This is a genomic window from Thiohalophilus sp., assembly GCF_034521165.1.
Taxonomy (GTDB): Bacteria; Pseudomonadota; Gammaproteobacteria; order UBA6429; family Thiohalophilaceae; genus Thiohalophilus.
The window spans coordinates 1-51,897 of sequence record NZ_JAXHMV010000006.1 but is presented as its reverse complement, the minus strand read 5'-3'; the positions used below and the strand labels follow the sequence as shown (position 1 = coordinate 51,897).

Below are 51,897 nucleotides of genomic sequence, written 5' to 3'. Positions count from 1 at the left end.
TTTCCAGGTATTCCTTCGTCAGTTCATATTCTCCTGGTTTTGCAAAAAGGCCTTGTTCACCACATGCAGATCCACGGCGCGCCATAACAGCACCAGCGTGATCGACAGTAATGCCAGCATCACTGTGATCAGGCGAAACGCCGAAGCCGGTTTGTAGACTTGCTGTTTCATGGTTTTAGAATGATGACCTGTTTATAATCCAGTGGCTTCATGTTCAGTTTCTTGCGCGCCAGTTCCTCGATACGTCCGTGAGTGGCCCAGGTACTTTGTTCCAGCTGCAACTGTCCCCACTCCACATTCAGCTCATCGCGGGTCTGCTTGAGCTCGGTCAGTTCCACGAACAACTTGCGGCTGTAATGCGTTGAATACACAACGCCGATGGCCGAAGCGAGCACGGCAAAAATCAACGGAATCAGCAGCCATTCAGCTTTCATGACAGTTTCTCCGCAACGCGCAATACAGCGCTGCGGGCACGTGGATTTTTCGCAACCTCCTCATCACCAGCCTGCTGCGCCTTGCTGATGAGCTTCATCTTCGGCTTGAGCTGACTCTGCATCACCGGCAGATCAGGCGGAAAATCATCCCCCTTGCTCTGCTTGCGCATGAACTGCTTGACCCGACGATCTTCCAGGGAGTGAAAGCTGATCACCACGAGTCGCCCCCCCGGCACGAGCAGATCGGTAACCTGCGACAGGCACTCATCCAGCTCGTCCAGTTCCTGGTTGATATAGATACGAATTGCCTGAAAAGCGCGAGTAGCCGGGTCCTTGCCCTTTTCCCAGGCCGGGTTGGCCGCGGCAACAATCGCGGACAGTTGTTTGGTGGTCGTGATCGGCTGCTCCTTACGCGCGGCGACGATGGCCCGGGCGATACGCTTGGCAAAACGCTCTTCACCATATTCCTTTAATACGCGGGCGATGTCCTTTTCACTGGCCTCGGCCAGCCATTGCGCGGCGGTCGGACCGCGCGTGGTATCCATGCGCATGTCCAGCGGCCCCTCTTTCTGGAAACTGAACCCGCGCGTGGCGTCGTCGAGTTGCGGCGAGGAAACGCCCAGATCGAGCAGGATCCCGTCGACCTGATCCCAGCCCTGTTCGGCGATGTGGGGCGCCATGTGGGCAAAGGAATCCTGGACGATATGAAAACGTGAATCGTGGGAGAATCGATCCTGCGCGATATGCAGGGCCTGCGGGTCCTTGTCAAAGGCGAGCAGACGACCGTCGTCACCCAGGCACGCGAGTATGGCCGCACTATGGCCACCGCGCCCGAAAGTGCCGTCGATATAACGACCGTCCGGTTTGATATTCATACCCCTTATCGCCTCTTCCAGCAGAACGGGCAAATGTTCCTGTTTGCCGTTCATGGTTTTATAAAGACAGTGTTTCCAGCTCAGCGGACAGTTCCGACTCCTCCTGGTTTTCCTGAGTAATCCATTGGTCGCGCTGTTCGTTCCAGGTCTGTTCGTCCCAGATTTCGAACTTGTTGCCTTGCCCGGTCAGGGCAATGCGTTTATCCAGTTTGGCGAATTCACGAAGTGGCGGCGGGATAAGGATGCGGCCGTGACTGTCCAGCTCCAGCTCGGTGGCGTGGCCGATCAGCAGGCGTTGCAGGCGGCGGGCCGTGGCGTTCAGGTTACCCAGCCGAACGAGCTTGCGCTCGATCTCTTCCCATTCGGGCAACGGATACAGCAACAGGCACGGATCACTGCGATCGACAGTAATCACCAGTTGCCCGTCGGACTGCTCGAGCACCCCATCCCGATATCGACTCGGCATGGCCATGCGGCCCTTGGTATCCAGGCTGAGTGTATTGACGCCACGAAACACGTTGGTTTCCCCAGGGATGAAATCCCATTAATTCCCACATTGATCCACTTTGATACACTATAGGTAGCAATATGCCCAAGTGTCAAGCAAACAGCGCCACAAAAGCGGGAATTCTTTCTTGTCTGACAATAACTTAGCGACGCAGCCCACGGGTGGAGGACGCGCCGAAGCCACTGCACAGGCGGGGCCTGGGCGACGTAAAAACAACAACTTACAGGATGGAGTTGATGTAGAACAAGAAGAAAGAGTCGGCCGTTAAGCCGGGTTCTGTCGTGGACAGTCATTCATCTGGGATGCGCGTCACCGCGCACCTCTAGCGACCTACCCGGGAACCGTGTGGGCCACACGTGGCCTTGCGGCCTGCTCCCCTATTTGGTCTTGCTCCGGATGGGGTTTACCCTGCCACCGGTGTTACCACCGGCGCGGTGCGCTCTTACCGCACCATTTCACCCTTACCGGCCGCTTGCGCGGCTTGGGCGGTATATTTTCTGCGGCACTTTCCGTAGGCTCGCGCCTCCCAGGCGTTACCTGGCATCCCGCCCGATGGAGCCCGGACTTTCCTCCCCGCCAGGGGCGGAGCGACTGTCAGGCCGACTCTTGCACCTATTATATAATAAGTATGTTCCTGGCGGGTGAAACCCCGGCTGATTAATTTTTCATCACCAGCGCCTGTTGATAGAGCTGGTTCTTTTTGACCCCGGTAATCCGCGCGGCCAGCGCCGCCGCCTGTTTGACGGGGAGTTCCTCCAGCAAGACTCCCAGAATCCGCTCGACTTCCGGGTTGAGGGCCGCCTCCACCGCCGGCGCGCCCGCCACCAGCAACACCATCTCCCCTTTTTGCTGATTGGCATCGCGGCTGACAAAGGCATGCAGTTCGTCCAGGCTGCCGCCCTGCACGGTTTCGAAGGTCTTGGTCAACTCCCGGGCCAGCACGGCATCCCGATCCCGGCCCAGGACCTCGCCCATGTCCGCCAGACTCTCCAGAATCCGGTGTGGCGATTCGTAAAATGCCAGCGTGCAGGGCTCGGCGACCAGAGCCGCCAGCCGTTGACGGCGCGCGGCGGATTTGGCCGGTAAAAAGCCGATAAACTTGAAACAGTCGGTGGGCAGCCCACTGACCGACAGGGCCGCGACGACCGCACTGGGGCCGGGCACCGGAATCACCCGGATCCCCTGCAGACGAGCCTGCTGGACCAGATGAAAACCGGGATCGCTGAGCAGCGGCGTGCCGGCATCGGCAATCAGGGCCACGCTTTCGCCATTGGCAAGACGTTGTAACAATCTGCTACTCTGTTCCCGCTCGTTATGTTCGTGCAGCGCCACACACGGGGTTGTCACGGCAAAATGCCGCAGCAGACGCGCGCTGTGCCGGGTATCCTCTGCCGCGATGAGCGCCACCTGTTGCAGGATTTCCACGGCACGTTGTGACATGTCGCCGAGATTTCCGATCGGGGTTGCGACAACATAGAGCGCACTGTTTTCAGAGTTCACGGTATAATTTCCGCCAGAATTGAATTCATCCGCCTTTTATACAGCAAAAACAGGAACCCGATGAAGTGAGAATGCCACGTCGACTGATATCCCTGTGGATCATGATTGTAACGCTTCTGCTGGCCGGTTGTGCCGGCGTGCCGCAAGAACCCGAAATCGTCAAGGAAACCGACCCGGTTGCCGAAGCGGAACGCCTGCTGGCCAGCGGCGCATTCGCCGAAGCGGCCGCGGCCTTCAACGATCTGGCCAAACAGGCCAGCGGCGCGCAACAGACCAATTTTCTGCTGCGCACGGCCGCCGCGCTGGCGCGCGATACCCGGATTCACAAGAGTCGACAGATTCTTGAAACCATCCAGCCTGACTCACGCAACCGCGAACAGCTGTTTTTACTGCATCTGACCGAGGCGCACATCGCGCTCAGTGAACGTCGCCCCCAGGATGTCCTGCACATTCTGGAGCAGACGCCGCCGCAACGGGTCAGACCGTTCTATCTGGCCGATTATCGCCAGTTACGCGCCGCCGCTTACACCATGCTCGGCAACCGGATCGATACCGCGCACGAACTGGTCGAGCGCGAAACGCATCTGCAAAACCCGGGGCTCATTGAGGCAAACCAGCGGGCCATCTGGGAAGCCCTCGCCATGCTCAATGAGCGCAGCCTTGCCCAGATGCGCATGGCCACCGGCAAGAATGTGCTTGGCGGCTGGATGGAACTGGTACAAATCAGCAAGGCTTACCAGTTAAAACCCGAAATCCTCAATCGCCGTGTCGAAGAATGGCGCCAGAGCTATCCCGAGCACCCGGCGCAGGAAAGTATCCTCAAGGGGCTGCTGGAACGTCGCCAGCAGGATATTCTCACACCGCATCGCATCGCCGTGCTGTTGCCGTTTGACAGCCGCTTTGGCCAGGCGGCCGAAGCCGTGCGCGACGGCATTATCGCCGCCTATTTCGCCCGTTCCCGGCAACACGAACAACGCATCCGGTTTTACGATACCGGTGCCGATCAGCAGAGCGCCCTGGCGGCCTATCGACAGGCTATTGCCGAGCAGAGCGACTTCATTATCGGCCCGCTGAATAAGGAATCTATCGAGCATGTACTCGCTGAAGAGGAACTGGCCACACCGCTGCTGGCACTGAACTATATCCACGAGCAGAACGTTCCCGAGCAACTCTTTCAGTTCGGCCTCTCTCCCGAAGAGGAGGCCCGTCAGGTTGCCGAGCGAACCTGGCTGGATGGTCATGTCAACAGTGTCGCGCTGATTCCCGGCGGCAGCTGGGGCGAACGGGTCTATACCGCGTTTCAGCAACGCTGGGAGCAACTCGGCGGCAAGGTGATCGAAACCCAGCAATACAATGCCGAGCGCCAGGATTTCTCCGGCCCGATTCAGGATCTGCTCAATATCACCGAAAGTCAGCGCCGTGCCCGGGGCATGCGACTGCTGCTGGATCGGGACATCAAATTCGAACCGCGTCGACGCAAGGATCTGGATTTTATTTTCCTGGCGGCCTATCCGCGCCAGGCACGTCAGATTCGCCCGCAGCTCAAGTTCTATCATGCGTCCGATGTGCCCGTTTATGCGACATCGCACGTGTTTACCGGCAGTCTGAATCAGGAACGGGATCGCGACATGGACGGTTTGATCTTCGGGGACATGCCCTGGGTTCTGGCTGGCAGCACCACGCATCGCGGTCTGCGCCCGCAAATCGAGCAATATATTTCCCAGGCCGGCAACAGTCTGCAGCGGTTGTATGCCCTGGGCATCGACGCCTATAGCATCATCTCCGCCCTCAACACGCTCAAGGCTTACCCTTACGAGCGTTACGACGGTGAAACCGGCAGTTTGAGCCTGGACCCCATGCAGCGCATCAAACGCCAGCTGACCTGGGTTAAATTCCGCAGCGGCCGGCCGGTAGCGCTGGACGAAGGGTTGTAATGGCATGTGGGCCCGGCCTGGAGGCGCACAACGCGGAAACCAGGCCGAACAACTGGCGCGCCGGTATCTGGAACGACAGGGGCTGCGTTTTGAGCAGGCCAACTTCCGCTGCCGGCGGGGCGAGATCGATCTGATCATGCGCGATGGTGACAGCCTGGTGTTTGTCGAAGTGCGCTATCGCCGCAACGACCGCTACGGCAGTGCCGCCGAAACGGTCGACCGCCAAAAACAGAGAAAACTGGTGACAACCGCGCTATTCTATTTACAAAACAACCCGAAACAGGCCCGACTGACCAGCCGTTTCGATGTCGTTGCCATCAGTGGCGAGGGAAACGCCCCCCGTATTGACTGGCATCCCGATGCCATCCAGATTCAGGATTGATGTATGAGTATCAGTGACAACGTCCAGCACCTGTTCGACGCCAGCGTCGAGACCAAGCTACAGGCCAAACCGGTCCTGGCCGACCCCATCGCCCGCGCTGTTGAGCTGATGGTCGCCGCCCTGCAACGCGGGAACAAGATTCTCAGCTGCGGCAACGGCGGCTCCGCAGCCGATGCCCAGCACTTTGCCGCCGAACTGGTCTGTCGCTTCGAGCGCGAACGTCCCGAGCTGGCGGCCATTGCCCTGACTACCGACACCTCGGCGTTAACCGCGATCGCCAACGATTACGATTTCAACCAGATCTTTGCCAAACAGGTTCGCGCCCTGGGCAAACCCGATGATCTGCTGCTGGCCATCTCCACCAGCGGCAACTCGCCGAATGTCATCAGTGCCATTGAAGCGGCCCACACCCGGGGTTTGCAGGTGATTGCCCTGACCGGTCGTGATGGCGGTGACATCGGCCGGTTGCTGCAGGGCAGCGATGTCGAGATCCGCGTTCCCGCCGAGATCACCGCGCGCATTCAGGAAGTCCATCTGCTGGCGATCCACTGTTTCTGTCACCAGATCGACGCGCAACTGTTCGGTTAATGGCTTTACCCCGGGCCTTTATCACCCGCCTGCAGCAGATTCTCGGTGACGAGGGACTGCTGAGCGATCCCGCCGAAACCTGGAACTATGGTTACGACAACAGCCGGCGTCACACCGCGCCGGAGCGGGTGGCCCTGCCCGCCGATCATGAACAGGTCGCGGCGGTGGTACGCTTATGCCATGAATTTTCCATCCCGCTGACTGCACGCGGACGCGGTACCGGCACCACTGGCGCCAGCGTCCCGTTGCAGGGAGGCGTCGTTCTGTCGACCGAACGGCTGAACCGGATTGTCAAAATCGATCCGGCCAACCGTTACATGGTCGTCGAACCCGGTGTCACCAATCAGCAGGTGCAGGATGCCGCCGCCGAACATGGTTTCTTCTGGCCGCCCGATCCCACCAGTGCCGCCTATTGCTCGGTCGGTGGCAACCTGGCCTACAACTCGGCCGGTCCGCGGGCCATCAAATACGGGACACCGCGCGATAACGTTTTCGGGTTGCGTGCGGTCACCGGCGAAGGCAAGAGTATCCGCACCGGTGTTTACACCACCAAGGGCGTGGTCGGTTACGACCTGACCCGTTTGCTGATCGGCTCCGAGGGCACCCTGGCCATCATTACCGAGGCCACCCTCAAACTCACGCCCCTGCCGCAAACCAAACGGACCCTGCAGATCCTTTATCGCGACATCGACAGCGCCGCGCGGGCGGTCTCCGCCATCATGGCCCAGCCAGTGGTGCCCTATGCGCTGGAATTTATGGACGGCAAGGCCATTGCGATGATTCGTGACTATTCCGATGCCAGCCTGCCCGAGCAGGCCGGCGCCATGTTGATGATCGAAGTCGACGGCTCCGAGGCCTCGATGCAACATGATCTCGATGCCGTCAGCAAAGCGGCCGACAATGACGGCCTGCTGCAACTCCATCGCGCCGAAACCGAACAGGCGATCCAGGCCCTGTGGCAAACCCGCAAGGCCCTGTCCCCGGCACTGCGCACCATTGCTCCGAAGAAGATCAACGAGGACGTGGTGGTCCCGGTCTCCAACATTCCGGCCCTGATCAACGGCCTGACCGCCCTCGCCGAACAGTACGGCATCACCATCGTCAACTTCGGCCATGCCGGCAACGGCAACATCCACGTCAACCTGCTCGCCAACCCCGACGACGAAGAGGAAATGCAGCGCGCCCATCAATGCCTGGACGACGTGTTCAGCCTGGTGCTCGAACTCGACGGCACCCTCTCCGGCGAACACGGCGTGGGCATTGAAAAACAGGAATTCGTCGGCCGCGAGATCGACCCGGTCACGCTGGAACTGATGCGACGCATCAAGCAGGACTTTGATCCAAAGGGCATTTTGAATCCGGGCAAAATGTTCCCGACTGCCTAAAGCGCATTAACGCAAAGGGCGAAAAGATATAATTTTGAATGTTAAATTTTGAATTTTGAATTTCAGGGCCGGATTCCATTCACCATTCAACACTCAAAATTCAAAATTATTTCTTTCTCTACGTCTCTGCGGTGAAAGATTTATCAGTTTATTTCACGAGTTTGAGGTTGGGCTTGCCGGATTTACCGTCATCCTCCGGACCGTCATCGTCCGGCGGTGGATTATCGGGTTCGTTGAACACCATCCCCTGTCCGTTTTCCTTGGCGTAGATCGCCAGAACCGCGGTGATCGGGAAACTCACATCCATCGGCTTGCCGGCAAAGCGGGCGCTGAAGGCCACGTAGTCGTTGCCCAGTTCCAGGCCGTTGACGGCGATCGGGCTGACGTTGAGGACGATTTTGCCGTTTTCGACATAATCGCGCGGTATGTAGGCGTAATCGTTTTCGGCGTTGACCAGAACGTACGGGGTCATCTGGTTATCGACGATCCAGTCATAAATAGCACGAAGCAGATACGGCTGGCTGGGCGTCATGGACATGGCAATACCTTTCGGGTTTATTCGTCTTTCATTTCCTTCTCACCCTCGGTGAGACTCTGTTTGAAGGACTCCCGTTCAAACATGCGCTCGGCATAATCAATCAGCGGTTTGGCCGCGGACGGCAACTCAATCCCGTAGGATGGCAGGCGCCACAACAAGGGGATCACAGTGCAGTCGATCAGGGAGAATTCTTCTCCCAGGAAAAACGGCTTTTGATCGAAAATCGGTGAAACCGACATCAGGCTGTCGCGCAGCTCCTTGCGGACCTTGTCGCTGGCCGTGCCCGGATTGCCCAGCTGATGGGCCAGGCGATACCAGTCGCGTTCGATGCGATGCAGCATCATACGGTTGCGCGCCCTCGAAACCGGGTCCACCGGCATCAGCGGCGGATGCGGGAAACGCTCGTCCAGGTACTCCATGATCACCTGGTGCTCGAACAACACCAGATCCCGATCCACCAGCGTCGGTACCTCATTGTAGGGATTCAAATCCTTGAGATCTTCCGGCGTGTCGCCAAGGTCGACGTTGTGTATGTCGTAGTTGATGCCCTTTTCCGCCAGTACGATACGGACCATGTGGCAGTAGGGGCAGGTGTTCCCCGAAAACAGGGTCATTGCCAAACGTCGATTGGCCATTTGCGCCATAACTTACTCATCCCAGTGCTGTGTTCAGAAATAAAACAGGGGGAACCGGTGGGCTCCCCCTGTTTATTATACCGAACTTGTCCCGTGGTTTGGCGCTTTAGGCGGGAAAAATCACACCTACTCGAACGCAAGTGCCTGATTCGGCGTGATCCGGACTGATCGGACCGTTCCCCTGTTGCGGGGCACGGGCCCGATCACAGTGCCATTTAGTGGATATCCCGCCAGTATTCTTTCTTCAGCGCGTAGGCAAAGAAGAACAGCACCACCAGGAACAGTATGACCCAGACACCGATTTTGTAGCGATCCAGCTTGGCCGGCTCACCCACGTAGACCAGGAAATTGACCAGGTCGCGCACGGCATTGTCATACTCGGCGGGGCTCATGGAGCCTTCCTTGACGAATTCGTAATCGACCAGTTCCTTGACCTCTTCGCCATCCGCCGTTTCATGTGTCTCGTAGACCGGCTTTTTCAGACCTTCCAGTTCCCACAGCACGTGCGGCATCCCGACCAGCGGGAAGGCCTGGTTGTTGACGCCCATCGGGCGGGAGTCATCCACGTAGAACGTCTTCAGATAGGTGTAGAGCCAGTCGGGCCCCCGGGAGCGGGCCACGACAGACAAATCCGGCACCTTGGTCCCGAACCAGCCCTCGGCCGCCTCGCCAGGCATGGCATTTTTCATCAGCGAGCCGCTTTTCGGGGTTTCCCCCTGCGGAGACTTGGAGAAATCGGCCACGGGCATCAGATTCTGCACCACCTGCTCATCGCTCAGACCGAGGTCCTTGCCCATGCGGTTGTAACGCATATAAGAGAGGGAGTGACAGCCCATGCAGTAATTGACGTACAGCTGGGCGCCCCGTTGCAGGGAGGCCTTGTTATTCAGATCAACATCGGCTTCCATCAGTTTGATGCCCCCGCCGGCGGCCATGGAGACAACCGGTGCCATCATCAACAAAAATGCAGTCAGTTTTTTCATCATTTGTCAGTCACCCTTTCCGGAACCGGTTTGGTTTTGTCAATTTTGGTGTACCAGGGCATCAGCAGGAAAAACGCAAAGTACAGCGCGGTGAATATCTGCGCCAGCAGCGTTTTGGCCGGCGTTGACGGCTGTACACCCAGATAGCCCAGAATGACAAAACTGATAACAAAGATAGCCAGGGCGATCTTGAACAGCGGACCACGATAACGGACCGATTTGACCGGGCTGCGATCCAGCCAGGGCAGGAAGAACAGCACCACGATCGCCGCCCCCATGACCACAACACCGGGGAACTGCGAAGCGAACATCGGCGGAATCGCCCGCAACATGGCGTAGAACGGCGTGAAGTACCAGACCGGGGCAATGTGTTCCGGGGTCTTGAGCGGATCGGCCGGGACAAAGTTGGCGTGCTCGATAAAGTAACCGCCCATTTCCGGGGCAAAGAAAGCCACCGCAAAGAAGAAGATCAGGAACACGACCGTACCGGCAATGTCCTTGACCGTGTAGTACGGATGGAACGGAATGCCGTCAACCGGCTTGCCGTTGGCGTCCTTGTTCTTCTTGATTTCGACCCCGTCGGGGTTATTGGAACCGACTTCGTGCAGGGCCAGGATGTGCGCCACCACCAGGGCAATCAGCACCAGCGGCAGGGCAATCACATGGAAGGCAAAAAAGCGGTTCAGGGTGGCATCGCCGATAACGTAGTCACCGCGAATCCAGACCGACAGCTCCTCACCGACGAACGGCACGGCGGAGAACAGGTTAACGATAACCTGCGCCCCCCAGTAGGACATCTGCCCCCAGGGCAGCAGATAGCCGAAGAAGGCTTCCGCCATCAGCGCCAGATAAATCAGCACCCCGAAGATCCAGATCAGCTCGCGCGGGTTCTTGTAGGAGCCGTACATCAGGCCGCGATACATATGCAGATACACCACGATAAAGAACGCGGAGGCGCCGGTGGAATGCATATAACGGATCAACCAGCCCCAGTTCACATCACGCATGATGTACTCGACCGAGGCAAAGGCCATCCCGGCATCGGGTTTGTAATGCATGGTCAGGAAAATACCGGTGACGATCTGGATAACCAGTACCAGCAAGGCGAGCGAACCGAAAAAGTACCAGAAGTTGAAGTTTTTCGGCGCGTAATATTCGGACAGATGCTCCTTCCACATCTTGCTCAGCGGGAAGCGGGCATCGATCCAGTTCATCAAGGATTGTGTTTTGGTCATTATGCTGCCCCTCCGTCTTCGCCAACCAGCACCACAGAATCGCTCAGGAATTTGAACGGCGGAATGACCAGGTTGGTGGGTGCCGGCACGCCGGCGTAGACCCGGCCGGCCAGATCAAACTTGGAACCGTGGCAGGGGCAGAAGAAGCCGCCTTTCCACTCCTTGCCGCCCATATCTTTGGCGCCCGGCTCGGGGCGGTAGGTGGGTGAGCAGCCCAGGTGAGTACAGATCCCGATCAACACGGCAATTTCGGGATGATCTTCTCGGGCACGGAATTCATTCTGCGCATAGGCCGGTTGTTGCTGAGCCTGGGACTGGGGATCCGCCAGCTTGTCGTTCAGCGTGGGCAAATCTTCCATGTTCTGCTCGGTACGACGCACCACCCAGATCGGCTTGCCGCGCCATTCCACGGTGACCCGCTCGCCCGGCGCCAGTTTGCTAACATCCACCTCCACCGGTGCGCCGGCCGCCTGGGCCCGGGCGCTGGGATTCATGGACTGGATAAACGGAATCGCAATGCCGACTACGCCTACTGCACCCACCACGCTGGTGGAGGCAAGCAGAAACCGGCGTCGGCTGGTATCAATGCCATCGGTACTCATTTGAAAACTATCTCCCCGACTCAGATATGAACGATCACGGCCGACAACCGGCTGTCATCAAAAAATGCGCTAGTGAAATCGCTGTGCCCAAAGTAAAAATTTCAGAATGCGGTAAACATCCAGGATTTCAGGCGCGCATAGTTTCGCGTATCGAGCCACCGGGGTCAAGAAAACCACGTAGTTCACCCGGTAGTTCAACAAGTTACTGTTTCCCCGGCCTCAGGCCGGATTGTCGATATCGATAAATTGCTGTTCGATACCAAAATGTTCTGCCACATGTTCGCCCAGGGCCCGTGCCCCGTAACGCTCCGTGGCGTGGTGGCCGGCGGCATAAAAATGGATGCCGTTTTCCCGCGCCAGGTGCACCGTCTGCTCGGAGACCTCGCCTGTCAGGTAGGCGTCCACTCCCAGGCGAACCGCCTCCTCGATCAGTCCCTGGGCACCGCCGGTACACCAGGCCAGTTTACTCACCGGGGCCAGGGCTTCGCCCACATGCAGCGGGGCGCGACCCAGCCGATCGGTGATCTGCGCGGCCAGCGCCTCCCCCGACAGGGGCTCTGACAGGCTGCCATACAGGCCAATGGCCGGATTCCCCGGCGGTCCGAAGCTGCCTGCCACCTTCAGACCCAGCACCTTCGCCAGCTGCACGTTATTGCCGTAAACCGGGTGCGCGTCCAGCGGCAGATGATAGGCCAGCAGGCTGATACCGTTCTCCAGCAGGCGGGCAATGCGCCGTTTTTTGATCCCGACGATCGGCGCCGCCTCGCCCTTCCAGAAATAACCGTGATGCACCAGCAGGGCATCCGCGCCGGTCTCAATGGCCGCCTCGATCAGCGCCTGGGAGGCGGTCACCCCGCACACCAGCCGGTTGATCGTCGCGCCACCTTCTACCTGCAAGCCATTGGGGCAGTAATCGGTGAAGCGCTCCACTTCCAGCAAATCATCCAGATACCGCACCAAATCACTCAACTGCACCATGCGAAAACCGTCTCCATCAGTTATTATCCGGTGAACTCACACAGTGTAACCAATTCCGGATCATCATGCGCCTGACCCGTACGCTTAAATTCATTGTTCAGTTTGCCATTCTCGGCCTGGCGGTCGCCTTTGTCGTCCTGTATTTACTCTCTGACCGCCCTCTGCCCTTCGACGACAAACCGGTGGTCGAGCTGCGCGAAGCCCCGCCACGTGAATCGCTGCCTCGCGGCGAAGGCCCGGTCTCCTATGCCGACGCGGTGGAAGCCGCCGCACCGGCGGTGGTCAACATCCACACTAAAAAGATTGTCACCCGCGAGGCCCATCCCTTGCTGGACGATCCTGTTTTTCGCCACTTTTTCGGCGACAACTTCGGTGGTCCGCGCGAACGCGAAGAGACCAACCTCGGTTCCGGCGTGATCATCAGCGAACAGGGCTACATTCTCACCAATAATCATGTCATCAGTGACGCCGAAGAAATCCGCATCGCCCTGCCCGATCAACGCAGTGCCACTGCCACCGTGGTCGGCACCGACCCCGATACCGATCTGGCCGTGCTCAAGGTCGAACTCGACGCCCTGCCGGTCATCACCCTGGGCCGCTCCGACCAACTTCGGGTCGGTGATGTCGTACTGGCCATTGGCAATCCTTTTGGCGTCGGCCAGACCGTCACCTCCGGCATTGTCAGTGCCACCGGCCGCAATATGCTCGGTATCAGCACCTTCGAAAATTTCATCCAGACCGATGCCGCCATCAATCCCGGCAACTCCGGCGGCGCCCTGATTACCGCCAATGGCGAGCTGATCGGTATCAATACCGCCATATTCTCACGCAGCGGCGGCTCGCAAGGCATCGGCTTTGCCATCCCCACCAGTTTGGCACGGGATGTCATGCAACAAATCATCGAACATGGCGAGGTCAAACGCGGCTGGCTTGGCGTCGCCATTCAGAACATTAATGATAATCTCGCCGAATCGCTGGACCTTGATGAAGATCAAAAAGGCGTAATCATCACCAGTATTCTCAACCAGGGGCCGGCTGACGACGCCGATCTGCAACCCGGCGATGTGATCACGCAGATCGACGACAGGGCGGTGACCGATGTCGCCAGTGCGCTGGATATCATCAGCAGCCACCGCCCCGGCGACAGAATCACCATTAATATTATCCGGCAGGGCAAATCGATGGAAAAAGCGGCCCGGGTCACCCAGCGACCGAAACAGGAGCAATAACCCCGCCCCGTCTGCCATGACGGACCCCGGGGCGACAAGTCACACTCAGCTGGATTCCTGCAGCCCCCAGGGCTGACGCAGTGCCAGTATCACCAGCGGAATCAGCGCCAGGCTCAGCACCAGCGGGCCGTATACCAGCAGGCTGACACTGTAGTCGGGCTGTGCCATAAATCGCACGGCATCGATCATCCAGGCATGAATAATCAACACGACTATTCCGTGCAGGGTCACCAGGGCCCCGCTTTTCAGTGCCACGGCGAGGGAATAGACAAAATAAGGCAGCAGCCCGACCGCCAGAATCCCGGCGTGCAGGTAATAACCCGGTGCCGCTTGCGGCTCAAACGACGCGATAAATGCCAGTAAGACGCCAATGACGATCATGCCATAGTCAACAAATTTTAAACGGGTGTTCGCCATACAGCCCCCTTTATCATTAATAAGCTGGTCAACTTTCCTTTCCCGGCAAGTATAGTCGTTTGAGTGTGATGTAAAGGTGCCAGGCCAGCGGCATAACTTTAGTGTGGTCAAATTAACGAAAAATCATGGGGTTTTTGTTGTCGCCGTCAGGCATTCATCGCGAGAAATAAAACCTCATCACTTAAAGGGATGGTGTTTGCTGCCACGAACCAGATTACCGTCTATGCTTGAATTGGCGGTCAGTTTTACCTTATCGAGCGACCCGTTTGGAGAGATGAACAATGAGTGAGTATATCCAGGCAGGCGAATTACAGATCGACCGTCTGTTGCATACCTTTATTATAGAAGAGGCCTTGCCCGCCAGCGGCATCGAGGCCGGACAATTCTGGAACGCATTATCCGAGGCGGTCCACCGGTTTGGTCCGCGCAACCATGAGCTGCTCGAACAACGCGACCGGTTCCAGGTGCAAATCGACGAGTGGCATCGTGAACACTCCCACTTTGATGCCAAGGCCTATAAACAATTTTTGATCGATATCGGTTACCTGTTACCCGAGGGTGAAGACGTCACCATCACCACCGCCAACGTGGATGACGAGATCGCACACGTCGCCGGCCCGCAACTGGTGGTGCCCTTGACCAATGCCCGTTATGCCCTCAATGCCGCCAATGCCCGCTGGGGCAGCCTTTACGATGCCCTCTATGGCACCGATGTGATCGACGAGTCCGACGGTGCCGAACAAACGACTCAATACAATCCCAAACGCGGCGAGAAGGTTGTCGCCTGGGCCATGGCGTTGCTCGATGAAATTATCCCGCTGGAGCACGGCAGCCACGCCGAGGTGGGTCATTACCGGATCAGCAACGGAGCCCTGGCCATTGAATTAACCGGCGGCCAGATCACCACACTCAAACAACCGGCACAATTTACCGGCTTCAATGGCCATACCAACACGCCGACAACCATCCTGCTGGGCAACCACGGCCTGCATATCGAGCTGCAAATCGACCGCGAGCACCCGGTCGGCAAAACCCATCCGGCCGGCATCAAGGATATTCTGCTGGAAGCGGCACTCACCACCATCCAGGATCTGGAGGATTCGGTCGCCACGGTGGATGCCGAAGACAAGGTACTGGCCTATCGCAACTGGCTGGGACTGATGCAGGGCAATCTCGAGGATACCTTTTCCAAAGCCGGTAAAATGATGACCCGCCATCTGAACGGGGATCGGGATTATCTCTCCCCGCAGGGCCAGCCTTTCACCCTGCACGGGCGCAGTCTGTTGCTGGTGCGCAATGTCGGTCATTTCCTTCACACTGACGCGGCAACCACCCATTACGGTGCGCCGATTCCCGAAGGCATACTGGATGCGCTGGTCACCACGCTGATTGCATTACATGATATTCAGGGCAGCAGCCCGCTCGATAACTCCCGCACGGGCAGTATCTATCTGGTCAAACCCAAGATGCACGGTCCGGAGGAAGTCGCCTTTACCAACGAGCTGTTCGACTTCATTGAGGACCAGCTGCAGCTGGCTCGCAATACCCTGAAGATGGGCATCATGGACGAGGAGCGCCGCACCTCCATCAATCTCAAAGCATGTATCCGTGCCGCAAAAGATCGGGTGGTCTTTATCAATACCGGATTTCTGGATCGTACCGGCGATGAGATCCACACCAGCATGGAAGCCGGCCCGATGGTGCGCAAGGGAGCAATGAAAGAGAGTACCTGGATCCAGGCCTATGAAAAGATCAATGTCGAAACCGGTCTGGCCTGTGGCTTCAGCGGCAAGGCGCAGATCGGCAAAGGCATGTGGGCCATGCCGGATAACATGAAGGCGATGCTGGCCGCGAAGATCGACCATCCCCGGGCCGGCGCCAACACGGCCTGGGTTCCCTCCCCCACTGCCGCCGTATTGCATGCCATCCACTACCATCGGATCAATGTCATTGAACGGCAAGCGGCCATCGCCAGTGACGCCCGCACACCGGTCGATGATCTGCTGGTCATTCCACTGCTGGATAACGCGCGGCCCGACGCCGACGCTATCTTGCAGGAACTGGAAAACAACGCCCAGGGTATTCTGGGTTACGTGGTGCGCTGGATAAATCAGGGTATCGGTTGCTCCAAGGTGCCGGACATTAACAATACGGGGTTAATGGAAGATCGGGCTACCCTGCGCATTGCCAGCCAGCACATTGCCAACTGGCTGCATCATGGCCTTTGCGATGCCGAACAGCTGCTGGAGGTGATGAAACGCATGGCGGAAAAAGTCGACCAGCAAAACCGTGACGACCCGACCTATACCCCGATGGGGCCGGATTTCAACAACAGCCAGGCATTTCGGGCGGCGTTTGATCTGGTCATCAAAGGCCGCGAGCAGGCCAACGGCTATACCGAACCGTTACTCTATTCGCATCGGCGTATCGTCAAGGAAAAAACCCGCTCCTGACGCCGCACAAGTGATTTGGCCAGCCAGTTCTTTAAGATGTATTCTTTATGATATCCATAAAGCTGCTGGGATAATGAACCGCATAGCCCTGCGCGAAATGTACGCCCATATCCTGCAGTAGTTTCAGGGCACCGTCATTTTCAACAAACTCGGCAACAACCATTTTATCCATCGACTGGCCAATATCGTTGATCGCGTTGACCATCGCCCGGCCGGTCGCATCGGTAACAATATCGCGGACAAAACTGCCGTCGATCTTGATGATATCGACCGGCAATTGTCGCAGATAACCAAACGATGACAACCCCGAACCGAAGTCATCCAGCGCAAAAGTACACCCAAGATCACCGAGGCGTTCCATAAAGGCACGGGCGTCGGCGAAGTTTCTGACCGCCGCGGTCTCGGTAATTTCGAAACAGATCTTCTCTGCCGAAACGGCATGGCGTTCGAACAAACCGACCACAAAATCGAGAAAATCCCGGTGGTCGAATGACCGCCCGGAAATATTGATATGGCAGGCATCCAGTGTCGCCAGATGCTCCGGGTGACTGTCAAGTTGCACAAGCACATGTTCTATAACCCAGCGATCAATCAAATGGGCCATTTCGAAGCGCTCCGCTGCCGGTAAAAATGCGCCCGGCGGTAATACGCGGCCATCCTCATCCCGCATGCGCACCAGCACTTCATAACGACTCTGCTCCGTACCCGATAGCGAGCTAATGTACTGGGCGTCCATAAACAACCGGTCATTATCAATCGCCGTCCGGATACGACTGACCCACTCCATTTGCTCGTGCCGTTCATCCAGGGCCTGGTCATCGTCACCAACAAGATGGATGCGATTTCGCCCCTGCTCCTTGGCCAGATAGCAAGCGGCATCGGCCATGCGCAGCAAGCTGGTCGTATCCACACTGGCGGCGGTAATCGGGACGATTCCGATGCTGCAACCAATACTAAAGTTTCGGTCCTCCCAGGCAAACTGTGTTCTGGTCAGGGTTTGACGCAGTTTTTCGGTTACCTCGACCGCCTTATCGGGGTCGCAATATTCCAGTATCAGTGCGAACTCATCACCACCCAGGCGGGCCAGCACATCACCCTTACGCAAATGTTGGCTGAATATTTCCGCCACCTGCCGCAACAGATAGTCGCCGACAAAGTGGCCCGAGGTGTCATTAATAATCTTGAATTGATCCAGATCGATAAAACACAGGGCGTGCATGGAGTTCTCATCTCTGGCGCGATTTAATGCCTCGTCCAGATAATGTTCGAATGCGCGGCGGTTAATCAGCCCGGTTAACTCATCGTGACTGGCCTGATGGCTCAGCTCAGCCGACAAGCGGTGTGACTCGGATATATCCTCAAGGATGGCGAGATAAGATGCGTTTGAATCAGCCTGTTCCGCAAAGCGGGATAATGTCAGTCTGATCCAGGCTGTCTCGCCATCACCGCAAAGTGCTCGCAATTCAGTCGTGTGCGTAACAAACGGCTCGCTGATCACTTTACCAAGAATATCTTCCCTGTTTTGTTTATCTTCCGGATGAACAATCTGTGAGTAGTCCAGTTTGAGTATTTCTTCGCGCGGGTAGCGTAAGATCTCACACAGCGCCGGGTTCACCTCCAGCAAACGACCGTCTTCCGCCATCTGCGCAATACCCACCCCTGCCTGCTCGAACGTTGCACGAAACTTCCTCTCGGAACTTCGTAACGCCCGGGTCAGTCGCTGAGTCAATGTCATGGCGATAACGCCAAAGATAATAAAGAACACGATACTTGCCAGCGACAACATGGTCGGCATCAGGCGCGCAAGTCGAGTCATGGCACTGCGAAACGTCGCGGCCTGTACGCCCAGTTTGTCGCTGGCCGTAGCCAGTTGCTCCCTCAACTCACCCAGCCGCCGGGAGGAAGGTTCTTCGGACTGCCATTCGCGCGCCAAATCATCGGCAATGTCCTCCAGCTCCAGAATTTGCCGATCACTGTCCTGCCATGCCCTCACCGCGTCACGAAAATACGGGGCATCGGAAAAAAATCGAAACAAGACGATAACGCGCGGAATGTCCGAGGGATGAAACTGGCCGCGCAGAAATCCCTCACGTGCCGCCGTATAGTCGAAAGTCTCATTCTCCATCGCCCTGCGGGCCTGGAGATCGCCCAATGGAATAGCGTGCCAGCGGCGCGCACGCTTCAGCGTTTCGGCATTCCCGGTCCGCGCATACTCTTCAAGATAATAGACCGTCTTGATCTGGCCCCGGGACCAGACAGATTCTCCGGACAGATAGGCTGCGACGCCGGACTGAATCTGGACCACCGCCACAGTAAATGCCGCCGCCAGAATGGCCAGCGCAAAAAGTCCGGTTATCAATCCCAGATAACGCACCCTCTGGCGCAAACCGATGCCGAACCGCTGTCTGTCAGCCACTTCCCCAGTCCTTCTTTCAATAAAAAGCGACCCTCCCTCGGAACAACGTTCTCCCTGTTAATATTGATTCGACATCGGCCCGTGAATCTTTAATTTCCATGCAAAAATTAGGGTAAACCCTGATAAAAACCGGCTAAATTCGACTAAAAACTGGCTAAAAACCCTCTGTTATACAGGTTATAACCGTTAAATCCGCTCCGCCCCTCTTCATCGTCAAAACCTGACAGGGTGTCAGCCATATCGAACAGGCGCGATTACCCGCGGGAAACGGTTTATCCGCAACAAAACCGGCTGAGCCAGATAACTGTCGGCAAGCTCCTGCAAAGTCCGGGGTTCTGGCGATCAGGTCGAACAACCAATGCCGCTCACTGGAGTCTCATTGGCGCCGACGCTTCATCTCCCCCGACACCTCTGTACACCTTTGTTTATCGCGTTGTTTCAAATTCCATGACGGATTGAGTATGGCGGCGCAAGTTGTCAGCCCGTCGGGCAACAATCGCTTCAGCCTGTACCGGCAATACCGGTTTTATAAGTTGATCGTTGTTTGCGTGGACAGGTCAGACATAGTTCATAGGCAATCAATCCTATTTGTAATATCGATATTTCCCTATCAATGATACCGATAGACTGTGTATAGCGTGGACATTGAAGTCCGCACCGGATGGTTTGAAAACATTGCCGTTCGCAAGTCTATAAAAATAATAACCCGGGTCACAGGTCCCCTTGCCGGTAAAACCATGCCCTGTCCTGTAACAGGTGAAAGAGCAGATGGAACAGATCATCATACTGATAGCGGGTTTGCCGATCCTCTCGGCGTTACTGACGCAGCTGCTGGGCTCTCGCATGGGTCGGCGGGTCGCACGCCTGAGTGTGCTCGGTACGCTACTCACCTTTGGTCTCGCCGTTGCCGCCCTGTGGCTGGTCCTCGCCGGGCACGGCCCGGAAACTGTCAGTCTGTTCGGCTCCGGGGCGCTGCTGTTACTCGAACCATTGAGTACCCTGATGGCCGTGGTCATTGCCGGCATCAGCCTGGTCGTGCATGTCTATTCCCTGCGTTACATGGCCGAAGAGATCGGTTACAGCCGCTTCTTCGTACTGCTCGATCTGATGACCGCCACCCTGCTGGTGATGGTGTTCGCCGGCGATCTGCTCACCCTGCTCATTGCCTGGCAACTGGTCGGGGTCCTGCTCTATTTTCTGCTCGGCCAGAATACCCGCGATGTTTCGGCCTATCGCTATGCTTTCTGGACCAAGATCACCTATCGCATCGGCGATCTGCCGTTGCTGATTGCCGCGGTGTTGCTCTACCAGGCCTACGGTACCGGCTCGTTGCCAGTCATTTTCGAACAGATCAGCACCGATCCGGGCAGCGCACCAGGTACTGGGCTGGCCATTGATGGATGTGGTCGCGGGACTCATCGCCCTGGCCGCCTTCGCCCGCTCGGCCCAGTTTCTGCTGCATACCTGGCTGCCCTATTCCATGTCCGGGCCGACGCCGGTATCGGCATTGATGCACGCGGGCATCGTTAACGCCGGCGGGTTTTTGATCAATCGCTTTGCGCCGGTGTTCGTGCATAGCTCGGGAGTATTACACTGGGTGTTTATCGTCGGTCTGTTCACCGCCGTGATCGGCTCGATCCTGATGCTGACCCAGAACGACATCAAGAAGTCGCTGGGTTACTCCACCATGGGCCAGATGGGTTTTATGATCATGGAATGCGGCATCGGCGCCTTCTCCCTGGCCATTTATCATCTGATTGCCCACGGACTGTTCAAGGGCACCCTGTTTCTGGGTGCCGGTAATGTCATTCATGCCGCGCGCGGGGACGATGGCGTGCCCAAGGACGATCTGTACACCTTCGTGGTCGAACGGCGTCCGGTGCGCCAGCGCCTGCCCTGGCGGCTGATGGCCGCCATCACCCTGGCGGTGCCGATCGCGATTCTGTTGGGCGCCCACTGGCTGGTCGCGGAAGATTATTTCCAGAAACAAAGCGCCATCGTGTTGCTGTTCTTCGGCTGGATCACCGGCGCGCAGCTGATCTTCACCACTTACCGGATGCGGGCCCGCAATCTGCGCCGGTTGATTACACTGAGTATCTTTTCCTTTGCCGTGGTCGTCCTCGGCTACACGTTAATCAGTCACGCCTTCGATCTGTTTTTGTATCCCGATCCGGTATTTCGCGAACAAATCTATGCGGCGGCGGACTTTGATCTGTTCTGGTTCGATCTGCTGATGGGGGTGATAGCCCTGGTCATCATTTTTGGCTGGATCATCATCAGCTTCAGCGATCAAAACGGCAATCACAAAGGCGCGTACCGTCGCCGGCTGTGGCTGTCGTTCTATGCGCTGATCTCGCGCGAGTTTTATCTCACGGATATCTATACCCGGTTCAGCCGGACCTTGCTGAACTTCGCGGGACGACTCAACCTCTGGTTGAGGTGGATCTGAAATGCAAACCCTCCACTATCTGCTGATCGGTCTCTTCCTGCCGCTGTTTCCGCTGAGCATGGGCTTCAATTTTCTGCTCGGCCGCAGCCGCCCGGCCCTGTTGCGTATGATGCTGTTGCTGCTCTGGCCGCAGATTGGCCTGACCCTGTTGCAGACGCTGGACGCGCCCCTGCCAAACTGGGTAGTGCCTCTGGCCCTGTTTACCGCCGCGCTGTATGCCCTGCGCGCCCTGGCGCTGCGTGATGTGGGACAGTGGAGCGGCTTTCTGGCCACCTCGGCCTGGGCCTTGCTGTGGATTGCGCGCCAGGGAGATCTATCGACGTTACAGCTGCATCTTTTCGCCCTGGGCTTCAGTGCCCCGCTGGTTTTGCTGACACTGCTTGGCGCCGGAGCTGGAACGCCGCTTTGGTGCCGCTTATACCGGCCTGTACGGCGGTCTGGCCGAATCGATTCCCCGCTTCAGCAGCATACTCGTGCTGGTGGTGCTGGCGATTATCGCCACACCGCTGTTCCCGACGTTTTTCATCATGCTCGCCACCGTCATGCAGGCGGTCACGCTCATGCCGCTGGTGGCCGTTGGCATCGCTCTGGTCTGGTTACTCTGGAGCTGGGCGGGTGCACGCCTGTTGCAGGGATTGATCGTTGGCCCGGCAGGCGACGCTGAGGTAATCGATCTCAATCGCGCCACCACCGGGGCTTATGCGCTGGCATTGACCCTGCTCGTGGCGAGCGGGCTGTACGCTATCGGAGTCCTGTTATGACATTGCCACTGGGACAACAGCTGAAAATTCGCAGCATGATCTACGTGGCCGGTGAACCGATTCCGTTTTTCTGGCCCATGCGCGCGTTCATTCACCATAACCCGCTGCACGGCCTGGAACATCTGCCCTTCCCCGAGGCGGTGAAAACCGGCGCACAACTGTTTCATGGCCGGGGCTTTTTGTCCCGGCGGGAATACCAGCGTTATCTGACCCAGGGCAAGGTCGATCATGGCGCACTGGCCACCGGCGTGGACGCGTTTCTGGCACAGCAGCCGGCAATCGCCGATCTCGATCTGTCGCACTGGCTGATGACCTTGCTGACCCGGACCGAACAACCGGTCATCCGCGCCACGTCAATGGCCGATGCCAACGCGGTGCATGCCGTGATCCACCAGACGGAACAGCCCGAAGCGACGCTCGATCCCGAGTCCCTGACGGCGACGCTGCATGACACCCTGCTGGGCGCCTGTCCTTTATATGAAGCGGTGGACCGGCTCTATGGCACCGAAATCGGTGCCGAGCTGGATGAGCTGGTGATCAAAAGCTGTCTCGACTTCTTCGACGAGGGCCAGTCGGTCTGGCACATGCCCGGTCGCAAGCAGGGCCTGTTCAGTGCCTGGCGCGAGCTGGCTCTGCGCAACGCCCGGCTGTTTGTGCGCGGCCTGCATATCGAGCGCATTTTGAAAAATGAACCGCATCCCGAAGGCGTGATCGCCTCGGTGATGAGTGAGCTGGGCATTCCCGAAGATCACTGGGTCAGCTGTTTCTCCCGTGAATTATCCCGCCTGCACGGCTGGGCCGGCTTCATTCGCTGGCGGGCCAATGCCAAACAGTATTACTGGCATCAGCGCTACCCCGCCGATCTGGTCGACTTTCTGGCGATCCGCCTGACCCTGGCTCTCGCCCTGCTCGCCGAGCGCAGTCGCAAACAGCTCGCCACCGATCGAAGTGCGCTGGAGGCCCTCATTCAAACCCGGCCCCGCGAGACCTGGCTGCGTCATGAGTTACACAGCGGAGCGATCCTGCCCGCCTACGCTCAACGGGTGGAGCAAACCCTGGCCCGCGGACGGGCGAGCGCCATCGAAAAATGCTTTGATGACTATGTGCGCGCCAAACGCCGCCACGACGCCGAAGACCAGGCCGCCCGCCTGCGTCAGCTGGCCGCCAGATCAGATGCAAGCGCATCGCTCGAGGCTCTGACGCCCGGCCAACTGGCCGAACTGATGCAGGTGCTGCAACAGTTCGAAAGCGAGGAAGGCATGCTCTGGCTGCGTGCGATGGAGGCCCATGCCATGGAAGATATCTTGCGGGACGTCAACCTGACCCCGCCGGCCCCGCGCGACAAACGCCCCTTTGCCCAGGCCCTGTTTTGCATCGATACCCGCTCCGAGCGGATTCGGCGGCACCTGGAAAGCGCGGGGGATTATCAGACCTTCGGCATCGCCGGGTTCTTCGGCGTGCCCATCAGCTTCATGGAACTGGGCAAGGGCAGTGAGGCCTATTTGTGCCCGGTCCTGCTCAAACCGAAAAACCTGGTGCTGGAAATGGCGGCCACGGAACCGGACGATGTGGCCGCCACCACCGCGCTGGAAAAAGTGCTGCACGAGTTAAAAGAGTCGGTCTTCACCCCGTATGTCACGGTCGAGGCCATCGGCATGCTGTTCGGCTTCGACATGATCGGCAAAACATTCATGCCGCAAAGCTATAACCGCTGGCGCCAGCGCCTGTTTCGCGACAAACCCGCGACCCACCTGTTACTCGACAAGCTGGATCGCGAACAGGCCGACTCCATCGTTCGCGCCGTGCAGCGAGCGGTTGTGGCCAAAGCGGTCGAGCAGGAGTTCGAACTGGAACCCGAAGCGGTGACCGATGACATGGTCCGTGAGTTGCGGGAAGCCGCCCTGGGCCATGCCGCACAGGCCCCGGCACTGCGCGAAACGCTGGGCCTGACCCGCGAAGCCGAACAGACCTTTATCCAGCGCCTGCGCGCGGTCTACCGGATTGAGCCCGCCTTCGCCCGTCTGCAAATGGAACAGCTGGGGCGGATCGGCTTCAGCCTCGATGAACAGACCCACTTCGTCAGCCAGGCGTTGCACTCGATTGGCCTGAACCGGGAATTCTCCCGCTTCATCCTGCTGGTCGGCCACGGCAGCACGTCCGAGAATAATCCTTATGAATCGGCGCTCGATTGCGGGGCCTGCGGCGGCAATCACGGGCTGATCAACGCCCGCGCGCTGGCCCAGATGGCCAACAAGCCCCGGGTGCGTCAGCGGCTGCATGCCCAGGGGATCGCGATCCCCGACGATGCCTGGTTCCTGCCGGCCCTGCACGACACCACCACCGATGAGATCAAACTGTTCGATCTCGATCGGCTGCCGTCCTCGCATGTGGTCTATCTCGATCGCCTGCGCAGTGGTCTGACCGGCGCCTCGCGGCTGTGTGCCCGGGAACGGCTGCCCGAACTGCAACTGACGCCGGGGCAATGCGACCCGGCCGAGGCCAATCGCCATGCCCGACGCAATGCCATGGACTGGTCACAGGTGCGTCCGGAATGGGGCCTGTCCGGCAACGCCTATTTCATCATCGGCCGCCGCAACCTGACCCAACACCTGTCACTGGAAGGCCGTGCGTTTTTGCATTCCTATGATTACCGCGCCGATCCCAAACGGCGTCTGCTGGAGAGCATCCTCACCGGCCCGCTGGTGGTCGGCCAGTGGATCAACATGGAACACTATTTTTCCAGCGTGGATAACGAACGCTTCGGCAGCGGCAGCAAGGTCTATCACAACGTGGCCGGACGCTTCGGCGTGATGACCGGCAACTTCAGCGATCTGCGCACCGGCCTGCCGGCCCAGACCGTGCTCGATCAGGGACAGCCCTATCATCAGCCGATCCGACTGATCACCGTCATCGAAGCCCCCTACGAACACGCCTGTTCCGCCATCGAGAACGTGGTCGCGGTCAAGAACCTGGTGCGTAACGGCTGGGTGCGACTTGTGATCATCGACCCGGATACGAACACCGCCCATATCTACGACCATAACGCCTGGCAGCGCCGGTCGTTAACTGGCGACAGTCAGCAGGAACAACCTATGGAGTCCACTGCATCATGAAAAACCTGAACTTCAGTCCGTTGAAAAAACTCGAGATCATCCTTGGCGGCGAACACCAGAGCTTTGCCACCGACGTGCTGGACCGGGCCGGCGTCAAGGGGTACACCATTATCAACAACCTCTCCGGCAAAGGCAGTCATGGCTTTCATGAAGGCCATCTCATGTTCAACGAGGATGACGTGCTGATCATGATCATCGCCGCGGTGCCTGAAGAGCGGGTCAAGCCAATACTTGAGGGACTATCACCCTTTTACAACGAACATTCAGGCGTGGTGTTTATCTCCGACATTCAGGTGACCCGGCTGGTGAAATTCAGCGACGGATAACGTCCCGACCATCACAATGCCTGTCAGTCTCAAGTGTCCGGAGATGACGCTTTCATGATGGCCCGGCTCCGGACTGGATCAATGCGGATAGTGAGCCTGTTTTACAAATCACCCGGGCACACGCGTGGTTTTTAATGGCGATTTAAAAACGGATTCTGCCTGTATCGGATCAGACCAAATGAACTGGCTGATAAAAATCGAGCAATCAATTGGGCTTAACGGGTTTTCTGACGTCAACCTGATTCGACACAACTGTCCGGGTAAACAGTCAGTTCTTTCCTGTGTCGATGCGTGTCCGGATCGGGAATCGCCTCGATCCCGGCAATCGATTTGATATAGTAATCGGGCAGTCCATGTTCCCGGGCACCACGGAGCACATGTTCCCTGTACCATACATAGGGCTTTAATGTTGGTTCTATCCTGGTGGCATAAAAGGTTAGCGCACTGAGGCTGTTCCCGTCATCGATATATATCGACACGCGCTTCTCTTCATAACCCTGCCCCAGTCCCTCGTGCCGATCCAGTTCCGGTTTTTCCTCTGGCGCGATATTAAAAACAACGCCATGGACCACGTCGCTCTCATTTCCGGTCTGTTCAATATCGCACTTTGCCGAACCATCAACGCTTTTTTTGTGAAAGCGCAAGCGATGTCCAGGGAGCCGGGCAATGGTTACGGATCGGGCCGAAGGGACTCTGGCCAGGAGGCGATGCGACGACATATTGGAACCATAGGCAAAATAGAGCATTTTTTGATTCGAGAGTTACTTGCCGTTTTCAAAAACCATGGCCGGAATAAAGCGCCGGTTTGTATCACACCGGATTAAGGGAGATCATAGTCCAGGGCGGCAATAATCTGGTTCAGCCGCCCCTGTTCACCTTCGTCACCCGGTGTCGCATGGGCATTGGCGGCCGCGCGCGCCTCATCCTCAATACGGGTGATATATTGTTCATTACAGGCACTGACGGCCTGCTTGAGCGTCTCCAGCAGCGGCGGGATTTCCTCCGGCTCGCGCACCCAGGTTTCAATAAACAGGCCCCGGGACGGGTCGATTTTGATCGAATGCCCCTTTTTGGCATTGAGCCGATTGAAATCCTCACACCATGCTTTGGGCGCCTGGTGGGAGAGTTTGAAATAGAGATCGATATAGGGCTCTTTACGTATCCGCGGCGGGCGTGTCTCGTCAATACCACAGATTTTTATATCGCTGATACCTTCCATTATTACCTCTCATCATCTTCGCTTACATCGCGGGCGAATCCAGCATACGCGATAATTGCCCTCGGTACCCGACAATCCGCTCCGGCACCCTCACTGCGCCGGGGGAGCGGTGCGAAGGTCCCGACCGGGATTAATTAAACGACGCCGTTTCCATTTCCAGGTAGATGCGATAGGCATTGCCCCGGTTGCTGGCGTCGAAGGCCGGCATGTCTTCATAACCCGACCAGTCGGTATTGCGATAGGCCTCATCAAACGGCACGAAATCCCGCGCCGCCGCGCCCATTTGTTCACGCACATAGGTCAGATAGTCATGGGTAAAACGGATCGCCTCGTGCACATCGTCGGAGGCATCGCCATGGCCCGGAATAATAAAGCGCGGCGTCGGTTCCATCTGCTCCAGATAATCCAGCCCCTGCAGCCAGCGTTCGACATCCGTATCCGGGCTGTCCAGAAAGGGAATGCGACCCTTGTAGATCACATCGCCACTGAACAGTACGCCGTGTTCCCTGACCAGCATGATGCTGTCGCCCGGTGCATGCGCCGGCCCCATGTGGCGCACCTCGAAAGTCAGACCGCCCTGCTCAAAGCTATAGTTTTTTTCGAAGGTGGTATCCGGCCCCACCAGGTAGGTATTCTCGTCCACCCACGGGAACAACGCTTCACGACGCTGCTCCAGGCGTCGCTGTGCCGCCTCGCCCTGGCTGGCGCGATCGCCGCCCACATAACCCAGCGCCAGATCTTGTGCGATCACCTCGGGACTGCCGGCATGCTCGTCGAAGGCCTGCAGGCCGTAGATATGATCGGCATGGTAATGGCTGATCACCACGTGAGTGACCGGCTTGTCGGTCACCTCGCGGATCCGCTGCAGCAGCCGATAGCCCAGCGCCGGCGTGCCCAGCGCATCAAACACCACCACCCCCGTGTCGGTCACCACAAATCCGCCGTTGGAGGTATGCCCCTCGTTCACCGCATCGGGCACGCCCGACTTGCCGATAATGTAATACACTGGCGCCTCCGGCACCTTGTGCAGTTCAAACGGCAGACTGACCGCGCCGTAAGGTGTTTCGACCGGTTCGGCCAGGACCGACCAGCTCATCAGAGCCAGAACAAACACAACCAGACCACGCACGTTATTCACTCCCTTGCCCGGGGAACTTCCGGGACAACCCATTATAAAGCCAGGCGACGATCACCCCGCCAATCACCCCGTCGGCCAGTCCGTACACGGTGCCCAGCAATACCGTACCGACCCCGCCACCGGGATGAAAACCCGGGTAAATCGAGGCGACCACCTCGAGAAACGCAACGCTGTACCCCGGCCAGATCAGATTCGCCAGGCCCGTGAGCAGAATCACCCCGCCCCACAGAATTCCCAGAGTCAGACCCAGTGCCAGTACCTGCAATTTCATAAGACCTCCTTTTCCTCGCCAACGGCTGTCAGCAAAACAAACTATTTATATAGTACAGGCGTAAACAGCCCGGGACCAATACAGACAATGTGGAATGCAACGGCCGGGATAAGGTCTCACCGCACCGCGACGGGTCGACATGGTAGGCCTTATTTGAGTGCGTCATACACGGAGAAGAACTGGCTGCAACATTCCTCGTTGCCCTGATCGTAATAGAGCGCATTGAGAACAAAGTCGACCGGCGGATCGAGCAGCTGGCCCTCGAGCAGGGTGTGATAGGAGGCCCCGCCGAGCAGGCGGTGGACCTGGGTCAGATACAGCCGGTTGATCACCCCGGCCGTCACCAGCGTCTCCAGCACTCCCGTGCCGGCGATCGAATAAATACAGCAAAAGCCCTCGGCCCTCAGCGCCTCGATCAGCGCCCGGCCCTCCACCTTGCGCCCCTCCCCGGCGATCAATACCGTCGCCCCGGCAGCGCGCAACGCCCTGATCCGTTCGGGATCCGCCTGCGCCCCGGTGGCCACATACACCGGTCGATCCAGTTGCTCGCACAACACCTCCAGCGGCAGATCCAGGCTGGCACTCAAAACCACCACCGCCGGCTGCGGCGCCAGCCCCTGCGCGCGGCGCCATTGATGCAAATCCGCATAGGCCGGATCGTCACTCAGCGGCAACGCATCCTGCGCCTCCCCGGCGGCAAAATCCCGCACATAGCGCGCACTGGTCACCAGAATATCCGCCTGCGCCGCCAGCTCCTGGTACAACCGCCAGTCGCGCGGATTGGTAATCGCCGCCGGCACGCCCTTCTCCCCCGTCTCCGGGTGCGCAATCGCAATCCGCCCGTCCAGGCTTTCAATAAAGTTACTGTACACCAGCGGCGTCTCCTGCAACTGCGCCCGGTGCAGGGCGTGCTGCAGATACAGCCCCTCCAGGGCAACATCCTCCTCGCGGGAGGGGAACAGGCGGGTGAGTGAGTTACTGGTGTGCAATGTAGGGTTTCCGCGTGATATTGAAAAGGTCATTAGAATTTAATCCCTTCGCCATCTTTTTTCCAATTCATTTGATGCCGCCTGTGCTCGGCGAGGGCAAAACCCAGCAGCAGCCAGAAGCCACCAACAAGGAAGCCGGCCGCAATGTCACTCGCGTAATGCAGGCTCAGGAGTATGCGACTGAAACCAACCAGGGCAATAAGCACAGCGGTCCAGTAGATCACCTCGAATCGCTGGCGCACGCCGGAGAGATGGACAGCGAGGAGATAAGCGATAAAGCCATACACGGCCATAGCGCTTGTCGCATGGCCGCTGGGGAAAGAAGGCGTTACGGCAACAACGTCCGTGACGAATTCCGGTCGTGGCCTTGCGATCGCGTACTTGCCCGCATAAGTGGTAATCTGCGATCCGAGCAGGGTCAGCCATAGCGGGGCGATCATATAAATGTGACTATGCGCCCATAGCAGGCCTGTCGTAACGAGCGCTACCGCGACCAGGGTCGCTGATCCGCCCAGTTCGGTGATCCAGGCGAATAATGTGACAACCACATCCGTGCGAACTGTAGCCAGTTGCTGATTAAATCCCTCATCAAAGCGGACAAGTTCGTCCGCCTCGAAAAGTTCTTCTACCAATCCACCGAGCAGGGCGGCAATGTAGAGCGCCGCTATCACAACGAGCGTCAGAGGAAGACCTGTGAACCGTTCTGGTGTCAGCCTGGCTTTCAGTAACTTTGTCGTCGCAGGAAACTTTGCCTTGATCTGCGATCCCGCGGCTGAGATATCATCTTGTTCCCGGGCTTGTTTGAGAAAAATTACCGTTTTGTCGAAAAAATGCGTAAAAAACCGGAGTCCCCACCAGGCAAGTAGACGAAGTACGAGGATCATTACAAGCATCGACAGAAAAACAACCACTGTCCAGGTCATCCATATCTCCGCCGGTTAATCCGGAAACGAAAAAGGTTATCACTCTTTTCTACGGTAAATATCCATAATCCGTTTGTACATCAACCTTACCTTAACGCAGGCGTTTCTTTGCATCCAGCGCCAGGGTGCTGGCATAAATGCTTCGCACATTCCTGGCAAACTGTTCCACGGAGAAATCAGCGGCGAAACCGAGTGCCTGTTTAGCCAGCTTATCGCGAAGCTCGTCATCTTCCAGCAATTTTTTCACCTGCGCACGCCAGAGCTCCTGTTTTTCCGGCGTTTTAAAACCATTGAACCCGTCGCGAACCACGTCATCTATACCGCTGGAGCGTACAGTGACTACCGGCAGTCCGGCTGCCATAGCCTCCAGGATCACCATGCCCTGAGTTTCGGATATGGAAGCAAAGAGAAACGCATCACCAAGCCGATACCAGATTGCCATATCCTCGGGCGGAACAGGCCCCACAAGGGTGAACTGTTGTTTAAGACCAAGTTGATCTATCTTCTTCTGCAGGCGATCTTTCTGATGACCGTCTCCGATCATCAGTAACCGGAAGGGAATATCCGTCTCCCTGCGCAGGGCATCGATCGCCTCAATCATGAAATCAATATTTTTCTCGTTAGATAACCGGGAAACGCTTATAAAGACCCTCTCATTTTCAAGACCGAGATTAATACGTAATTGTTCAACGTCTTTTTGGCTGACTTCCTGAAAGCGTTCAAACTCAATACCCGTGGGCTGAACAAAGATCGGGGTCTTGACGCCAATCATCCGCAGGTATTCTTCGGTTGAATAAGTAGGCACAATCACGCCATCACATTTATTCGCAAAGCGCTTGACCAGCGCGTGGGAGATCAGGTTGCGGAACAGCATGCCAGGTAGCGGAACAAAGTGTGCGTAGTGCTCCAGGCGGGTATGGTAGGTATAGATTGCCGGTATTTTCATCCGCCGGGCGATGAACAGACCCAGCGAACCCAACCAGAACGGGTGGTGCAGATGCATAATATCCGGATGGAAAGCACGAACACGCTTGCGGATATGTCCAGAAAAGATATTGGCCAGCCTAAACTCCTGTTTCTTTCCCAAGGCCAGCAGTGATGGTATTCGCAGGACATGATTTTCCACTTCCGGTTTCCGCTCGTATTGTGGCGCGACGATCAACAATATATCCCCGAGTTCTTGCAGCCCTCGCCGCAGCCGTTCTATCGAAAGAGGGACGCCTCCGATAAACGGCAGATAATTGTTGGTAAACATGACCACTCGCAGAGGATTCTCCAGCCAGGGCGTCGGATCCAGATCGTAATCAGGATAGTAATCCTTCCCAATGAAGATAACGCTATGGAGCTTGAGCGCGATGGCACCGAACATGGCCACAATCAGCAGAAAGTTAATATAGCCGGTATAAAACAGGGAATAGATAAAGAACCAGAAACTTTCCAGCTGCTTGAAAACAGGATGCAGGCCAACGTCCAGGCGCTCCAGGCTGTGACTCACCTTGCCTTTTGGACTTACATTCACCCGGACCATATGATAGAAGCTGCTGTCATTGTTCATGACCAGCCCTCCTGCACCACCGGTAGTAATAAACCAGGTATTCCCAACGGCCTTTTCCGAGTACACGGACAGGTTGGAGGAAAAAACCCGGTCAATGTTGTGCTTATCCACGGCCCGAAGTAAGGCCTCCCGGAATTCCGGCGGGCCCAGGTAGTCCTCCGGTTGATCGAACGGGATATCATTTTCAGGCTTGAACAACGGGTGACCAATGAACAGGAACCGGGCACCGGAGGCATCCTGGTTCAACAAGTCGTTAAGCCAGCGAATCTGCCAACGCCATGGCGTTTTACCCGTGCTGTCCAGAAAAATCAGTCGGCTGTTACCAACTCTGATGCTATAAAAATGGGGCCCGAAATGGTCGTAAAAACGGTGACTTCCGAAATTCTCGTACTCATTGGCACCAAAGGTGAGAAGATAAGGGATGTTAAGGTGGCCCAGCGAGCCATGGAGTGCCTGATATTTATCTTCGCCACCACCGCTGACCGCATTCCCGGCTGAAACAAGAAAATCAATGCCAGAGGCATTCAGTTTGGGAATGATATAATCCTCAAAGACACCCACCGAATTATTGATATTACCCACCACCGCAAAGCTAAATGGCTTGTCATCCGTAATTTCACGATGAATTTTCTCAACCTGCTCTGTGTGCGCCCCCTGGAAATCTTCAACAAACAGATTCAGATAGGTTTTGTAGCCAACCAGCAAGAACACGGCCAGGAGACTGAGGTAGTACAGCCACTTGAGAGGATTTCGAAAATTCACCTGACTCTCCGGTGATTCATGACAAGCTCCTTTTGCAATACTATCAGCCCAATGATCATACCCAGATAAATGGTCAAAAATCGCCAGCTCACGATCACCAGAAGCAGGTGATTACCGGAAAGAACACTCTGGAAAAAACTGCCGAAAACCCCTTCGGAAATACCCGCAGCACCAGGCGTGGGAGAAAAATACATGATAAACGTCGTTACTACCAGAAGACCGAGCGACACCAGATAATCCACATTGTAATCAAGACTATACATCAGCAGTGCAGGGAAACTGAACAGACTGAGCAGGAAAACCGCAGTAAACAGAATCGACAAACCGATAAACAGAAGTCGACCACGAATATAGTCACTGAAACTTTGGGAGAATCGCAGCATTTCTCTGCGCGCTTTGAATTGCCAGCGGCGGTGCCGCGTCTCACTGATGATATGAACCCGGCGAGCCCCCCGCAAGAGCGCACTGAGTGGTCCGATAAGCCAGTGAGCACGTAACAGCAGAACGATGAAAAACCCCAGATAAAGGACAATAAAAAAGGCCAGTGCAGTCTCTACACCTCCCGCGATCATATTCCCTTCCAGCGGTTTGAGTGTTAGCAAAAAAAATGGGGTCAGGGAAAATATGAATAGTATGGCAAGCACGGTTCGAATGGTTGTCGCGGCAGTAGCCCTGCCAACCGGGACCCCATGATTGTGCAAATACCAGATCTGGGCAAATCCGCCGCCGGTAGCCATGGGCGTGATATTTGAAAAAAACAGGTTGATAAACACCAACCGAAATATAGCCCTGTAAGCGAGGTGATGACCCAGGGCCCTGAGAGTAAAGTGCAGCCGCAACCCGTCTGACACGAAATAAACCAGCAATAACCCAAATAGCGCAATGAGGGTCTCAGGGGCAACAAGCCGGGTATCAAAGGTCATGCTGCGCCCGGCAAACTGCTCATAAACGGCATACAAGCCGGCAGCGGTCAGTACAACAAAGAGCAGACTGAATACAATCAGCCTTTGCCGGGACGCCCGTCTCGAATATTCAATCTCGCCAGAGTCAACCATGGGCTACATATCGGTATTCGAAACGAACAGCATAGGTTTCCCTGCTTTATATATATGATAAGGGATCAGGCTAGTGCAGTAAGGGCTAAATAAAATTTACTCATACCCGATCACCTCCCTGTAGGGTGGAACAAGCGAAGCGGTTCCACCTGAACCCGGGCAAAGCCTGGATCCGTTGCGTTGCTCCTTAATCCAGGCGACTCAGTAAAATGGACTGGTATTCGGAAAGCTTATTGAGATTTCAAATATTAACGCACATAGTTCTCGTTTGTCATCGCCCCTTTCTTGCTATTTATCCTGACCCGGAATTTAGCTTATAGTTCGATTAGCCAGCAAATTTGAGAACCACATGCAAATTGGTATTTTAATTATCGGTGATGAACTGTTGTCCGGCCGGCGCCAGGACAAACATCTGGCCCACGTGATAGGCGTACTGGCACAGCGCCACCTTGACCTGTCCTGGGCCCGCTACGTGGGCGACGATGAAACCAACCTGGTTGACAGCTTCCACGATATCGCCACCCGTGGCGATTTGTGCTTCAGCTTCGGCGGCATCGGCGCCACCCCGGACGACATCACCCGCCAGTGCGTGGCCAGGGCATTGAACCTGCCCATCGTCCGCCACCCCGGCGCCGTAAAAGAAATCGAGACCCAGTTCAGCGAGCGCGCCTATCCCAACCGTATCCGGATGGCCGACCTGCCAGAGGGTGCCGGACTCATTCCCAATCCCCGCAACCGCATCCCCGGCTTTTCCGTGGGCCACATCCACTGCCTGCCCGGCTTCCCGGAACTGGCCTGGCCGATGATGGAGTGGGTGATGGAGAACCACTACCCCGATCTGCACGGCGCCGAGACGACGCAGTATGTAATGAAAATCCACGACGGCCAGGAAAGCGAGCTGATCGCACTGATGGAGCAAATCCAGCGCGACTACCCGTCGCTCAAGGTGTCCAGCCTGCCGAGATTCCTGGCGAACGGGAAAAGTGAGATCGAAATGGGGATCAAGGGTGAGAAAGCCGAGGCGCAAGCGGCTTGCGAGGCGATCAAAACTGAACTGCTGGGGCGTGATCTGGAAGTAACGATGTTGTGAATTAAAAACTGAATTGAAAGCAATGTTTCGCTGGTGACGGGTTAAGCTTCACCCCCTCTTTCACCTTTTTCTCTGTTTTACAACGGATTGTCCGACCCGAGCCAGAAACCGAGATTCTTGTCCAGGAACTCCGACCACGGCATGTAATGGGAACCGTCACAGGAGAAATTCAACCCCACCATGCCATTGAAGATGTTGAGCGAGCCCGCGCGCAGATAGATGTTTTCGTCCATGAAGCGCAGATCCCGAAACGTGCGAAACACCTCCTTCACACGCTCTGCCGGGATCACCGCCTCGTCAGAGTAGCTATGCTGCGACCAGGCCAGGCAGATCGCCGGATCGGTGAGATCCTCGATATCCAGGATACGGTAACGGAACGGGTCCTCGATCAACCACAGGGTGGCCCGGGAACTGGAGAAATGCAGCTTGGCATGGAACACTCCATGGACCTCCACCAGTTCCGTTACCAGCGGCAGGACTTCATCGATACGCCGATCCATCAGACTCTCGGAACGCTGTTGCAGAAACAGCCCGCCCCGAATCGCCGGATCGCCCTTGATCTGCATCCACTGCTCCGGCTCTTTATAGACCTGCCGCGTCAGGGGTAATTCACGCAGATCGAAATCCGCCCCCAGGTAACCCAGCAACCGGCCCTCACCGTCCAGGATACGTTGAATCGCCGTGAGCGACGGACGCCGGGCGTTGCGGCTGATATAGGCATCGGACAGCGAGAAAACCTCGCCATTGAGCGCCGCTGCCATATACGGCCGTTCGCTGCGATCCCGCCCGAAACTCTCCGGCAACAGCCCGTCGTAGCTCACATTGGACGTGATCTGGTGTGCCTTCTCATCCAGGATGTAAAGGTATTTGCAATAAGGCAACGCCTCATAGCCCCGAACGAGGCAGGCCTCCAGCTTCTCGCGATCCGGCCATACCGCCCGGCAGGCGTCCGCCAGATGATCCAGCCGCCCCGACAGACGGCTGCGCAGCAGCATACGCTGGCTGGCAACGGCAGTTTGTAATGCTTCACCCATAGCTGGACATACTAAAGATAAACCGTGCCGAAAGGCAATATTCTCTAATAGTGGAAATGGCCAATCTTTAACCCCGGGTTACCCAGGACCTAGTAACCGTACCCACCAAGGCCACCCATAAAGCCGGCAATAAGTGCAAACAATAAGGCAAGTATGATAATCGCCGGGATACGGTGTTTTTCAAGATAGTTGTCGCCTTTTTCGTTCTTAAGCCGCTTGCGGTTGCCGTTCCGGATTGAGGGCCGTTGGACCCACAGCGCACCAGTTCCGCGTCTTACCCGACCAGCGCTGCGGATTGCATGCTTTGGCTTGTTCATAAATCCGCTCGCGCTGTTTCAGTATCGGTTCGTCTTCCCCGCGATGACGCTGCGCCGGCGTTATAAACTTCAGCGCACTGTGGCAGTGCCGGTTGTTGTACCAGTCCACAAATTTCAACACCCAGGTTCGGGCTTCCTCCAGGGTGGCAAAGCCCTGCGACGGCCAGGCCGGACAATACTTCAGTGTCCGAAACAGCGACTCGGAAAACGCATTGTCGTTGCTCACCCGTGGCCGGCTGTAGGATGGCGATATACCCAGATCCGCCAGCTTGACCCGCAGTGTCTGCGATTTCATCGGACTGCCGTTGTCCGCATGCAATACCAAGGGTTGGCGAAAACACCGCTCGGCCAGCACGGCGCGCTCAACGAGGGGCGCACCGAGCTCGCCGGCCTCCCGTTCGTGGACTTCCCAGCCGACGATTTTGCGGCTGTAGATGTCGACGATGAGGTACAGGTACCAAAACAGTCCACGCACCCGGCTTGGCATCCAACTGATATCCCACGACCACACCTGGTTCGGCCCGTCGGCCACATGCGTGGTCGGCGCCTTCGTTTTCTTCGGCGCCCGGGCCCGGCCCCGGTGGTGCAGCTGGCCGGCCGTATTGAGCACACGATAGAAGCTCGACTCACAGGCGATATACTCGCCCCGATCCGCCAGCTTCGGCACGATCTGACTCGGCGGCAGCGAGGCGAACTCGGGGTCATTGCACACCGTCAAAATGCGTTCGCGCTCCTGCGCTGTCAGCTTGTTCGCCGGGTCGGGCCTGATCGCCTGCGGGCGTTGATCGGCCTTCACTTCCCCGTCTTTCGTCCACCGCTGTACCGTGCGCAAGCTCACGCCCACTTCCTGGCAGGCCCGCGCTTTGCGAGCGCCGGCGCACACTGCCTCATCGATATACCCAATCAGTTTGTGCCGCTCCGGGAGCGAGGTCAGCCTTCCTCGTCGTCCCCCCAGAGGGCGTTCAACTTTTTTCGCAGGGCCAACAAGGCGGCGGTCTCCGCCAGGGCCTTCTCCTTGCGGCGCAGTTCTTTCTCCAGGGCTTTGATACGCTGCTTGTCGCGCCGAGATTGCTCGCGCTCTTGCTGGCGCCGCTCGGCATCAGTGACGGCGCCGTTGACACACGCGGCCTTCCAGGCTTTGACTTGCTCCGGATACAGGCCTTTCTCCCGACAATACGCACTGAGCTGGGCTTCGCTCAGGCTGGCGGTTTCAACCACAACAGCGAACTTGGCCGCCGCCGACCAATCCTCACTCTGTTTACCACTTCCCGGCACAGGGGCTCCTTGTTCTTTGGCTTGTTGACGCCAATTGTACAAGGTTCCTTCACTGATGCCTTCCTCACCAGCGACCTCCGGAATGGACCGATTGTGGGGTGGCAGGAGCTTGTTCAGCACCGCCGCTTTACGTTCTTCAGAATAGCGTGGCATACATCCTCTAAACCGCCCCCTGTCTGTTAATTGACCAGTTCAGTAGAGGCGACAACTATCCTGACACAGGGGGGATAGACGCGATTGCCCATTTCACCATAAACACCACCATAGAGATGAAAGGCATCCGGATATCAGTAACAACGACGTTTTCCTTTTCCATATTTACTCCCCCCTTATTTTCGGGTTGATATGATCAGAAAAGCAGAGTCAGGTCATATCCTTTGGATTTAGATAGGCAAAAGGCAAGACCTGACCCCGAGTTTGTTAACAGGTAAAAACCGTTCGACTTTTTCGCTATATCAGCCTATTTGGACAAATCCGGACAACCAGTTATGGTCCCGTCTGCCCATCCGGTGAGCGTCGTGATCATGGTTTCAGGTGCGAAATAACCATAATAAAACTTGAGGTGTGATTTGTTAGCAGAAGTCGGTGTAACGTCCAATACCAGGGTGTACTTCCCACCTTCCGGTATTTTCGATGGCGTATAAGCACCTTCCATGTTCATCTGGACTGCAAGCTCGATTTTCTGTTGTGATATTTTCAGTGTCGGGTTGTAGTCCATCAGTGATGTATTGCAACTTTGTTGCCCGACACCAGTTTGAAAACAGGAAGTACGTTCGTAGGTAACATCGAGACACCGGGTTGTTCTTTTTTTTAAAGACTCACCTATCTGACTTAACGATCGGTTCACTTCGACTTCTTTCACATTCCCGTAGAGACTTCCGAGTGTCATCTCCCTGAACTCTTGCAAATTCATCGCCTGTTTTGTCGCACAACCAGACAAGAGACTAACAGCGACAAGTGAAATAACAAGAACAAGACCTTTCATAATCAACTCCTTTTAAATTAAACGCACGCAAACCTGAAGGTAAAAAGTGATAAAAAGGTGTCAGAGGGATTTAATTTTAACCAGCCAAAGTTATTGCTCATTTTTTAGGTGAGTAGACCGGTGGAATTTCACCGCCAGTCTCTCGCAGAACCGTACGTGATACTCTCGCATCATACGGCTCCCATTATCCGGTCGTTGTGCCCAAGTAATTGCCAATGGAAAAATAGCCGTGGCTGTCTTTTTGCCACTCGACTTAGCCACTTAAAACTCTGCCGCTTATGGCCCTTGAGTTTCTTGTACTTACGTCGAGCCCAGGTTGACAATCGTTGATCAAGGTAATCCATCAACGATCGCATCTCGGTTTTGTAAAAACAACCATAATAATTCCACCAGCCTCGTAGTATGGGGTTGTACTGTTGTGCCAGCTTCTCCAAGGTCGCAAACGTCTGTCGATGCAATCGCCACCCTTTGATGCTTTGTCGCATCCGTTTCAAGGCCTCTATACTGACCGCCGGCAAGAAGCTGGTGAACCGCTTGCCGCTGCGGCTTATCGCCACGCGCGGTTTGAAAGTAAAGCCCAAAAACGTGAATTGCACCTGTGGGTAGTCCTGCTTGCGGTTGCTGTCCTTGCAGTACACCACCTTGGATTTGTCCGGATGCATTGTCGGTAAGCAGTCTTGTAGTCGGTCACTGATTTCAACCAGTAACCGTTCCGCTTCTGCTTGATGGTGACAATGTACCACCGCGTCATCCGCGTATCTCGTAAACGGACAGCGCGGGTGCTTCCTTACCATCCATTTATCAAAGGCGTAATGCATGAACAGATTCATCAGCAAGGGGCTGATCACGCCGCCTTGAGGAGTCCCCTTATCCCGCGGGATAAGTTGACCATCCACCGTCTCAAACGGCGCGGTTAGCCAGCGCTCGATATAGAGCAACATCCACTGTTCCTTGACATGATACCTGACCGCGTTCATCAGTAACGTATGGTCAATATTGTCAAAGGCACCCTTGATGTCGAATTCCACCACCCAGTCATACTGCCAGCACCGCTGGCGAGTCACTGCCACCGCCGCCTTCGCGGACTTCCGGGGTCGGTAACCGTAGGAATCCGGGTGGAAGTGGGGCTCGATCAGGGGCTCCATCGATAACTTGACCACCATCTGGGCAATCCGATCGGAAACCGTCGGCACACCCAGACAACGTTTTCCGCCATCCTTCTTGGGGATCTCAACCTGCTTGACAGGCGGTGGGAAATAGCTGCCCGAGGACAGCCGATTCCACAGCTTGTAAAGATTCCCCTTGAGGTGCCGTTCAAACTCGGCGAGGGACTCACCGTCCACACCCGCCGCACCTCGATTGGCTTTGACGCGTTTGTAGGCCTCCCATACCACGTACTTGGATATTTCTAACGACTTTGTTGTGTTCATCGGCTCTTCCTCTTCACCGAGTTGACCGTTTTCCACAACAGGATAACGCCACCCCTTCGCTCCACAGCCATTACAGCCGCTTCAGCACTACTACGAGTGGCTCCGCCTCTGGACCTTTGCATCGGTATTCTTCCTCGCGGGGGCTGCCCGCTTGTCATTTCCCTTGGCATCAAAGACCAGGTTCCCACGTTCCGTATCGAAGCCTGCACCAGACTCATGCCGCCTTTACACCGGCTGCCGCCTGTACGGTAAGCAGGTCGCCTACAGGCTTTGTCCCGGGGAGAGGGATCGTCCCCGGTTTTGACAGCATATTTCAGGGACTGACGATGCGTCATCAGCGGTTCGTTTGCACTCATCTTTCTGGTACCCACCTGACGTCTTTAAACAACGCCTTTTCCTCGGTCGCTCACCACCACGCCTTTTGAACGCAGCAGCACCGGGCGGTTTGAAGCCGACCCCTGCAGGCAGACTCCGGGAGGCCAGACTCCCATCTTCGATACAGCTCCACAGATGTTAATCTATGTTCGTGGCACACATCCCTACGTCCCTTTTTCAATGCAAAAGGCAAGACTTGACCCCAGGAATTTTGCGCAATGTGCTAGCACGATTAGGAATTAATATTGGGAAATTCTGTAAACAAGTTTGGATTAAAACGTTACATCCCATCAGAAATACGCGCAAAAATCCGAAAGGATTCTGGGTTTGGGTGTGTAATATGCGGGTGTGTTCTAATAGATTATGAACATATTGATCCTGAATTTACTAATGCAAAGGAGCACAATCCAGACAATATGACTCTACTTTGTATCAATTGCCATGGGAGAGTATCAAGAAAAATTATATCAAAAGAGGAAGTTTGGAAGGCAAAGAAAGATCCAAAAGGTCTGCAGGATGGATTTGTTCATGATCTGCTCTTTGTGGACACTGAAGAAATGAATATAAGAATCGGAAGTTTAGAAACAAAAAATACAAATATAATATTGACGTTATATGGTAAGCCAATAATTTGGTTTGAACCTCCGTATATAGAAGGTGAGCCAAGTAAATTATGTTCAATTTTTCATAATGATACTGGTAAAGTGATATCGTATGTTAATCGAAATCAATTTATCGCATATACAGATAGCCAAGATATAAAAAGTGAGTCTACGGAGCTTGCTATAACTTCAGAAAGCATTAAATGTTTAGTGATGAATAGGGAAGGTGGAGAGATATTATATATTTCTAGAATGAATGGCAGATATTTGGATGCTGCTGTATCGATTGATAATAATGAAGCAGTCACATTGAAGATAGGTGAAAGATCTATAACCCTTTCTGACGTTGAGATGGAGGCTTGCGGATCTGCTATTTATATGGGAAATCCTCCTTCGATGGTAAAATATAAAAAGGTATTTTTAGCAGTTATGATGGCTTGTCGTAATAATACGATACATATAACAAATTTGAAAGAGAGAAAAGTAGGTGCCATATTTGGTGAGGAAATTTTTAACAATAATTATGAATTGGTTGGCTTTATCCGTGGGAGCAAGGTATTTAGCATTACAAATGAATATATTGGGAACCTTATAGATTCTAAAATTGCCTACAAAGATGATTGCTATGAAAATGGAGAACCAATTTATATATCGAGAGAAAATAGGGAATTTAAGAATAGAAATCCTCACATTGGATATGATATTAGCTTTAGACTCTTTGGTTCGCAATAAATAATCCGAATAATAGGGGACAGACTGAAAAAAGGCGAAAAAGGGGGACGGAGACTGACGGATCCCCACAAAATCAAGCATAACATTGCGCTCCAAACTGCCTGCGGAGCGCGCCTATTGCTCGCTTGAAGTCGGTCTCTCGAACGTCCAGCCCCTTTTTCTGTATCACGCGACACCCCAGGTAAAATAGTGACAAGACATTCCGTACTTTGATGGTATTAGCCTGATAGTATCGGTGCTCAAGAAAGGGGTCGCCCATAAGTCGTCGCCTGTCAAGTGGGCGAGCGAGAACGAAGTGAGCTCACCCTAAAAAAGTGGCTTCGGTTCGTCAGGCCGTGCGCCCGATTTTTGGTTGCTGTCTGCCCGTCAAAATTGACGTGCTTCAGTCACCCATCAGGATCAAGATGGTCCGCGCTGCCGGTGGCAGGTTGGCGGTCATCCCTGGCAGCGTCGCTGCCCCACAAAATAATCGGTACCCCGGTGCCGCTAGAGGGAGTCAGTGTCCGGGACTTCTCGTCAGTCGCCTTTGAGCTGACACCGCGGGCACGCCAACTAAACCGAAGAAAATGATTTCGGTGCGCGATATTCAGTGGACCGGGCTGGCTGCCATACCCCTTTCGATCTGCGCACCGAAAAACCGATTAACCAAACGCACGGTTCACCTCGAATTTTGTACCGTTCTTTAACATGTGATAACAGGCCCGACTGAGCTTGTTGGCAATCGTTTTTTTGGCCACCATCTTTGGGACCTTTTTGCACTTGCGCTGGTAGTAGTGCTTGATGGTCGGGTTCCAGATGGCGGCATAGTGAGCCGCCTCCAGGTACGCCATGGCCAGATAGCGGTTGCCGTTTTTGGTGTTGCCTTTGCCCTTGGACTTGCCGTTACTGATCTTGTCCGACGGCACACAGCGGGCATAGGAGGCATAGTGGCCGACCTGGGCAAAGCGCTCGATCGGCCCGGTCTCCAGCAGGATCGTGGGCCCCAGGATCTTGCCGATCCCGTGAATATTTGGGGTCAGAGTAAAAATAGAATCGTCTGGTTTTGAGTTTTTACTATGACCCTAAATATTCTCTGATGGGTCAGGGCACCATGCGCGCCTCCTCCGGGCTGTTCCTTCTTCCGCTGCGATGCTCGGCGGCGTCTAACGGGAATGAAGCACACTAGATGGGTTAGGGGAAACCCTGATATTCAAACAGAAATCAGGGGTGGGTGAGTCGAAATACCAGAAAATGCTTGCTAGTATTGAGGTTAATTATGAAATATCTGGACGTACGTTCGTATTTTCAGCTTTATCCGGATTTAGGCGAACGGCCGCCTAATACCGTAAATTACGAACGGCCGTCTATTTAACTGTTATGCAGGCCAATAAAAGATGATCGCACTTTTTAGAAATTTAATTATATTTTCATATGTAGTATATGCGGTGTTTTTCTTTATGCCGTATTTTGAAATGTATTTGTATGAAAAAGAAGTGTTAGATGCTCTCTCTTGGTCAGGGTATGGCGCCATTGTCTCATCAAACCAAATAGTTAGTTATATATTCTTTCTTGGGTACACGATTTCTTTACTTGGGCTGTTCTACTTTAAGTCGTGGGCGAGAACCTTATTTATTATATTAACAACGCTTTCAGTAATTTTAACTGCTCTTTCTGGGGTAAGTGTATTGCCTGGCGTCGAAGGTGCACTCTTGAATATGACTATTCTAGCTGATGGCGCAACAATCGCTATAATGTATTTTACATCAATTAGTGCAAAATTTAGTCGTTAATGCATAACAAATCGTTTAACTATGCAGGGCTTCCAGCCCTACGTAGACTCTCAAAAGGCTATCGCCTTTTGAGAGCCCGTTAACTCAGGCGTTAAGCATCATAAACCAAATTGAGGTGACTCATGGGAAATAGTACTAAGGAATTAGAGGCTGGAGCCTACGTCAAATCAATGTACCTACTTGGTCTTGCGATAATAATTTTGTCGTTTCTAGGAAAAGTACCCTACGCACTAAAGCTATTATCCCAGATGGGGGGAAACCCAAATATTATTAACCCTGTGTTGGCAATTGTCTTGATTGCTGTTGCATTGATAGTTTTGATATTTCTTGGGGGTAGGTTTCTTAATATTGCACGAGGAAAAATTAAACTGGACGCTTTTATTTATGGCAAAAGCACTGTGTATTTAAGAGTATTTGGTATGGTTTTATTAAGCTTAGGTGTTGTGGTCACAGTACTTGTTTTCGGTAGCATGTTTATAGTTCGCGGCGGTGGGCAGATGCTTATAGCAAGGTCATTTTCTTTTGCCATTCCCCTGGGGCTTGTTCTGTTTGAGCTGTCGAGGTTAAGTGGTTTTGAAAACAAATATATAAATAATGATGCTTAACAAGACGCTCGTGTGAGACGCTTCGCCGCGATGCGGCTCGCGCCCCACAGCTTGGCGTTATATGGCAATAGGGGATAGGAAGTGACATACACATGCGCATCCTGCGGCGAAGTGCACGATGACTTGCCTGATCTGTCTTTTGATCGGCCGAGTTACGCGGCAGCTGTGCCTGAAAAAAAGGGACGGAGGGATGTGTGCCACGAACATAGATTAACATCTGTGGAGCTGTATCGAAGATGGGAGTCTGGCCTCCCGGAGTCTGCCTGCAGGGGTCGGCTTCAAACCGCCCGGTGCTGCTGCGTTCAAAAGGCGTGGTGGTGAGCGACCGAGGAAAAGGCGTTGTTTAAAGACGTCAGGTGGGTACCAGAAAGATGAGTGCAAACGAACCGCTGATGACGCATCGTCAGTCCCTGAAATATGCTGTCAAAACCGGGGACGATCCCTCTCCCCGGACAAAGCCTGTAGGCGACCTGCTTACCGTACAGGCGGCAGCCGGTGTAAAGGCGGCATGAGTCTGGTGCAGGCTTCGATACGGAACGTGGGAACCTGGTCTTTGATGCCAAGGGAAATGACAAGCGGGCAGCCCCCGCGAGGAAGAATACCGATGCAAAGGTCCAGAGGCGGAGCCACTCGTAGTAGTGCTGAAGCGGCTGTAATGGCTGTGGAGCGAAGGGGTGGCGTTATCCTGTTGTGGAAAACGGTCAACTCGGTGAAGAGGAAGAGCCGATGAACACAACAAAGTCGTTAGAAATATCCAAGTACGTGGTATGGGAGGCCTACAAACGCGTCAAAGCCAATCGAGGTGCGGCGGGTGTGGACGGTGAGTCCCTCGCCGAGTTTGAACGGCACCTCAAGGGGAATCTTTACAAGCTGTGGAATCGGCTGTCCTCGGGCAGCTATTTCCCACCGCCTGTCAAGCAGGTTGAGATCCCCAAGAAGGATGGCGGAAAACGTTGTCTGGGTGTGCCGACGGTTTCCGATCGGATTGCCCAGATGGTGGTCAAGTTATCGATGGAGCCCCTGATCGAGCCCCACTTCCACCCGGATTCCTACGGTTACCGACCCCGGAAGTCCGCGAAGGCGGCGGTGGCAGTGACTCGCCAGCGGTGCTGGCAGTATGACTGGGTGGTGGAATTCGACATCAAGGGTGCCTTTGACAATATTGACCATACGTTACTGATGAACGCGGTCAGGTATCATGTCAAGGAACAGTGGATGTTGCTCTATATCGAGCGCTGGCTAACCGCGCCGTTTGAGACGGTGGATGGTCAACTTATCCCGCGGGATAAGGGGACTCCTCAAGGCGGCGTGATCAGCCCCTTGCTGATGAATCTGTTCATGCATTACGCCTTTGATAAATGGATGGTAAGGAAGCACCCGCGCTGTCCGTTTACGAGATACGCGGATGACGCGGTGGTACATTGTCACCATCAAGCAGAAGCGGAACGGTTACTGGTTGAAATCAGTGACCGACTACAAGACTGCTTACTGACAATGCATCCGGACAAATCCAAGGTGGTGTACTGCAAGGACAGCAACCGCAAGCAGGACTACCCACAGGTGCAATTCACGTTTTTGGGCTTTACTTTCAAACCGCGCGTGGCGATAAGCCGCAGCGGCAAGCGGTTCACCAGCTTCTTGCCGGCGGTCAGTATAGAGGCCTTGAAACGGATGCGACAAAGCATCAAAGGGTGGCGATTGCATCGACAGACGTTTGCGACCTTGGAGAAGCTGGCACAACAGTACAACCCCATACTACGAGGCTGGTGGAATTATTATGGTTGTTTTTACAAAACCGAGATGCGATCGTTGATGGATTACCTTGATCAACGATTGTCAACCTGGGCTCGACGTAAGTACAAGAAACTCAAGGGCCATAAGCGGCAGAGTTTTAAGTGGCTAAGTCGAGTGGCAAAAAGACAGCCACGGCTATTTTTCCATTGGCAATTACTTGGGCACAACGACCGGATAATGGGAGCCGTATGATGCGAGAGTATCACGTACGGTTCTGCGAGAGACTGGCGGTGAAATTCCACCGGTCTACTCACCTATTTATTAACCAGCTTTCTTGATTTTACTGTATCGGTCAAAATTTAATCTCTATGAGGTTCCCCCAATAAAACGGACAGTTTAATTAAGAGGCGAACCTCGCCTCATAGTCTACCGGACTGACGTAACCCAGGTAAGAGTGACGCCGCCGTTTGTTATAGAAGATTTCCATGTACTCGAACAAGCTGCGTTTGGCCTCGTCTTTGGTTCGGTAGTCTTCATGGTCAACCAGTTCCGTTTTCAAGGTTCCGAAGAAGCTCTCAGCCACGGCATTGTCCAGGCACTCGCCTTTTCGACTCATGCTGCACAGCAGGTTATTGTCCTTCAGCATCTTCTGGTAATCGCCCGAGGCATAAGTGCTGCCCTGATCGGAGTGAACGATGACAGAGTCGACTTTACCTCGACGCCACACGGCCATGGTCAGCGCATCCTGCACCAGTTTCGCGTTGTTCTTGTTACCCATGGCCCAGCCCAGTATCTGGCGGGAATAGAGTTCAAGGACAACCGCCAAGTACAACCAGCCCTGACGGGTCGGGATGAACGTGGTATCCGAGACCCAGGCTTTGTCAGGCTCGACCACGTTAAACTGGCGTTGCAGCCGATCCGGGGCAGGCTTCAGGGTGTTTTTTGAATCGGTGGTGATCACAAATTTTCTCGCCATCCGGGACTGAATGTCATTATCACGCATCAGGCGGGCCACGCGGTTCTCACCGACTTGCTCGCCCGATTCGAGCAGGTCGCGATGAATACGGGGTGAACCGTAGATGCCGCGACTGGCCCGGTGAAACACCGTGATCTTACTCAGCAGTGCCCGATTCTGTTTGGCCCGGGTACTCTCCGGACGATCCCGCCAGTCGTAGTAACCGCTGGCAGAGACGTCCAATATCTGGCACAGCCGGCTCACCGTATAACGAGCCGCTTGCTCTCGTATGAACGCGTACTTCACGAATGGTCCTTCGCAAAGTACGCCGTGGCCTTTTTTAAAATCTCGACCTCCTCCTTCAGACGCTCGTTCTCCTGGCGCAAGGTGGTCACCTCGGACTGGTTCTCTTTCTTTGGCCGACCCCGTTGGCCGGAAAAGGCCTGCTCACCTTTGGCCTGCAGCTGTTCTTTCCATTTGTAGAGCTGATTTCGGCGGACTCCCAGTTCCAGGGCAATCTCAGCAGCGGAACGATCGGACTCTTCCATTAGCTTCACCGCTTCGGCCTTAAATTCCTTGGTGTATGTCTTGTAGGGCTTGCGTTTTCTTGTCATCTTTTGGACACTCCTTAATCAGTATTGTCTCTGATTTAATGTGTCCGTGAAACCGGGGGAGGTTCACTACGTCCCCTTTACCCCAAATATCTTTAAGTATTTATCAGTGAGCTTTAACTACCACGATACCCATATGGGTATTTTAGAGCAACCTTCCTACTCTCAACCTTCCTTTCTTCTCTAGTTGGATCATGGAAATACCAAATATTAAATTTCCTTTCGCTAGGCAAAGTATCGTATTCCAAGGAATCCCAGCCCAAATGATGCGCAATACAGTCTCTAATAAATTTTTTAGTTATATTTTTGCTGTTCCTATGCCAGGTTTCCATCACAGCTCCGAGCATCAAATCGCACAACTGTATCGCAGGCGTATCCTTTGAGTCACGAGTAACAACTGCTTTAACTGGTGAGCGTGCACGGAACCTATTGTTAAGGACATTATTAGATATTACTTCGACCGCCTCATCGGCTTTATCATATCGAGAAGCAATAGGGTCAACGTAAACTCTAAATTCGTGTATCCGATCAGGAAACCTTTGTAGCGCCTTGCGTATTTTAGTTGTCAAAAGCATAGTAAAATGCTTTCGTCGAGCAAGATCCCAATCACCCTTATGGAACTCATCTTTCCGTACTATTTCTTTTCTAATGACTAGGCAATGGAATGCTAGCCATTGTCGTTGAAAGAAATAAGAGATAAGTTCCTCATAAAACGGACGATATCCTGCCCTGGTTGCACGCGACCACTTACATTCTTCTTCAAAACCGTGGTTAGCTAAGATTGCCCTAAAATCTGCTATAAAGTCACCACGTCGCTGCCATTTTAGCCAAAGGCTCCCGAACCCATAATGAGGAGCACCATGGGTACCTGATTCATCACAGGCAATTAACCAACTTCTTGTTCCGATCTTCTCCGTATTGCCCCCTTATGAATCCCAAAAGCTATTCAGACTGATTCAGCAACTTCCCTCACCTAGACAGACTCTACCTACCACGGTAAAAAGTCAGAAATTACCCCTAATCCTAGCAGGGGAGAAGAGCTTTTTCGAGGTTGGCAGGGCATCGTTTATTTCGAAGCATCAGGGTTTTCCCTACGCCATCTAGTCTGTTTTTGATCCCGTCAGACGCCGCCGAGCATCGCAGCGCAAGGAGGAACAGCCCGAAGGGTGCGCGCATGGACGCGCGCACTCGCCAGTCGGCACAGGGACGTGCCGTCTGGCGAGCCCGACTGGAGCGAGAAGCGCAGGGAATCGGTTTAGCCATTGGAAATGGCTGAACCGGCGGTGTCTTTCGGGCGCGTTTTCTTTGGTTCGTTTCGTTGTCGCGTTACAACGAAATGAACCCGAGGCGCGCTGGCGGGTCAGCGCTTTCAAGATCAAGGCCGCCCGGAGGGCGGTCATTTAGGAAGTAGATTTTGATCACCCCTCCCTAACCCTCCCCTTGAAGGGGAGGGAATAAAGCCAGAACCGCGAGAGCTTGCTTTCAAAATTCAGCTCGCCCGGAGGACGAACATTCAGATAGAAGCTGGATACCTGATCACCCCACCCTAACCGTTATTCCGGGCATCCTGCCCTCCACCCTTCGGGCCAGCCTTGGCTGTTCAAATCTGTTCCCGACAGATTTGTCCCTTGAAGGGGAGGGAATAAAATCTGAGTCGCGAGAGCTCGCTTTCAAGATACAGCTCGCCCGCAGGGCGCTCCTTCTATATCCCCAACCACCCCTCAAACGCCTCCCTGAACATCGGCCGCCCGATATAAAACCCCTGCCCGATGGTCACACCAAGCTCCCGACACTGATTGAGCTGATATTCATCCTCGATCCCCTCGGCCACCGAGACCAGCCCGAGCTGGTCCGCCAGGGTCGCCGCGGCACTGACGATCGCCCGGCCCCAGGGCTTCTCCAGATTCTGTACGAAATACATATCGATCTTGATAATGTCGATTGGCAGATCCGCCAGATAGGCCAGTGAGGAATGGCCGGTGCCGAAGTCATCGACGGCGATCTGGCTGCCGCGCTCCCGAATCTCGGAAAGCGTATTTACCGCCCGCTTGGGCTGATCCATGATGCCGGTTTCGGTCACCTCGAAATGAATCTGTTCCATCGGCATATTGGCGTAGCGAAACTGGTCCAGTAACCGTTCCAGCATGTCCGATCGGCGGAACAACGCGGAACTCAGGTTGATGGCCATACTGCCCTCAAAGCCCTGTTTCTGCCATCGATTCAGATCCCTTAATCCGATCCCCAGGATGTCCTCGGTCAGCGGCATCATTAACGGCGACTGTTCCACAAAGGGAAGAAACTGGCCGGGCGGAATGGCGCCCTTTGAAGGATGTTCCCAGCGGCACAGCGCCTCGACGCCGACACAGGCGCCGGTTTGCAGGCTAACCTGTGGCTGATAGGCAAGCCGGATACCGCTCTCATCTTCCAGTGCCTGCTCGAGATCCAGCATCAGCCGAAAGCGATAGCGCTCCTCCTCGTCTATCGCCCGGTCGTAGGTAGCATAGCGACTTTCCAGAGTAGTCGCCTGGTGACAGGCAAACACCCCCGTGCGCACCAGCTCAGCCAGCGAATCGGCGTGGTTGGGATAGTGACTGATGCCGACAAAAGCATCCAGATGGTAAGAAATGCCCGCGACATTAAAGGGCTCGCGCAGGATGTCAGCCAGCGCCTCGGCCTGATGCGTGGCATGCATGAAGCTGCCGTTTTGCAAAAGCACGGCAAACCGTCCCTGATTGATGTGATACGGTGTCGTTTCCTCCTCGGCGGCGTCCTGAATACGCCGTCCGACCTCCCGGATCGCCATGTCGCGTTCCACCGGTCCGAAGGTCCGCAGAATAAAATCCACGCCCTCGATATCGATCACCAGCAGCACCAGGGATAGCTCGCCGGCATCCGCTTTCTCCAGGAGCGGTTTCACGTCATAGTAGAAACTGTCCCGGTTCGGCAGCAGCGTCCGGGAATCCTTGACGCCGGCGTTCAGGCCAAGTTCACTGTCGGTCGGTCTGTTTGGCATAGTTCACACTCCATGTAAGCCTTGTTGCCGTTGATATTTTATTATTCGGCAAACGCCATCATTCCTTTAACAGGACCAGTGAAGACACAGGGATGGCCCGTCGCTCCCTCCCCAGAATATTAGCAATATGGGTGGTTGTTTTCGATGCAATCCGGGGTTGGATTCCGGGTCGCGCCTCCAGCTTGCCCGGAATGACGGGAGTGCCGAAGAGCAATCCTTTATTAAAGACTGGATTATCTCGCCACACTCCCATGGCTCGCCCTGCGGGCGCATTAAAGTGCGACCAAATTTGTTCCCGACAAATTTGTCCGACTCAAGACCGGCATAACGGAAATGCCGCAGAATGGACACCCAAACAGGACTTCTTACTATCTAAAACATAAACGTCAGACTGGCGCTGATCGCTTCCTCATCAACAAATCGTCCCTGAACATCAATCGCCAGGCGATCCGACGGCAACATGGTGATACCCGCAAAACCACCCATAATCTTATCCGATTCGGTTGAACCGAAATCATAGGTGCTTCCCCCGGCTGTGGCAGTAGCAGAATAATCGTTTCCCACAAACTTTACGCCGGCGTAGGGGGTCATAAAACCCAGGTTGTAACTCATTCCCAGTGCGGCGTGCCATTCCTCATATTGCGCCTCAGCGTCAACATCGACCTGATCATGTGTATAGGCCGTACCGTTCACCGTTACACTGTCATACCCCATTTCCTGAATGGTCCGATAGCGAAGATCGGCGTTAATTGCCAGTCCGCCTTTATCTTGATACACCACAAAAGCGAGACCCGCACCCCAGACAATTTCATCCTCAAGCTCAAACGTCACATCACCGTTCGACAAACTCGCACGATACTCCATATCCTGTGCGGCACCGAAATCAAGATACAAATCCACCCGATCGGCGACAGAATAGATCAGGCGAAACGTGTTGATATTGCCTTCTACTTCACCCTCATAGTCTTTCAACTCAATCTCGTCAATAAAATCACGGGTAAACCCGAGACCAACCTGGGCCTTGAACCGACCATCCTTGCCTTCATGCAGGGTACCTTGTATCCCTGTAGCGCCGGACGGCAAGGTTACCGGTGCCGCATGAACAACCGTTATGGAGACTGCAAGCAATGAAACAGCAGAGATTGAAGTGAAAAGTTTTTGCATGACTGATGACTTTTATTATTTATTTCTACCAAGAATAAAGATCCTTCCGACCGGGGTCAACGTAGCCTTTCATGTCGGGGTTTTCCCTGATGTCTTCCAGTCGGTTTTAATCCCGTCAGACGCCGCCGAGCATCGCAGCGGAAGGAGGAACAGCCCGAAGGGTGCGCGCATGGACGCGCGCACTCGCCAGTCGGAACAGGGATGACGTCCAGGGAAGGACTAATACCCAAAACACTCGCTTTGCTCATGGGGCAGGCTCTGTCGCGGGAGGCAGGATGCCGGGAGCGACTCGAATTTGGACAGCCGGAGGCTGCACGAAGTGCGAAGGCCATGGACGGCCTTCGTCAGATGAACCCGAGGCGCGCTGGCGGGTCAGCGCTTTCAAGATCAAGGGCGCCCGGAGGGCGATCATTTTGAAGAGAAGTGGGTTTGGATCACCCCTCCCTAACCGTTATTCCGGGCATCCTGCCCTCCACCCTTCGGGCCAGCCTTGGCTGTTCAAATCTGTTCCCGACAGATTTGTCCCTTGAAGGGGAGGGAATAAAACCTGAGT

The 51,897-nt window shown here is 55.1% G+C and carries 46 protein-coding genes, 1 other RNA gene and 1 pseudogene; 16 read left to right on the top strand and 32 right to left on the bottom strand.

Annotated features, from left to right (window positions below; translation table 11 throughout):
• Positions 1-18: 18 nt before the first annotated feature.
• From U5K34_RS04380 to rsmI, 6 genes are all read right to left on the bottom strand, one after another.
• Positions 19-171 carry a hypothetical protein gene (locus U5K34_RS04380; RefSeq protein ID WP_322567272.1) on the bottom strand — a complete coding sequence of 51 codons (153 nt, stop codon included), beginning with the start codon at positions 169-171 and terminating at the stop codon, positions 19-21.
• On the bottom strand, positions 168-434 hold the full coding sequence (gene ftsL / locus U5K34_RS04375) for a cell division protein FtsL (RefSeq protein ID WP_322567271.1): 267 nt from the start codon (positions 432-434) through the stop codon (positions 168-170). Before ftsL ends, U5K34_RS04380 begins: the two co-directional genes overlap by 4 nt.
• Positions 431-1,363, bottom strand: coding sequence for a 16S rRNA (cytosine(1402)-N(4))-methyltransferase RsmH (gene rsmH, locus U5K34_RS04370; protein WP_322567270.1), 933 nt, complete (start codon positions 1,361-1,363; stop codon positions 431-433). Before rsmH ends, ftsL begins: the two co-directional genes overlap by 4 nt.
• A 4-nt stretch (positions 1,364-1,367) precedes the next feature.
• Positions 1,368-1,826, bottom strand: coding sequence for a division/cell wall cluster transcriptional repressor MraZ (gene mraZ / locus U5K34_RS04365; protein ID WP_322567269.1), 459 nt, complete (start codon positions 1,824-1,826; stop codon positions 1,368-1,370).
• A 240-nt stretch (positions 1,827-2,066) separates the two neighbouring features.
• Positions 2,067-2,424, bottom strand: an RNA gene (gene rnpB / locus U5K34_RS04360) — RNase P RNA component class A.
• Positions 2,425-2,474: 50 nt separating this feature from the next.
• Positions 2,475-3,317 (bottom strand): 16S rRNA (cytidine(1402)-2'-O)-methyltransferase, encoded by an 843-nt coding sequence (gene rsmI / locus U5K34_RS04355; protein WP_322567268.1) that lies wholly within the window; start codon positions 3,315-3,317, stop codon positions 2,475-2,477.
• A 71-nt stretch (positions 3,318-3,388) separates the two neighbouring features.
• Here rsmI and U5K34_RS04350 point away from each other — a divergent pair, with 71 nt between their 5' ends.
• The 4 genes from U5K34_RS04350 to U5K34_RS04335 are packed head-to-tail and all read left to right on the top strand — an operon-like array spanning position 3,389 to position 7,606.
• The gene (locus tag U5K34_RS04350) at positions 3,389-5,251 is read left to right on the top strand and encodes a penicillin-binding protein activator (RefSeq protein ID WP_322567267.1); all 1,863 of its coding nucleotides are present in this window, start codon (positions 3,389-3,391) and stop codon (positions 5,249-5,251) included.
• A gap of 4 nt (positions 5,252-5,255) precedes the next feature.
• The gene (locus U5K34_RS04345) at positions 5,256-5,633 is read left to right on the top strand and encodes a YraN family protein (protein WP_322567266.1); all 378 of its coding nucleotides are present in this window, start codon (positions 5,256-5,258) and stop codon (positions 5,631-5,633) included.
• A 3-nt stretch (positions 5,634-5,636) separates the two neighbouring features.
• Positions 5,637-6,221 (top strand): phosphoheptose isomerase, encoded by a 585-nt coding sequence (locus U5K34_RS04340; protein ID WP_322567265.1) that lies wholly within the window; start codon positions 5,637-5,639, stop codon positions 6,219-6,221.
• Positions 6,221-7,606: an FAD-binding oxidoreductase gene (locus U5K34_RS04335; protein ID WP_322567264.1), complete on the top strand. Its 1,386-nt coding sequence runs from the start codon at positions 6,221-6,223 to the stop codon at positions 7,604-7,606. The genes U5K34_RS04340 and U5K34_RS04335 overlap by 1 nt, the downstream gene beginning before the upstream one ends.
• A 148-nt stretch (positions 7,607-7,754) precedes the next feature.
• Here U5K34_RS04335 and U5K34_RS04330 read toward each other — a convergent pair whose 3' ends face one another.
• The 6 genes from U5K34_RS04330 to U5K34_RS04305 form a co-directional block, all read right to left on the bottom strand.
• Complete coding sequence (locus U5K34_RS04330) at positions 7,755-8,138, bottom strand: ClpXP protease specificity-enhancing factor (RefSeq protein ID WP_416224029.1); 384 nt, start codon at positions 8,136-8,138, stop codon at positions 7,755-7,757.
• A 23-nt stretch (positions 8,139-8,161) separates the two neighbouring features.
• Positions 8,162-8,788, bottom strand: a complete 627-nt coding sequence (locus U5K34_RS04325; RefSeq protein ID WP_416224024.1) for a glutathione S-transferase N-terminal domain-containing protein — start codon at positions 8,786-8,788, stop codon at positions 8,162-8,164.
• Between the two features lie 206 nt (positions 8,789-8,994).
• Positions 8,995-9,762: a cytochrome c1 gene (locus tag U5K34_RS04320; RefSeq protein ID WP_416224028.1), complete on the bottom strand. Its 768-nt coding sequence runs from the start codon at positions 9,760-9,762 to the stop codon at positions 8,995-8,997.
• The gene (locus tag U5K34_RS04315) at positions 9,762-10,997 is read right to left on the bottom strand and encodes a cytochrome b (RefSeq protein ID WP_416224023.1); all 1,236 of its coding nucleotides are present in this window, start codon (positions 10,995-10,997) and stop codon (positions 9,762-9,764) included. Before U5K34_RS04315 ends, U5K34_RS04320 begins: the two co-directional genes overlap by 1 nt.
• A complete protein-coding gene (gene petA, locus U5K34_RS04310; RefSeq protein ID WP_322567261.1) occupies positions 10,997-11,599 on the bottom strand; it encodes a ubiquinol-cytochrome c reductase iron-sulfur subunit in 603 nt (200 codons plus the stop codon). The genes U5K34_RS04315 and petA overlap by 1 nt, the downstream gene beginning before the upstream one ends.
• 219 nt (positions 11,600-11,818) lie before the next feature.
• Positions 11,819-12,577, bottom strand: coding sequence for a Nif3-like dinuclear metal center hexameric protein (locus tag U5K34_RS04305; RefSeq protein ID WP_416224022.1), 759 nt, complete (start codon positions 12,575-12,577; stop codon positions 11,819-11,821).
• 65 nt (positions 12,578-12,642) lie between these two features.
• On the opposite strand from U5K34_RS04305, the gene U5K34_RS04300 reads away from it, so the two are divergent.
• The gene (locus U5K34_RS04300) at positions 12,643-13,806 is read left to right on the top strand and encodes a S1C family serine protease (RefSeq protein ID WP_322567260.1); all 1,164 of its coding nucleotides are present in this window, start codon (positions 12,643-12,645) and stop codon (positions 13,804-13,806) included.
• 45 nt (positions 13,807-13,851) lie between these two features.
• Here the strand turns inward: U5K34_RS04300 and U5K34_RS04295 are convergent, their stop codons facing one another.
• A complete protein-coding gene (locus U5K34_RS04295; protein WP_322567259.1) occupies positions 13,852-14,223 on the bottom strand; it encodes a hypothetical protein in 372 nt (123 codons plus the stop codon).
• Between the two features lie 281 nt (positions 14,224-14,504).
• Between U5K34_RS04295 and U5K34_RS04290 the strand changes: the two genes are divergently transcribed.
• Entirely contained in the window at positions 14,505-16,676 is a 2,172-nt protein-coding gene (locus U5K34_RS04290; protein ID WP_322567258.1) for a malate synthase G, read from the top strand.
• A gap of 31 nt (positions 16,677-16,707) precedes the next feature.
• On the opposite strand, the gene U5K34_RS04285 is transcribed toward U5K34_RS04290, so the two are convergent.
• Positions 16,708-19,092 (bottom strand): putative bifunctional diguanylate cyclase/phosphodiesterase, encoded by a 2,385-nt coding sequence (locus U5K34_RS04285; protein WP_322567257.1) that lies wholly within the window; start codon positions 19,090-19,092, stop codon positions 16,708-16,710.
• Between the two features lie 768 nt (positions 19,093-19,860).
• Between U5K34_RS04285 and U5K34_RS16020 the strand changes: the two are divergent.
• From U5K34_RS16020 to U5K34_RS04260, 4 genes and pseudogenes are all read left to right on the top strand, one after another.
• Positions 19,861-21,541 (top strand): annotated as a pseudogene (locus U5K34_RS16020) (NADH-quinone oxidoreductase subunit L).
• A gap of 380 nt (positions 21,542-21,921) precedes the next feature.
• Positions 21,922-22,302, top strand: a complete 381-nt coding sequence (locus U5K34_RS04270; RefSeq protein WP_322567255.1) for a hypothetical protein — start codon at positions 21,922-21,924, stop codon at positions 22,300-22,302.
• The gene (locus U5K34_RS04265; RefSeq protein ID WP_322567254.1) at positions 22,299-25,415 is read left to right on the top strand and encodes a DUF2309 domain-containing protein; all 3,117 of its coding nucleotides are present in this window, start codon (positions 22,299-22,301) and stop codon (positions 25,413-25,415) included. Before U5K34_RS04270 ends, U5K34_RS04265 begins: the two co-directional genes overlap by 4 nt.
• On the top strand, positions 25,412-25,741 hold the full coding sequence (locus U5K34_RS04260; RefSeq protein WP_322567253.1) for a P-II family nitrogen regulator: 330 nt from the start codon (positions 25,412-25,414) through the stop codon (positions 25,739-25,741). Before U5K34_RS04265 ends, U5K34_RS04260 begins: the two co-directional genes overlap by 4 nt.
• A 233-nt stretch (positions 25,742-25,974) precedes the next feature.
• On the opposite strand, the gene U5K34_RS04255 is transcribed toward U5K34_RS04260, so the two are convergent.
• From U5K34_RS04255 to U5K34_RS04220, 8 genes are all read right to left on the bottom strand, one after another.
• Positions 25,975-26,487: a gamma-glutamylcyclotransferase family protein gene (locus tag U5K34_RS04255; RefSeq protein ID WP_322567252.1), complete on the bottom strand. Its 513-nt coding sequence runs from the start codon at positions 26,485-26,487 to the stop codon at positions 25,975-25,977.
• A 74-nt stretch (positions 26,488-26,561) separates the two neighbouring features.
• Positions 26,562-26,960 carry a hypothetical protein gene (locus tag U5K34_RS04250; protein WP_322567251.1) on the bottom strand — a complete coding sequence of 133 codons (399 nt, stop codon included), beginning with the start codon at positions 26,958-26,960 and terminating at the stop codon, positions 26,562-26,564.
• Positions 26,961-27,090: 130 nt separating this feature from the next.
• Complete coding sequence (locus U5K34_RS04245; protein WP_416224027.1) at positions 27,091-28,056, bottom strand: MBL fold metallo-hydrolase; 966 nt, start codon at positions 28,054-28,056, stop codon at positions 27,091-27,093.
• Between the two features lie 34 nt (positions 28,057-28,090).
• On the bottom strand, positions 28,091-28,369 hold the full coding sequence (locus tag U5K34_RS04240) for a hypothetical protein (RefSeq protein ID WP_322567249.1): 279 nt from the start codon (positions 28,367-28,369) through the stop codon (positions 28,091-28,093).
• A gap of 149 nt (positions 28,370-28,518) precedes the next feature.
• Positions 28,519-29,358 carry a RibD family protein gene (locus U5K34_RS04235; RefSeq protein ID WP_322567248.1) on the bottom strand — a complete coding sequence of 280 codons (840 nt, stop codon included), beginning with the start codon at positions 29,356-29,358 and terminating at the stop codon, positions 28,519-28,521.
• A gap of 32 nt (positions 29,359-29,390) precedes the next feature.
• A complete protein-coding gene (locus tag U5K34_RS04230; RefSeq protein WP_322567247.1) occupies positions 29,391-30,281 on the bottom strand; it encodes a phosphatase PAP2 family protein in 891 nt (296 codons plus the stop codon).
• A gap of 91 nt (positions 30,282-30,372) precedes the next feature.
• The gene (locus U5K34_RS04225; RefSeq protein WP_322567246.1) at positions 30,373-32,598 is read right to left on the bottom strand and encodes a glycosyltransferase; all 2,226 of its coding nucleotides are present in this window, start codon (positions 32,596-32,598) and stop codon (positions 30,373-30,375) included.
• Complete coding sequence (locus tag U5K34_RS04220) at positions 32,595-33,653, bottom strand: lysylphosphatidylglycerol synthase transmembrane domain-containing protein (protein WP_322567245.1); 1,059 nt, start codon at positions 33,651-33,653, stop codon at positions 32,595-32,597. The genes U5K34_RS04225 and U5K34_RS04220 overlap by 4 nt, the downstream gene beginning before the upstream one ends.
• A gap of 349 nt (positions 33,654-34,002) precedes the next feature.
• Between U5K34_RS04220 and U5K34_RS04215 the strand changes: the two genes are divergently transcribed.
• The gene (locus U5K34_RS04215) at positions 34,003-34,743 is read left to right on the top strand and encodes a competence/damage-inducible protein A (RefSeq protein ID WP_322565080.1); all 741 of its coding nucleotides are present in this window, start codon (positions 34,003-34,005) and stop codon (positions 34,741-34,743) included.
• A gap of 77 nt (positions 34,744-34,820) precedes the next feature.
• Here the strand turns inward: U5K34_RS04215 and U5K34_RS04210 are convergent, their stop codons facing one another.
• The 4 genes from U5K34_RS04210 to ltrA (U5K34_RS04195) form a co-directional block, all read right to left on the bottom strand.
• Positions 34,821-35,777 carry a PDC sensor domain-containing protein gene (locus tag U5K34_RS04210; protein WP_322567244.1) on the bottom strand — a complete coding sequence of 319 codons (957 nt, stop codon included), beginning with the start codon at positions 35,775-35,777 and terminating at the stop codon, positions 34,821-34,823.
• 207 nt (positions 35,778-35,984) lie between these two features.
• Positions 35,985-37,522 (bottom strand): IS3 family transposase gene (locus tag U5K34_RS04205; protein ID WP_322567243.1). Its coding sequence is split into 2 segments (ribosomal slippage): positions 35,985-37,060 and positions 37,060-37,522, totalling 1,539 coding nucleotides; the frame shifts between segments, so codons are not numbered across the junction.
• Positions 37,523-37,829: 307 nt separating this feature from the next.
• On the bottom strand, positions 37,830-38,354 hold the full coding sequence (locus U5K34_RS04200) for a hypothetical protein (protein ID WP_322567242.1): 525 nt from the start codon (positions 38,352-38,354) through the stop codon (positions 37,830-37,832).
• A 170-nt stretch (positions 38,355-38,524) separates the two neighbouring features.
• Positions 38,525-39,784 (bottom strand): group II intron reverse transcriptase/maturase, encoded by a 1,260-nt coding sequence (gene ltrA, locus U5K34_RS04195; RefSeq protein ID WP_416224026.1) that lies wholly within the window; start codon positions 39,782-39,784, stop codon positions 38,525-38,527.
• A 620-nt stretch (positions 39,785-40,404) separates the two neighbouring features.
• On the opposite strand from ltrA (U5K34_RS04195), the gene U5K34_RS04190 reads away from it, so the two are divergent.
• On the top strand, positions 40,405-41,493 hold the full coding sequence (locus tag U5K34_RS04190; RefSeq protein WP_322567240.1) for an HNH endonuclease signature motif containing protein: 1,089 nt from the start codon (positions 40,405-40,407) through the stop codon (positions 41,491-41,493).
• A 641-nt stretch (positions 41,494-42,134) separates the two neighbouring features.
• Here the strand turns inward: U5K34_RS04190 and U5K34_RS04185 are convergent.
• A complete protein-coding gene (locus tag U5K34_RS04185) occupies positions 42,135-42,491 on the bottom strand; it encodes a transposase (protein WP_322567274.1) in 357 nt (118 codons plus the stop codon).
• A gap of 375 nt (positions 42,492-42,866) precedes the next feature.
• On the opposite strand from U5K34_RS04185, the gene U5K34_RS04180 reads away from it, so the two are divergent.
• The 4 genes from U5K34_RS04180 (at position 42,867) to ltrA (U5K34_RS04170) (ending at position 45,853) form a co-directional block, all read left to right on the top strand.
• On the top strand, positions 42,867-43,262 hold the full coding sequence (locus U5K34_RS04180; protein WP_322567239.1) for a hypothetical protein: 396 nt from the start codon (positions 42,867-42,869) through the stop codon (positions 43,260-43,262).
• A 122-nt stretch (positions 43,263-43,384) separates the two neighbouring features.
• Entirely contained in the window at positions 43,385-43,867 is a 483-nt protein-coding gene (locus tag U5K34_RS04175) for a hypothetical protein (protein WP_322567238.1), read from the top strand.
• An 81-nt stretch (positions 43,868-43,948) separates the two neighbouring features.
• On the top strand, positions 43,949-44,188 hold the full coding sequence (locus U5K34_RS16015; protein WP_416224021.1) for a DUF2199 domain-containing protein: 240 nt from the start codon (positions 43,949-43,951) through the stop codon (positions 44,186-44,188).
• A gap of 405 nt (positions 44,189-44,593) precedes the next feature.
• A complete protein-coding gene (gene ltrA / locus U5K34_RS04170) occupies positions 44,594-45,853 on the top strand; it encodes a group II intron reverse transcriptase/maturase (RefSeq protein WP_416224025.1) in 1,260 nt (419 codons plus the stop codon).
• 148 nt (positions 45,854-46,001) lie between these two features.
• On the opposite strand, the gene U5K34_RS04165 is transcribed toward ltrA (U5K34_RS04170), so the two are convergent.
• The 5 genes from U5K34_RS04165 to U5K34_RS04145 all read right to left on the bottom strand — a co-directional run bounded on the left by U5K34_RS04165 (position 46,002) and on the right by U5K34_RS04145 (position 51,344).
• Positions 46,002-46,862 carry an IS3 family transposase gene (locus U5K34_RS04165; RefSeq protein ID WP_322567236.1) on the bottom strand — a complete coding sequence of 287 codons (861 nt, stop codon included), beginning with the start codon at positions 46,860-46,862 and terminating at the stop codon, positions 46,002-46,004.
• The gene (locus U5K34_RS04160) at positions 46,859-47,170 is read right to left on the bottom strand and encodes a transposase (protein WP_322567235.1); all 312 of its coding nucleotides are present in this window, start codon (positions 47,168-47,170) and stop codon (positions 46,859-46,861) included. Before U5K34_RS04160 ends, U5K34_RS04165 begins: the two co-directional genes overlap by 4 nt.
• Positions 47,171-47,283: 113 nt before the next feature.
• On the bottom strand, positions 47,284-48,054 hold the full coding sequence (locus tag U5K34_RS04155) for a DUF3800 domain-containing protein (protein WP_322567273.1): 771 nt from the start codon (positions 48,052-48,054) through the stop codon (positions 47,284-47,286).
• Positions 48,055-48,869: 815 nt separating this feature from the next.
• A complete protein-coding gene (locus tag U5K34_RS04150) occupies positions 48,870-50,180 on the bottom strand; it encodes a bifunctional diguanylate cyclase/phosphodiesterase (protein WP_322567234.1) in 1,311 nt (436 codons plus the stop codon).
• 372 nt (positions 50,181-50,552) lie between these two features.
• A complete protein-coding gene (locus tag U5K34_RS04145) occupies positions 50,553-51,344 on the bottom strand; it encodes a hypothetical protein (protein WP_322567233.1) in 792 nt (263 codons plus the stop codon).
• Positions 51,345-51,897 lie beyond the last annotated feature (553 nt).

What these genes read in the sequence shown, in the direction of transcription:
- U5K34_RS04380 (WP_322567272.1), bottom strand. Translation starts at nt 171, where the DNA reads ATGAAACAGCAAGTCTACAAACCGGCTTCGGCGTTTCGCCTGATCACA.
- ftsL (WP_322567271.1), bottom strand. Translation starts at nt 434, where the DNA reads ATGAAAGCTGAATGGCTGCTGATTCCGTTGATTTTTGCCGTGCTCGCT.
- rsmH (WP_322567270.1), bottom strand. Translation starts at nt 1,363, where the DNA reads ATGAACGGCAAACAGGAACATTTGCCCGTTCTGCTGGAAGAGGCGATA.
- U5K34_RS04350 (WP_322567267.1), top strand. Translation starts at nt 3,389, where the DNA reads ATGCCACGTCGACTGATATCCCTGTGGATCATGATTGTAACGCTTCTG.
- U5K34_RS04345 (WP_322567266.1), top strand. Translation starts at nt 5,256, where the DNA reads ATGTGGGCCCGGCCTGGAGGCGCACAACGCGGAAACCAGGCCGAACAA.
- U5K34_RS04340 (WP_322567265.1), top strand. Translation starts at nt 5,637, where the DNA reads ATGAGTATCAGTGACAACGTCCAGCACCTGTTCGACGCCAGCGTCGAG.
- U5K34_RS04335 (WP_322567264.1), top strand. Translation starts at nt 6,221, where the DNA reads ATGGCTTTACCCCGGGCCTTTATCACCCGCCTGCAGCAGATTCTCGGT.
- U5K34_RS04330 (WP_416224029.1), bottom strand. Translation starts at nt 8,138, where the DNA reads ATGACGCCCAGCCAGCCGTATCTGCTTCGTGCTATTTATGACTGGATC.
- U5K34_RS04325 (WP_416224024.1), bottom strand. Translation starts at nt 8,788, where the DNA reads ATGGCGCAAATGGCCAATCGACGTTTGGCAATGACCCTGTTTTCGGGG.
- U5K34_RS04320 (WP_416224028.1), bottom strand. Translation starts at nt 9,762, where the DNA reads ATGAAAAAACTGACTGCATTTTTGTTGATGATGGCACCGGTTGTCTCC.
- U5K34_RS04315 (WP_416224023.1), bottom strand. Translation starts at nt 10,997, where the DNA reads ATGACCAAAACACAATCCTTGATGAACTGGATCGATGCCCGCTTCCCG.
- petA (WP_322567261.1), bottom strand. Translation starts at nt 11,599, where the DNA reads ATGAGTACCGATGGCATTGATACCAGCCGACGCCGGTTTCTGCTTGCC.
- U5K34_RS04305 (WP_416224022.1), bottom strand. Translation starts at nt 12,577, where the DNA reads ATGGTGCAGTTGAGTGATTTGGTGCGGTATCTGGATGATTTGCTGGAA.
- U5K34_RS04300 (WP_322567260.1), top strand. Translation starts at nt 12,643, where the DNA reads ATGCGCCTGACCCGTACGCTTAAATTCATTGTTCAGTTTGCCATTCTC.
- U5K34_RS04295 (WP_322567259.1), bottom strand. Translation starts at nt 14,223, where the DNA reads ATGGCGAACACCCGTTTAAAATTTGTTGACTATGGCATGATCGTCATT.
- U5K34_RS04290 (WP_322567258.1), top strand. Translation starts at nt 14,505, where the DNA reads ATGAGTGAGTATATCCAGGCAGGCGAATTACAGATCGACCGTCTGTTG.
- U5K34_RS04265 (WP_322567254.1), top strand. Translation starts at nt 22,299, where the DNA reads ATGACATTGCCACTGGGACAACAGCTGAAAATTCGCAGCATGATCTAC.
- U5K34_RS04260 (WP_322567253.1), top strand. Translation starts at nt 25,412, where the DNA reads ATGAAAAACCTGAACTTCAGTCCGTTGAAAAAACTCGAGATCATCCTT.
- U5K34_RS04255 (WP_322567252.1), bottom strand. Translation starts at nt 26,487, where the DNA reads ATGCTCTATTTTGCCTATGGTTCCAATATGTCGTCGCATCGCCTCCTG.
- U5K34_RS04250 (WP_322567251.1), bottom strand. Translation starts at nt 26,960, where the DNA reads ATGGAAGGTATCAGCGATATAAAAATCTGTGGTATTGACGAGACACGC.
- U5K34_RS04245 (WP_416224027.1), bottom strand. Translation starts at nt 28,056, where the DNA reads ATGAGCTGGTCGGTCCTGGCCGAACCGGTCGAAACACCTTACGGCGCG.
- U5K34_RS04240 (WP_322567249.1), bottom strand. Translation starts at nt 28,369, where the DNA reads ATGAAATTGCAGGTACTGGCACTGGGTCTGACTCTGGGAATTCTGTGG.
- U5K34_RS04230 (WP_322567247.1), bottom strand. Translation starts at nt 30,281, where the DNA reads ATGACCTGGACAGTGGTTGTTTTTCTGTCGATGCTTGTAATGATCCTC.
- U5K34_RS04220 (WP_322567245.1), bottom strand. Translation starts at nt 33,653, where the DNA reads ATGGTTGACTCTGGCGAGATTGAATATTCGAGACGGGCGTCCCGGCAA.
- U5K34_RS04215 (WP_322565080.1), top strand. Translation starts at nt 34,003, where the DNA reads ATGCAAATTGGTATTTTAATTATCGGTGATGAACTGTTGTCCGGCCGG.
- U5K34_RS04210 (WP_322567244.1), bottom strand. Translation starts at nt 35,777, where the DNA reads ATGGGTGAAGCATTACAAACTGCCGTTGCCAGCCAGCGTATGCTGCTG.
- U5K34_RS04200 (WP_322567242.1), bottom strand. Translation starts at nt 38,354, where the DNA reads ATGAAAGGTCTTGTTCTTGTTATTTCACTTGTCGCTGTTAGTCTCTTG.
- ltrA (WP_416224026.1), bottom strand. Translation starts at nt 39,784, where the DNA reads ATGAACACAACAAAGTCGTTAGAAATATCCAAGTACGTGGTATGGGAG.
- U5K34_RS04180 (WP_322567239.1), top strand. Translation starts at nt 42,867, where the DNA reads ATGATCGCACTTTTTAGAAATTTAATTATATTTTCATATGTAGTATAT.
- U5K34_RS04175 (WP_322567238.1), top strand. Translation starts at nt 43,385, where the DNA reads ATGGGAAATAGTACTAAGGAATTAGAGGCTGGAGCCTACGTCAAATCA.
- ltrA (WP_416224025.1), top strand. Translation starts at nt 44,594, where the DNA reads ATGAACACAACAAAGTCGTTAGAAATATCCAAGTACGTGGTATGGGAG.
- U5K34_RS04160 (WP_322567235.1), bottom strand. Translation starts at nt 47,170, where the DNA reads ATGACAAGAAAACGCAAGCCCTACAAGACATACACCAAGGAATTTAAG.
- U5K34_RS04150 (WP_322567234.1), bottom strand. Translation starts at nt 50,180, where the DNA reads ATGCCAAACAGACCGACCGACAGTGAACTTGGCCTGAACGCCGGCGTC.
- U5K34_RS04145 (WP_322567233.1), bottom strand. Translation starts at nt 51,344, where the DNA reads ATGCAAAAACTTTTCACTTCAATCTCTGCTGTTTCATTGCTTGCAGTC.